Raw genomic sequence first — 54,756 nt, 5'->3', positions numbered from 1 at the left:
CGGCAGCCATCCCGCCTTCCCCTTGCCCTGGCGCGGTGCGGCGTGGCGCACCAGCGCCTGCAGGCGGGCATTGTGCTGGCGGCAATGCAGGCGCCCGAACACTTCGTAGAACGCCGCCTTGGGCTGCCCCAGTTGCCGTTGCGCGGCCTGGTTGGCATAGAGCACCCGGGTGTCGCCGTCGAGCAGCCACAGCGGCGTGGGATGCTGGTCGAGCAGCAGGTCGCGCTTGGCCAGTTCCTGGCGCATGTCGCCGATCCGCTCGAACATCCGTGCGGCGCGGATCAGGTGCTGGCTCAGGCGGTTCAGCAGGGCCTGTTCGTCGGCTGTGGGGTAGCGTGCGCCGACGCTGGTCAGCACCGACAGGTAGATGCCGGCGGTGGCCTGCTCGTTGAGCTTCAGACACGACACGTTGAGCATGTCGTTGGGCAGCTGGAACTCCTGGTAGTAAGGGTCGCGGCGGATTCGCTCCGGGCCGTACTCCATCAGGTCGTGGTACCAGTTGCCCACGGGGCGGTGGAGCATGAAGCCCTTGGACGGATCGATATTGCAGAAATCGCGGTTGTAGAGCTCGATGGCGCCGGGATCGCACAGATTGATCTCGCTGGCCAGGGCACCGTCCTGGGTCTGGTCCCAGAACAGCAGGGCGCCCTGTTGGCGGCCGGTGGCGTCGATCAGTCCCGAGAGCAAGGGCAGCCAGGCGCTCTCGTCCAGCACGCATTCATAGGAAAGCCCCACCAACTGGTCGTACAGCACTTCCATATCCCGACTCTGCATGGGGTTACTCCGGGCTTGCAGATTGCACGATTGGCAGAGGTATGACTCATGGCATTTGTTCGCGCAAGTGCCGGGAAGGTGCATCGTGGCGGGCCGCCGGTCGGACGCAGGGCTACCGACGAATGGCTGTGAGGAGCAAGAAGAGGCATTGGGCCATCAGCGTTTCAGCAGAACAACACGTCGACAGCCGAGCGGGAGCCCTGCAATGCGGTTTGAGGATTTTCCGTGATCGGCTATGAGTAAAGGGTAGTAATAGAGAATTTCCCCTAGGCGGCGCGAGCCTGATCCGCCCGGTGCGGCTTTCCAGGGATAAGAAGAAGGAAGTCTGAGCACGTTATGGATGCCTTGGGGCTTATGCCGACTCGTCGAAGAACCCGGCTGCTGCGGCTGATATGGCCGTTCATGGCAGTGGTACTGCTGCAGGCGCTGATTGCCGCGGGCAGCCTGTACATTCTTTCCGGCGTGCGGGCGTACGTGGGCGGGGAAAGCCTCTGGTCCAAGGGGCAGAAGGATGCCATCCACTACCTGCAACGCTATGGCCAGACCCGCGCCCCGGAAGACTACCGCCGCTACCAGACCGCCATTGCCATCCCGCTGGGCGACCGCACCTTCCGCACGGCCCTCGACCAGGACCCGCCGGACATCGAGCTGGCGCGGCAGGGCGCGCTGGAGGGCGGCAATCATCCGGACGACGTCAACAGCCTGATCTGGCTGTACCGCTATTTCCACGAATACAGCTTCTTCGACGAGGCGGTGAAGCGCTGGATCATCGGCGATACCTACCTCGACCAACTCCTGCAGGTGGCCGACGAGATGCACGGCAGCATCCGCGCCGGCACCGTGAATCCCGGCGACCTGAGCTACTGGAACGACCGCATCCAGGGCATCAACGACGGCGTGACGCCGGCTGCCATGGCCTTCTCCGCGGCCCTGGGCAAGGGCTCGCGGATGTTGATGTGGGTGCTGCTGGTGATCAACTGCCTGGCGGGGCTGGCGCTGATCCTCCTGGCGATCTGGCGCACCCTCAAGCTGGTGCATCAGCAACGGGTCTTCGAAAGTGCCCTGGACACCGAGCGGGAGCGCGCCCAGACCACCCTGGCGGCGATCGGCGACGGCGTGGTGACCCTCGATGCCCAGGAGTGCATCGCCTATTTCAACCCGGCCGCCGAGCGCCTGATCGGCTGGGACAGTGCCATGGCCGTGGGCCTGCCGCTGCGTTCGCTGCTACGGATAATCGACGAGGCCGACCAGGAGGAGGGCCTGCCGCTGGTAGGGCAGATCCTGCGCGGCGAAGTGGACGGCGGCAGCGAGTCGAGCAAGCTGATCCAGCGCCTGGACGGCACCAGCGTGGCGGTGACGCTGGTGGGCACGCCGATCCATGCCGATGGCAAGGTGGTCGGCGTGGTGCTGGTAATGCATGACATGACCCGCGAACGCCAGTACATGGCCAGCCTGTCCTGGCAGGCGACCCACGACGCGCTGACCGGCCTGACCAACCGCCGCGAGTTCGAATTCCGCCTGAAGCAGGCGATGGAGCGCTCGGTGCACATGGACGACCGCCATGCGCTGATGTACCTGGACCTGGACCAGTTCAAGCTGGTCAACGACACCTGCGGCCACGCCGCCGGCGACGAACTGCTGCGCCAGGTGTGCTCGGTGCTGCAGCAGTGCCTGCGCGACGGCGACACCCTGGCGCGGCTGGGTGGCGACGAGTTCGGCATCCTGCTGGAGAACTGCCCGCCGGAAATGGCCGAGCAGATCGGCGAGCGCATCCGCCTGACCGTCCAGGGCCTGCATTTCATCTGGGAGACCCGGCCCTTCAACATCACCGTCAGCATTGGCGTGGTGCATGTGTCGTCGATGCTGGTGTCGGTGGAGGAGGCGCTGCGCTGCGCCGACATGGCCTGCTACATGGCCAAGGAAAAGGGCCGCAACCGCGCACAGGTGTTCCGCCCCGACGATACCGAACTGTCGACCCGCGTCGGCGAGATGGCCTGGGTCCAGCGCATCCGCCTGGCGCTGGACGAGGAGCGTTTCTGCCTGTACGGACAGCCGATCTACCCGGTCGATCCGGACGCGCAGGAGGGCGCCCATGTCGAATTGCTGCTGCGCCTGAACGACGAGAGCGGGCGGCTGGTGGCGCCGATCAATTTCATCCCGGCCGCGGAGCGCTATGGCCTGATGACGGAGATTGACCGCTGGGTGGTCGAAAACGCCTTCAAGATCCTGGCTGCCCGCGCGCTGGAGGGGGACTACGAGCCGATCCATACCTGCGCGATCAACCTGTCCGGAGCGACCATCGGCGACGACACCTTCCTCGATTTCCTCCGCGACCTGCAGCCGCGCTACGGCATCGCCCCGGCGAGCATCTGTTTCGAGGTCACCGAAACCAGCGCGATCGCCAACCTGGTCAACGCGACCCGCTTCATCCAGGAGCTCAAGGCCCTGGGCTACCGCTTCTCCCTCGACGACTTCTGCGCCGGCATGTCCTCCTTCGTCTACCTCAAGCATTTGCCGGTGGATTACCTGAAGATCGACGGCAGTTTCATCAAGGACATGCTCGAAGACCCCATCGACCGGGCCATGGTCCAGGTGATCAACCAGATCGGCCATGTCATGGGCAAGCGCACGGTGGCGGAGTTCGTCGAATCGCAGGAAATCCTCGAAGTTTTGCGGGAGATCGGCGTCGATTATGCTCAGGGCTATGGCCTCGCCCGGCCGCAACCCTTCACTCGCAGCTTCCTGCGTGAGGCGGAAATGGCGACCGCTGGAGCGAACACAACCTCCGGACGGTGACGCCAGCGGCGCGGAGGACTAATCTGAGGCCAGTTTGACCGGTGCTTGCATGGATTGATCGGCAACGGAGCCTTGGATGAACGAGACCTTTGTTCGTAGTGGGCCGCTCAAGGAGCTTTCCAGTTACCCCCTCTGGGCCCAGCACCTGGTGCAGGACTGCGAGAGCAGTCGCCTGGCGGTGGTCGGCCACCCGTTCTACGCGCGCCTGCGCGACGGTCAGCTCAGCCGCCAAGCGCTGCGCGCCTTCCTCATCGGCGGCTGGCCGGTGGTGGAGCAGTTCCCCCTGTACATGTCGCAGAACCTGCTCAAGACCCGCTTCGGCCGCAGCCCTGGCGAAGACATGGCGCGGCGCTGGCTGATGCGCAACATCCGCGTCGAGCTCAACCATGCCGACTACTGGCTGCACTGGGCCGAGAGCTACGGCGTGACCCTGGCCGAACTCAAGGCCCAGCTGGTGCCGGGCGAGCTGCATGCCCTCAGCCACTGGTGCTGGTACACCTGCTCCAGCGATGAGCTGGCGCTGGCCATGGCGGCCACCAACTATGCCATCGAAGGCGTCACCGGCGAGTGGTCGGCGCTGGTCTGTTCCAGCGACGCCTACGAGCGCACCCTGCCGACGGGCTGCCGCAAGAGCGCCATGCGCTGGCTGAAGGTACATGCCCGCTACGACGACGATCACCCGTGGGAGGCGCTGGAGATCATCTGCACCCTCAACGGCCCGCAACTCTCGGTACCGCGCTGCCTGGCCCTGCGCGAGGCGATCTGCAAGAGCTACGGCTACATGCGCATGTTCCTCGATCACTGCATGGTGCTGGAGCAGGCGCACAGCGGCTCGCGGCGGCGGCCGATGCAGGCCGCGGGGTAGATCGCGGGGCAGGTCGGCACGGGCGCATGACCTGCCTCGTGCGGCCAATCAAGGCACCAGAATGATCTTCTCGCTGCTCCCTTCATTGATCTCCCGGTAACGCTGCACACCCTCGCTCAGCGGCACTTCGCGCAGGCCGGAGGGCAGCGGCAGCTTGCCGTCGTCGAACCACTGGCCGAACTCCCGCAGCATGCCGGCGCAGGCCACCGGATCGTAAAGCAGCGAATTGACCCCGACCACCGTGCCGCCACGACGGTACAGCGCCAGGGCCGGCAGGTGCACGTGGCCATCCACCGGCGCTGCGATGATGGCGATGCGACCGAATGTACCCAAGGCGGCAACCGCCGCCGGCAGCCAGAAGCCGGTGGTGTCGAAGATCACCTCGGCACCGCCCGGAAAGTGCTCTTCCACCTGGGCAGGCAGCGCTTCGGCAGAGCCCAGCAGGATGCTCCGGATACCCTGCGCCAGCAGCTCCGCTTGCGAATCGGCGCGGCGCACCGCGCCCAGCACCTCGGCGCCACGGGCCGTGGCCAGGGCGATGGCTGCAGCGCCAACCGCGCCCGAACCTATCACCAGCAGGCGCGTGCCGGCGCGCACCTGGCTGCGCTCCAGGGCGTCCCAGGCGGTGGTGTAGGGCACGCCGCAGCTGGCGGCCTGGGCGAAACTCATGCGCTCGGGCATCAGCGCCACGCCGCCGGCCGGCACACTCATCAGCTGCGCGTGGCTGCCATCGCGGGTGAAGCCCAGGCCCTTGCCGGTGCCCCAGACGGACTTGCCCAGCAACTCGGCCGGGCCTTTCACCACGGTCCCGGCGAAGTCGCGGCCCGGCACGCGCGGGACAGTGGTGTAGGGGAAGCGACCCAATACGTTCTTCACGTCACTGGGGTTGAGGCCGGCGGCGTGGATTTCCACCAGGACCTCGTCGGCGGCGGGCACCGGGTCGGGCAGTTCGGTGAAGCTCAGGGCGGCGAGGTCGCCGGTACGGTCGAATTGCAGGGCTTTCATGGCACGGGTCCGTAATTGTGAGTGGTCAATGCAGCCAGCGACTGAGCAGTGGCATGGCGTTCTCGCCGATCTGCATGCCGAGCAGGCCGATCAGCGCCACCAGCGGCGGCGCCGGCGAGCGGAAATCGAGAAAGTGGTAGGCCAGGCCGACGGCGATGCCGATGGCCAGGGAAATCAGGTAGCTCATGCTGGTCTCCGCGCGGTGCTTGGCGGCTGAAGAGGGATGTATGAAGTCTAGGGCGGGGGACCGGTTGGCGCCGGTCATTGGCTTCGGAATATCGGACAGATGTGGGGCGGGCGGATTGGATCGGTCTGTCGGCTGGCGCTTTCCTAGGAGCGGACTCTGTCCGCGATGCTCTTGCTCTTCGTAGGGCGAATAACGCCTATGGCGTTATCCGCCGTTTTGGCTTTGGGTGTTTCTGCGCCGCTTCGGAGTGTGCTGGGGCTTTTTGTTTCGCCCCCTCGGGCGAGTCACTTTTGGGCCCCAAAAGGAACCAAAAGGGCCCGTCCCGGCATCCGGGTCTTCGCTTCGCTCAGACTTCCCTCCTTCCGGTATCGCTCCGAGGGTCGGCTCGCAAGGGCCATCCATGGCCCTTCAAGCCTCTCGCGGCATCCATGCCGCTCGCCCCTCTGCGCAATACCTCCACTCGGCCTCCTGACGGGACTCTGCGCGCGCCTGGGACTTTGGCTGCTTCATGCTTGCTCTTCGTAGGATGGCGTGGAGCGAAGCGATACCCATCACGGCGGATAACGCTGCGCGTTATTCGCCCTACAAGAGCATCGCGGACGGAGTCCGCTCCTACGTAGGCGCGATGCATTGGCATTCCCCTGTACGAGAGGAGCCATCCGCGATGGATTTCACCGATAAGATCCGCTCCTACGGGAGCGCAGCTCCGCTCTGGCTCACTAAGACTTCCAGAGAAATCTCCGCGCACTCCGGACGCCCCTTCAGGAGGCCGAGTGGAATCGGAGTTTCAGGGGTTGAGCGGCATGGATGCCGCGAGAGCGTCGTTGGGCCAGGGATGGCCCGTCGACGCGTGCCCCTGAAACTTCGATGGAGCGAGGGAATTTTTCGCCTAAGCGAAAAACCGGATGACAGGGGCAAGACCTTTGCCTTCTTTGGGTCGTTTGCCAAAGAAGGTCGCCCGAGGGGGCGAAACAGAAGACATCCGAGCACGCCGAAGCGGCGCAGGAACACCGGGCAAGACGGCGGATAACGCATAGGCAGCAGAAACCTGCTGCGATCCTGTGAGGCGATTACCTCCCGCAATACTCCGAAGGCGACACCCCCAGCTCCCTCCGAAACATCTCGCTGAAACTCCCCGGCTGATACCCCAGGGCATGGGCAATCTGCCCCACCGGCAGCCCCTCGCTCAACTGCGCCACCGCGGTTGCCAGCTGCACCTGCCGGCGCCATTGGGCGAAGCCCATTCCCAGGCTGCGCTGGAACAGGCGGGCGAGGGTGCGCACGCTGGCGCCGGCGTCGGCGGCGTGCTGCTCGAAGGGGATTTCCTGGGACGGCTCGGCCATCACCGCCAGGCAGAGATTCAGCAGGCGGCGGTCGGACTCATCCGGCAGCGGCACGCGTAGCAACAGGCTGCGGGCCCGTTGCAGCTCCAGCACGGCCAGCTGCGACAGCGCCTGGTAATAGTCGGTGTCCGGTTCGCGCTCATGCTCGACCAGGTGCACGATCAGCTCGCGCAGCAGGCCGCCGACCTCGAAGGCCTGCACCTGCTCGCCCAGCGAATCGGCGGTGCCGGGCCGCAGGTAGATATTGCGCATCTGCAACTCGCTCACCACCCGGATGCCATGGGGCACCTGCGGTGGCAGCCAGACGGCGCGGTTGGGCGGCACCAGCATGGCTTCCTGCGGCGTCTCCACCCACATCACCCCGGACATCGCATAGAGCACCTGCCCCCAGTCGTGGGAGTGCGGCTCGATGTGCAGGCCGCGCGGGTAGCTGCGAGCCAGGGCGCGGAGGGACGCGGTGGTGGCGTCGAAATCGGGGGGAGCGGCGCGGGCCATGGCGGGATTCGGCGGTGGAGATGCGCCGCATGGTAGCCGCTGGCCGCGCCCGCTGGCGAGCCGGGTTGCACGCGGTGGCACGCTGGCACACCGCATTGTAACGAATTCTTTACGGTGCGGCGGCGCGCCGCAGGGGGCTTTGCCCGGCGTAAGGTTTTCTTGCCGCGCAGCCAGGGCCGGACGGGGTGGCGCGGCGTGGGGGTGGCTTGTCCGAAGGGGCGCGGACGGTTGAGATGAAGGCATTCCAGACGCCTGGACGGCCCGCGCCGTACCAGCCGATAACGACAATGAGGAGGCCGGATGAACGCCGTGTCCAAGATCGAGCAGCACAACCCCATCGGTACCGACGGCTTCGAGTTCGTCGAATTCACCGCCCCCGACGCCCAGGGCATCGAGCAACTGCGCCAGCTGTTCACCGGCATGGGCTTCACCGAGACCGCCAAGCACCGTTCCAAGGAAGTCTTCCTGTTCCAGCAGAACGACATCAACATCGTGCTCAACGGCAGCCCCACCGGTCACGTCCACGAGTTCGCCAAGAAGCACGGCCCGAGCGCCTGCGCCATGGCCTTCCGGGTGAAGAACGCCGCCCAGGCCGCCGCCTACGTCGAGTCCAAGGGTGCCAAGCTGGTGGGCAGCCACGCCAACTTCGGCGAGTTGAACATCCCCTGCGTCGAAGGCATCGGCGGTTCGCTGCTGTATCTCGTCGACCGTTATGGCGACAAGAGCATCTATGACGTCGATTTCGAGTTCATCGAAGGCCGCAGCGCCAACGACAACGCCGTCGGCCTGCTGTCCATCGACCACCTGACCCACAACGTCAAGCGCGGCCAGATGGATGTCTGGTCCGGCTTCTACGAGCGCATCGCCAACTTCCGCGAAATCCGCTACTTCGACATCGAAGGCAAGCTCACCGGCCTGCTGTCCCGCGCGATGACCGCGCCGTGCGGCAAGATCCGCATCCCGATCAACGAGTCGGCCGACGACAAGTCGCAGATCGAGGAATTCATCCGCGAGTACCACGGCGAAGGCATCCAGCACATCGCCCTGGCCACCGACGACATTTACGCTACCGTGCGCCAGCTGCGAGCCAACGGCGTGGACTTCATGGTCACCCCGGACACCTACTACGCGAAGGTCGACACTCGCGTCCCCGGCCACGGCGAGCCGCTGGACCAGCTGCGCGAACTGAACATCCTGATCGACGGCGCGCCGGGCGACGACGGCATCCTGCTGCAGATCTTCACCAACACGGTGATCGGCCCGATCTTCTTCGAAATCATCCAGCGCAAGGGCAACCAGGGCTTCGGCGAGGGTAACTTCAAGGCCCTGTTCGAATCCATCGAGGAAGACCAGATTCGCCGTGGCGTGATCTCCGAGACCAAGTAACCGTCACTCGCGCCGACCGCTTTTCGCGGTCGGCGCCGGAGAGCCGCCATGCTGACCCTCTATTCCTACTGGCGCTCCAGCGCCGCCTACCGGGTGCGCATCGCGCTCGGCCTCAAGGGCCTGGCCTACCGTCAGGTGCCGGTGCACCTGGTCAAGGACGGCGGCCAGCAGCACGCCGCCGACTACCGGTTGCTCAACCCGCAGGAGCTGGTGCCGCTGCTGGTGGACGGTGAAGCGCGAATTCCCCAGTCCCTGGCCATCCTCGAATACCTTGAAGAAACCCATCCGCAACCGAGCCTGCTGCCGCGCGATGCGCTGCAACGCGCCCAGGTCCGCGCGCTGTCCCTGCACATCGCCTGCGACATCCACCCGCTGAACAACCTGCGCGTGCTGCAGTACCTCAGCGGCCCGCTGGGCGTGGCGGACGAGGCGAAGAACGCCTGGATCCGCCATTGGGTCGAGACTGGCCTGCACGCGGTGGAAAAAGGCGTCTCCGGCTGGACCGGCCCGCTGTCCCTCGGCGAGCGGCCCGGCTACTTCGAAGCCTGCCTGATTCCCCAGCTGTACAACGCCCGCCGCTTCGATTGCGACCTCTCCGGTTGCCCGCGCCTGCTCGCCATTGCCGCGCGCTGCGAGTCCCTCGAAGCCTTCCAGCAGGCCGCCCCGGAGGTGCAGCCGGACGCCCAGTAAGTCCTTCCGTTCCACCGCTCTTTAGCCTTGCCTTGCCCGCACCGCCCAGCCACAAGCCGGGCGGCCGATTCACGTCACAGATAAAAACAACAGGTGACGCATGACGCGTGAAACTCAACACGCAGGCCAGCTCCAGCGCGGCCTGAAGAATCGCCATATCCAGCTGATCGCTCTCGGCGGTGCCATCGGTACCGGGCTGTTCCTCGGCTCGGCCGGGGTGCTCAAGTCCGCCGGGCCCTCGATGATCCTCGGTTACGCCATTGCCGGTTTCATCGCCTTCCTGATCATGCGCCAGCTCGGCGAGATGATCGTCGAGGAGCCCGTCGCCGGCTCCTTCAGCCACTTCGCGCACAAGTACTGGGGCGGCTTCGCCGGCTTCCTCTCGGGCTGGAACTGTTGGGTGCTGTACATCCTGGTGGGCATGTCGGAGCTCACCGCCGTGGGCAAGTACATCCACTACTGGTGGCCGGACGTGCCGACATGGGCCACCGCCGCGCTGTTCTTCGTGGTGGTCAACGCCATCAACCTGTTCAACGTGAAGGCCTTCGGCGAGGCGGAGTTCTGGTTCGCCATCATCAAGGTCGCCGCCATCGTCGGCATGATCGTCCTGGGCTGCTACCTGCTGGCCAGCGGCACCGGCGGCGAGCAGGCGGCGGTGAGCAACCTGTGGAGCCACGGCGGGTTCTTCCCCAATGGCATCAGCGGGCTGGTGATGGCCATGGCGATCATCATGTTCTCCTTCGGTGGCCTGGAGATGCTCGGCTTCACCGCCGCCGAGGCCGACCAGCCGAAGACGGTGATCCCCAAGGCGATCAACCAGGTGATCTACCGCATCCTGATCTTCTACATCGGCGCGCTCGCCGTGCTGCTCTCGCTGACCCCCTGGGACAGCCTGCTGCAGACCCTGAATGCCTCCGGCGACGCCTACAGCGGCAGCCCCTTCGTGCAGATATTCTCGATGATCGGCAGCAGCACCGCCGCCCACGTCCTCAACTTCGTGGTGCTCACCGCCGCGCTGTCGGTCTACAACAGCGGCACCTACTGCAACGGCCGCATGCTGGTCGGCCTGGCGGAGCAGGGCGACGCACCGCGCGGCCTGGCCAAGGTGGACGAGCGTGGCGTGCCGGTGCGCTCGCTGCTGGTGTCGGCGGCGGTGACCTTCCTCGCCGTGCTGGTGAACTACCTGGTGCCGGCCCGTGCCCTGGAGCTGCTGATGTCCCTGGTGGTCGCCGCGCTGGTGATCAACTGGGCGATGATCAGCCTGGCGCACCTGAAGTTCCGTGCACGCATGGATGCCGAGGGCAAGCGCACCGTCTTCCGCGCCGTGGCTTATCCGACGGCCAACTGGCTGTGCCTGGGCTTCGTGGTGTTCATCCTCGGCGTCATGCTGCTCACCCCGGGCATCCAGGTGTCGGTCTACGCCATCCCGGTGTGGCTGCTGGTGATGTACGGCTGCTATCGCCTCAAGCGCCATCCGGCGGCGCGTGGCGAGCGCGGCGCGGTACTGGCCGACTGACAAAGTCGCCTGCTCCTACGAAAGGTCGGGCCCTGTGCGATTGACCGCGCGGACCGACCTTTCCTAGAGTGACCGGGCCATTTTTCGTCAGAGGGAAACCCATGAAAAAAGCACGTTGGCTGCTCGCGGCGGCCGTGCCGGTCCTGCTCGTCGCTTGTGGCGGCGAAGAGAAGAAGGCGCCGCAGGTGGATGCGCTGGTCCTGCCGGGCGACGCCAAGCTGGATTCGCGCAGCGTCTCCTACAAGTGCGAGGACGGCCGCAAGTTCGGCGTCCAGTACCTGAACAAGGGTGACAACAGCTTGGCCGTGGTGCCGGTGACCGATGCCTCGACCCTGGTGTTCGCCAATGTCATCTCCGCCTCCGGCGCCAAGTACGCCGCCGGCCAGTACGTGTGGTGGACCAAGGGCCAGGACGCCACCCTCTACAAGGACTGGAAGGGCGGCGAGCCGGCGGATGGCGTGGCCTGCAAGGAGAACTGACCTCTTTTCCCGCCCATGAAAAAGCCCGGCTCATGCCGGGCTTTTTCATGGGCGTGCCTTCGGTGGGATTGTGCCGGGCGGGTTCGCGAGCAAGCTCGCTCCTACGAAAAGCTTGTCCTGCGCGGGCCGCTCCCTGTAGGAGCGAGCTTGCTCGCGAACCGCCGCCACTCCCGACGCTAGAAGGTGAACTCCAGGTTCACTGTCGGCGTCGAGGTACGGGTACCGCGACCGCCGTCCACGCCGAACTTGTTGTGCCAGTACTCGTAGCCCACGCCGACCCAGAAGTTCGGCTGGCGCTTGGTGCCCGGCAGGGTGGCGAACATCAGCGAGGTGCGGACCAGGGTTTCCGGCGCGGTGTCGTTGTCGTTGTAGTCCTCGCCCTTTTCCCCGGTGTAGTTCATGAAGCCCTGGAACTTCGCCCCGTGGTCGCCCAGCTGGAACGGCCGCAACCAGGTCAGGTTGACCATGTAGGTAGCGTCGAAGGTGTGGTCGGGGTGTTTCACGTTGGGGATGCCCGAGTGGTTCTTCTCGCGGTAGTAGAACAGCGAGAGGTCCAGTACGCCGGGGCTGTTGAACTTGAGGGTCGGGCCGAACACCAGGGCGCGCTTCTTCGCCGAGCCACGGTTGTTGTTGCGGCTGGCATCGAAGCCGAAGGTGAAGGCGTAGTCCTTCACCAGCCCCGTGCCCAGCGGCGTGTCGAGTACCCGTGAGGCGAACAGCTGGCTGCGGAACACCCCGTAGACCTCGCTGCTGCCCTCGTTGGTGCCCTTGCGCGGATCGTTGTTGTCGGATTCCAGCACGTCCAGGTGGAAGAAGTTGCTGCCGTAGCGGTAACCGTCCGCGTGGCTGAAGCTGAAGATGTTCTTGCTGATGTAGTTCGGGTTGTTCGGGTTGGTGAAGTCCTTGCCGTAGCGGTACCCGAGGGTATTGCTGGTCCACTCGAAAATACGACCATCATCGGCCTGCGCCACGCCCCAGGGGGCGACGATCAGCGCGGTGCCGAGGGCGAGCCAGCGACCGTTGCTCAGGCGGCGGCTGGAACGCGGTTGGAGGCGGGCGGCTTCAGTGGCCGCTGGCGCCAACACGGTTGGAAACATGCTGCACCTCAATCTTGTTTTTGTTATGGGGCCCGCGTGCCGCAGTTCGCGCTGCGGCCGGTGACAGGAAAGGGTTCTAATGGCGAATTGACGACATTGCAAGAAAAACTTGTACACAACTTCGTATACAAAAGTTGATCCAAAAGTCAGGAAATGGCTCTGCGCAGCGGCCTAGATAGCTTGGGGACAGATGTGCCCCGGCGCGATATGCTGCAGATATTTCCCAGCAGAACCGCCGCCATGTTGCAGATTTCCAACGCCGTGCAGATCCCCGACGCCGAGATCGAGCTGAACGCCATTCGCGCCCAGGGCGCCGGCGGGCAGAACGTCAACAAGGTGTCCAGCGCCGTGCACCTGCGCTTCGACATCCGTGCGTCGTCGCTGCCGGAGTTCTACAAGGAGCGCCTGCTCGCCCTGAGCGACCAGCGGATCACCGATGAGGGCGTGGTGGTGATCAAGGCGCAGCAGTACCGCACCCAGGAACAGAACCGCGAAGATGCGCTGAACCGTTTGGCGGAGCTGATCTGCAGTGCCGGGAAGGTGGAGAAGAAACGCCGCCCGACCAAGCCGACGCTGGGTTCCAAGACGCGTCGACTGGAGGGCAAGAGCAAGCGCGGGGCGATCAAGGCCGGTAGGGGGAAGGTGGATTACTGAGTGCAGGGCCCTGAGTGCTCGCGTAACCGTGGCAACGGATGTTCAGCATCAGCCATGCAGAAATGGCGGGCCGGAGCCCCCTGTAGGAGCGGGCCATGCCCGCTATCGCGCGCATGGCGCGCTTCTACAGGTACGGTGCTCCCCCCTCGAAGCTGCACCCAACCCGCCCCAGCCCTTCGATCTCCAGCTCGAACACATCCCCCGGCGCGACCTGCGACATCGGCGCCAGCGCCCCGCACAGCAGGACGTCGCCCGCTTTCAGCGGCGCCCCCAGGCGCGCCATGCGCCGGGCCAGCCACAGGGCGATGTCGAGCACCGCCGCGATGCTGGTCTGGGTGGGCGGGAACGCGGGGCCGCCGTTGCGCTGTAACTGCACCGCCAGCGCCTTGCCCTCCAGTTTCTCCAGCGCGACCGGCTGGCTGCCGATGAGATAGAGACCCGCGCAGAGATTGTCGGCAATCGAGTCGAGCAGGCCGATCTGCCAGTTGGCCACGGCGGTGTCGTTGATCTCGATGGCCGGGACGGCGCCGTCGAGGCAGGCGCGCAGGGTGGCTGGATCAGGTTCTTCGGCGGGCAGGTCACGGCCCACCAGCAGGGCAATTTCCGCCTCGATGCGCGGCTGCAGCAGACGCTCGCGGGAGATACGCGCGCCGCTCTGGCAGCGCAGTTCGGCAAGCAGTCGGCCATACACGGGCTCGTCGACCTTCAACGCGGCCTGCATCACCGGCGAGATCAACCCGGCCTTGGCGCCTGCCAGGCGTTGCCCTGCGGCCAGTGCGAGGTCAATGCCCAGTGCCTGTACGTGGTAGGCATCGTCCAGCCCGGCCAGGGCGTAGGTGGCCGCCGGGGCGGCGATGGGCGTTCGACTGGCCCGCGCGTCGGCCAGGGCGCGGGCGGCGGCTTGGTGGTTGTCGGTGCTCATGGCGCGTCTCCTCAGCGGCTGGGGATGTCGCCGACTACGGTGGTGCGGTACATCTCGCGGCGCATGCCGTGGTAGTCCGACACCGGGTAGTGCCAGGTGCTGCGGTTGTCCCAGATTGCCAGGGTACCCTGGGTCCAGCGCATGCGGCAGGTGAAGGCGGGCTGGGTGGCGATGCCGAACAGGTAGTCCAGCAGCGGTTGCGACTCGGCGGGGCGCATGCCCTTGATGCCGCTGGTGTAGGCGGGGTTGATGAAGAGGATCTTCTTGCCGGTTTCCGGATGGCGGGTGACCAGCGGGTGGGAGCGCACTTCGCCGTCGTGGCTGCCGTAGCGCACCGCCATGTTTTCCATCAGGTCGTTGTGCTTGGCCTCGGCGCCGTAGGCGCGCTCCGGGCTGTGGATGGCGTCGAGGGTTTCCAGCTGGGCGCGCAGCTTGGGCGACAGCCATTCGTAGGCCAGCGCCAGGTTGGCGTAGAGCGTGTCACCGCCGAACGGCGGGATGTCATGGCCATAGAGCAGGGTGAAGGCCGGCGGACGCTCCTGGAAGGACCAGTCGGTGTGCCAGGCGCCGCCGAACACCACCGGCGTCTTCTCGTTGGCCTCCTTCACCACTCGCACCACGTGGGGATGGTCGTCCATGCCGACCACATAGGGTTCGCGGCCGAATTCGCCGAAGCGCAGGGTCACGGCTTCGAGGCCTTCCACGTCCAGCGACTGGCCACGGATGAACAGCACCTTGTGCGCCAGCAGGGCCTGGCGCAGTTCGGCGTAACCATCCTCGCCCAGCTGCCGCAGATCGACGCCGGTGACGTCCGCGCCGATGGCGCCGGTGGCGGGGACGATGCCGAAGTGGCTGTACTCGGCCGCTCGGTTCTGGCTCGGCAGGGTGTAGAAGAACTCGAACATGGGGAAGCCTCTTGTGGGTGTTATTGGCCACTCAAGGATGGTCAGCATGCGCGCTTTCTTCCATGATGATCAGCGCCAAAAATTGATTTTCTCCGCCAGCAGGTACCGACAGGGAGGCCGCGATGGATTGGCGTCAGGTTCGTGAGATCACCGGGGTGCGTTACCTGCTCGATACCGCACGTGAAGCAGGGTTGGCGCCGGAGGCCTGTTTGGTGGGCAGCGCCATCACGCTGGCGGACCTGCAGGCGCGTGCGGTACGTATCCAGGCCTGGCAGGAGCTGGCGGTGATCCGCAATGTATTGCAGCACATCGGCCGTCCCGGCCTGGGACTGGACGCTGGCCAGCGCTACCACCTGACTTCCCTCGGCCACCTCGGTTTCACCATGCTCGCCAGCCGAACCTTGCAGGAGGCCTTCGAGACGTTCGGTCGCTTCCAGAGCCTGGCGCTGACCCTCTGCCCGGTCAGCAGCGAGCCCGAGGCGCGCGGCGTCTGGCTGGTCTACGACGACACGGTGCTGCCCGAGGACGCCCGGCCCTTCGTGGTGGAGCGTGGCATCGCCGGGTGCCTGCAACTGTCGCGGGAGCTGCTGCAGCGTCCGCTGCACCCGTTGGCTATCGAGCTGAAGAGTGCCGAGCCGACGGACGTGTCGTTGTTCCATGCGCTGTTCGGATTGGTCCCGCGCTTCGCCGCGCGGCGCAACGCGATGCTGTTCGCCAAGGAGGACCTGCTGGCTCCGCTGCCGCAGGCGCACATCAGCGCTCGCGACAGTGGCGAGCAATTGTGCGAGCAGTTATGCGGCGAGCTGGCTCTGACCCTCGCCGCCACGCCTACTGCGCGCCAGGTGCAGCAATTGTTGTTGCGCGAGTCCGCCAGTCTGCTGGGCGGCGGCCAGGTAGCTGGGCGGCTGGGGGTGTCCGAACGCACTTTGCAGCGTCGCCTGGCGGAGGAAGGGCAGAGCCTGCAGGCGCTCAACGACGGCATCAAGCAGCGGCTCGCCGAGCGCCTGCTGCGGGAGTCGCGCATGGACCTGCAGGAGGTCGCCCAGTGTCTGGGCTATGCCGAGGCGGCCAGTTTTTCCCGTGCATTCCGGCGCTGGACGGGGCAGACGCCGGGGCGCTGGAAGCGTCGGGGGGACGCGCTGGTCCAGCCTTCCTGATACGGGCACAGGCGCAACCTTTCTGGGCGGACCCGTAGGATGGCGTGGAGCGAAGCGATACCCATCACGGCGGACAACGCCGCGCGTTATTCGCTCTACGGGGGAGGGGGCGCGCCGGCTGCATTTCGTAGGTGCTCATCCGGCTGCGTGAGTGCAGTGCTGGGCCTTCGCGGACAAGGTCCGCTCCTACCGTCCCGACGCTTGTATCGAAGCGTTCTGCCGGCAAAAAAAGACCGGCCAATGGGCCGGTCGAGGGGGAAGAAAGCGGCTTCAGCGGCAGACGCTGGCGATGGCCAGCGCCAGGTCGCCCAGGCGTTCGGCATCGAGCCCGGCGACGTTGGCGCGGCCACTGCCGACCATGTACACGCTGTGCTCCTCGCGCAGGCGGCGCACCTGCTCCGGCGTCAGGCCGGTGTAGGAGAACATCCCGCGCTGGATGGCGATGTGGGCGAAGCGCTCGGCCAGGCCGTGCGGGCGCAGCGCTTCCACCAGCCCCAGACGCAGGTCGGCGATGCGCGCGCGCATGCCGTCCAGCTCGTCCAGCCAGAGCCCCTTGAGGTCGCTGTCGCCGAGGATGGTGGCGACCACTTCGGCGCCGTGGGCGGGCGGGGTGGACCAGAGGTTGCGCGCCATCAGCGCCAGTTGGCTGCGTACGTCGGTGAGCTTGGCGGCACTGCCGGCGCAGACGATCAGCGCGCCAGTGCGGTCGCGGTAGAGGCCGAAGTTCTTCGAGCAGGAGCTGGTGATCAGCATCTCCGACAGGTTGTCGGCGAACAGCCGTACGGCGCGGGCGTCCTCTTCCAACCCATCGCCCAGGCCCTGGTAGGCGAAGTCCATCAACGGCAGCAGCTCGCGGCGGCGCACCACGTCCAGCACGCGCTGCCAGTCGTTGTAGGCCAGGTCGAAGCCGGTAGGGTTGTGGCAGCAGGCGTGCAGCAGCACCACGTCGCCATGAGGGACGCGCTCCAGGGCGCTGATCATGGCTTCGACGTCGAGGCGGTTGTCGGCGTCCACATAGGGGTAGTGCGACACACGCACGCCGGCGGCGGCGAACAGGCTTTCGTGGATCGGCCAGGTCGGGTCGCTCAGCCAGATGCTCCTGCCGGGCAGGCAGCGGGCGATGAAGTCTGCCGCCAGGCGCAGGGCGCCAGTGCCGCCCGGAGTCTGGGTGGCGTCGGCGCGCTGGGTGGCCAGCAGGCGCGAGTCGGCGCCCAGCACCAGCTCGCACAGGCGGGCGGCGAACAGCGCGTCACCGTGGCCGCCGACATAGCTCTTGGTGGTCTCGGTTTCCACCAGGCGCTGCTCGGCAAGCTTCACCGCGCGGGGGATCGGCGTCAGGCCCTGGGCGTCCTTGTAGACGCCCACGCCAAGGTCGAGCCGCGCCGGGTTCGGGTCGGCCCGGTAGGCGTCGAGCAGGCCGAGGATCGGGTCGCCCGGCACGCGGGTGACCTTGGCGAAATGACTCATTTGCGTCCCTCTGCCTTCGCCGCCAGTTCGTCGGTGCGCGCGGCCATGATGAAGTCGTTGCGGTGCAGGCCCTTGAGCTCGTGGCTCCACCAGGTGACGGTGACCTTACCCCACTGGGTCAGCAGGTCGGGGTGGTGGCCTTCTTTCTCGGCGATGGCGCCGATGGCGTTGGTGAACGCCAGGGCATGGCGGAAGTTCTTGAACAGGAAGACCCGCTCCAGCTCCATGTGGCCGTCGCGGACTTCGATGTTCCAGTCCGGAATCTGCTTGATCAGTACCGCCAGTTCTTCGTCGGACACCTTCGGGGCGTCGGCACGGCAGGCTTCGCAATGGGCTTGGGTGAGTGCGGTCATGGGATTCTCCTCAATAGGGGCCTTGTGGGAGGCGTAGGAGCGGACTCGCGAATCATCTTACGTTCGCGATCGAGTCCGGTCCTAGGCGCAGATAGGGGGAAATGCAGCGGATCAGGCCGCCTGCTTGGGCGGAAACTTCGGCGCGTGCAGGCCCAGGTGCATGGCTTCGCGCACCAGCGCCATGATGTCCTGGTGAGCCAGTTCGAACAGGCGCTTGAGTTCCGGCAGCACGAAGTACAGCGGCTGCAGGATGTCGATGCGGTACGGCGTGCGCATGCATTCCAGCGGATCGAAGGCCTGATGCTCGGGGACATTGGAGAGACTGTAGACGGTCTCCTTCGGCGAGGAGAGGATGCCGCCGCCGTAGATGCGCGTGCCCTGCGGGGTATCGAGCAGGCCGAATTCGATGGTCATCCAGTACAGGCGGGCGAGGAACACGCGCTCTTCCTTGCTGGCGGCCAGGCCGAGCTTGCCGTAGGTGTGGGTGAACTCGGCGAACCAGGGGTTGGTCAGCAACGGGCAGTGGCCGAAGATCTCGTGGAAGATGTCCGGCTCCTGCAGGTAGTCCAGTTCTTCCGGGGTACGGATGAAGGTGGCCACCGGGAACTGCTGGCTGGCCAGCAGTTCGAAGAAGGTCTGGAAGGGAATCAGCGCCGGCACCCGCGCCACGCGCCAGCCGGTGCTGGCTTGGAGCACCTGGTTGATCTCGCCCAGTTGCGGGATGCGGTCATGGGGCAGGCCGAGTTGTTCGATGCCGTCCAGGTATTCCTGACACGCGCGGCCCTCGATCACTTTCAACTGGCGGGTGATCAGGGTGTTCCAGACCTGGTGTTCGGTTTCCGGGTAATGGATGAAACCGTTCTCGTCAGGTTGGCGGGCCACGTACTGCGTTGTCTTCATGGGTCCTCCGGCGGCGAGGCCTTGTTGTTGTGATGACCCAGAAATAGCGCGAGCGATGCCGGCGCACAGCCCCCGGATAGAGCCTCGGCGGCTCGGATAGTCATCAAATCCGTAAAGAAATACTTACGACTTGGCGTAAAAGCATCGGGCCACGGCTTGAAGGTGCGTCCACGTGTCACATATTCTTGACGGAAATTTCCGGCGGCCTTGCGAATATCCACGCCGGAACGCCCATCAGAACCACAATCACGGGCCCGCCATGCGCATCAAAGTGCACTGCCAGAACCGCGTCGGCATCCTGCGCGACATCCTCAACCTGCTGGTCGACTACGGCATCAACGTCAACCGCGGCGAAGTCGGCGGCGAGCAGGGCAACGCCATCTACCTGCTCTGCCCGAACCTCATCAACCTGCAGTTCCAGTCGCTCAAGCCCAAGCTCGAAGCGGTGCCCGGCGTGTTCGGCGTCAAGCGCGTCGGCCTGATGCCCAGTGAGCGCCGCCACCTGGAGCTGAACGCGCTGCTGGCGGCGCTGGATTTCCCGGTGCTGTCCATCGACATGGCCGGGCAGATCGTCGCTGGCAATCGCGCGGCCGCGCAGCTGCTGGGCGTGCGCGTCGACGAGGTGCCGGGCATCCCGCTGTCGCGCTACGTGGAGGACCTCGACCTGCCCGAGCTGGTGCGGGCCAACAAGGCGCGCATCAATGGCCTGCGGGTCAAGGTGAAGGGCGACGTGTTCCTCGCCGACATCGCGCCGCTGCAATCCGAGCATGATGAGAGCGAGGCGCTGGCCGGTGCCGTGCTGACCCTGCACCGCGCCGACCGCGTCGGCGAGCGTATCTACAACGTGCGGCGCCTGGAGTTGCGCGGCTTCGACAGCATCTTCCAGAGCTCGCGGGTGATGGCCGCTGTGGTGCGTGAGGCACGGCGCATGGCGCCGCTGGACGCACCGCTGTTGATCGAAGGCGAGACCGGCACCGGCAAGGAATTGCTGGCCCGCGCCTGCCACCTGGCCAGCCCGCGCGGGCAGTCGCCGTTCATGGCGCTGAACTGCGCCGGCCTGCCCGAGTCCATGGCCGAGACCGAGCTGTTCGGCTACGGCCCCGGCGCCTTCGAAGGCGCTCGCCCGGAAGGCAAGCTCGGCCTGCTGGAGCTGACCGCTGGCGGCACCCTGTTCCTCGATGGCGTGGGCGAGATGAGCCCGCGTTTGCAGGCCAAGCTGCTGCGCTTCCTGCAGGACGGCTGCTTCCGCCGGGTGGGCAGCGACGAGGAGGTGTACCTCGACGTGCGGGTGATCTGCGCCACCCAGGTCGACCTGTCCGAACTCTGCACCAAGGGCGAGTTCCGCCAGGACCTCTACCACCGTCTCAACGTGCTGTCGCTGCACATTCCGCCGCTGCGCGAATGCCTCGACGGCCTGGAGCCGCTGGTGGAGCATTTCCTCGACCAGGCCAGCCGGCAGATCGGCTGCGGCCTGCCCAAGCTGGCGTCGCAAGCGCTGGACCGCCTCGGCCGCTACCACTGGCCGGGCAACGTGCGGCAACTGGAGAACGTGCTGTTCCAGGCGGTTTCGTTGTGCGAGGGCGGCACCATCAAGCCTGAGCACATCCGCTTGCCGGATTATGGCGCGCCGCATCCGTTGGGGGACTTCTCCCTGGAAGGCGGGCTGGATGTCATCGTCGGGCGTTTCGAGAGGGCGGTGCTGGAGCGGCTTTATCGCGAGCACCCGAGCAGCCGGCAGTTGGGCAAGCGGTTGGGGGTGTCGCATACGACCATTGCCAACAAGTTGCGGCAGCATGGGTTGGGGCAGAGTGACGAGTCGTAGGGCGTATAACGCCTAAGGCGTTATCCGCCGTTTTGTTCGGTGTTCCTGCGCCGCTTCGGAGTGTGCTGGGGCTTTTTGTTTCGCCCCCTCGGGCGAGTTACTTTCTCAAACGACAGAAAGTAACCAAAGGTCTTTGCCCCATCATCCGGGTCCCGCTTCGCGGGACTTCCCTCGCTCCATCGAAGTTTCAGGGGCACGCGTCGACGGGCCATCCCTGGCCCGACGACGCTCTCGCGACATCCATGTCGCTCAACCCCTGAAACTCCGATTCCACTCGGCCTCCTGAAGGGGCGTTCGGAGTGCGCAGATATTTCTCTGGAAGCCGCTTTTCGCAGGAGCGGACCCTGTCCGCGAAATCCATCGCGGCGAAATCCACGCTGACAGGGAAACGCCTGGATATGCCGCCGATCTGTAGGACCGAGGGGGACGCCCAGTCCTTGCTCGCGACCCTTGGCTGATCGCGGACGGAGTCCGCTCCTACGTAGGCGGGATACGTGGGTATTGCCCTGTTGGAACGGATTCATCCGCGATGGATTTCGCGGATGAGATCCGCCTACGAGGGCTGCATGTATCCGTAGGAGCGGACTCCGTCCGCGATGCTTGTGTAGGGCGAATAACGCGCAGCGTTATCCGCCGTGATGGGTATCGCTTCGCTCCACGCCATCCTACGAAGAGCAATCCAGCATGAAGCAGCCAAAGTTGCAGGCGCGCGCAGAGTCCCGTCAGGAGGCCGAGTGGAGGTATTGCGCAGAGGGGCGAGCGGCATGGATGCCGCGAGAGGCGTAAAGGGCCAGGGACGGCCCTTGTACGCCGACCCTCGGAGCGATACCGGAAGCCGGGGCCGGATGTCAGGACGGGCCCTTTTGGTTCCTTTTGGGGCCCAAAAGGGACTCGCCCGAGGGGGCGAAACAAGAAACCCCAGCGCACGCCGAAGCGGCGCAGAAACACCCAAAGCCAAAACGGCGGATAACGCCATAGGCGTTATTCGCCCTACGAAGAGCAAGAGCATCGCGGACGGAGTCCGCTCCTACAGAGCAGGCAGGCGCGACTCACCAGGTCTTCGGCCGATACCCTTTCACGCAGGCGCGCACGTCGTCGTCGATCACATTGCCAGGCTTGATGCACTGGGCCAGTGTGCGCGGGCTGTCGGTGTAGCGCGACGGCGCGGGGGCGGCGGTCTCAGGTGCGCTGGCCAGCCCCAGGCGGCTTTGCAGCAGCACCCAGCGCTCCTGCAGCCAGTGCTGGCTGGCGGGATCGCGCCAGAGCGCCGTGCCGGCGGCGATGAGCAGCAGCGGGATGAGCAGCCAGAGCAGCGGCTTGATCCACAGACGCCAGCTGCGCCGCGATTGCGCCTCCTGCTCGGCCTGCTTCTGGTTCTGTTGCTTGACCTGCTGCCAGTACCAGTCGCGGTCTTTTTCGCTCATGTCGGTGTGTCCGGATGCCGTTCTGCGCAGCGTAGCGGGAAGCGCGACGGCCGGCGAGCCACGATCGGCGGTCCTTGTGACGGGCATCGCGCGCCACCATAGTGAGGCCATGACTTCCACCTCGCTCTCTCCCCGCAACCGGGACGTGCTGGCCGCCTTCCACCCGGCGGTGGCCGCCTGGTTCCGCGCCCACTTTCCCGCGCCGACCCAGGCGCAGGCCCTGGCGTGGCCTGCGATCCAGGCCGGCGAATCGACCCTGGTAGCCGCGCCCACCGGTTCGGGCAAGACGCTCACCGCCTTCCTCGCCGCCATCGACGCGCTGGTGCACGAGGGGCTGGCCAACGGCGGCGAGCTGCCGGACCGCACCACGGTGGTCTACGTCTCGCCGCTCAAGGCACTGTCCAACGATATTCGCATCAACCTGGAAGAGCCGCTGGCCGGCATTCGCGCCGCACTGGGCGAGCAGGGCCTGCCGGAGGTGGACATCCGTACCGCCGTGCGTACCGGCGACACTACCTCCAGCGAACGCGAGGCGATGCGCCGACAGGTGCCGCACATCCTGGTGACCACCCCGGAATCCCTCTACGTGCTGCTCGGCTCCGACTCCGGCCGCGCCATGCTTGCCGGGGCGCGCAGCGTGATCGTCGACGAAATCCACGCCCTGGCGGCGAGCAAGCGCGGCAGTCACCTGGCGCTGTCGCTGGAGCGCCTGCAGGCGCTGTGCGAAGCGCCGCTGGTGCGCATCGGCCTGTCTGCCACGCAGAAGCCCATCAAGGCGGTGGCGGCGTTCCTGGTCGGCCGCCATCAGGCCTGCCGCATCATCGACATCGGCTACAGCCGCCAGCGCGACCTGAACCTGGAAGTACCGCCGGCGCCGCTGGAAGCAGTGATGTCCCACGACGTCTGGGACAAGGTCTACGACCGCCTCGCCGAACTGGCCGAGGAGCACCGTACCACCCTGGTTTTCGTCAATACGCGACGGCAGGCCGAGCGGGTCACCCGGCACCTGGGCGAGCGCATCGGTGCCGGCTGGGTGGCGGCGCACCACGGCAGCCTGTCCAAGGAATTGCGCCTGGGCGCCGAACGGCGGCTTAAGGCAGGACAACTGAAGGTGCTGGTGGCCACTGCGTCGCTGGAGCTGGGCATCGATATCGGTGACGTGGAGCTTGTCTGCCAGCTCGGCTCGCCGCGTTCCATCGCCGCCTTCCTGCAACGCGTCGGACGCTCCGGGCACAGTGTCGGCGGGACGCCCAAGGGGCGGCTGTTCCCGGCCTCGCGGGACGATCTGATCGAATGCGTGGCACTGCTCGACAGCGTGCGCCGCGACGAGCTGGACGCCCTGACGATTCCGCGCGCGCCGCTGGATGTGCTCGCCCAGCAGATCGTCGCCGAAGTGGCCTGCCGGGAGTGGGACGAGGACGCACTGTTCGAGCTGTTCACCGCTGCCCAGCCCTACGCGGAACTGACCCGCGAACACTTCGACGCCGTGCTGCGCACCCTGACCGAGGGCTACACCAGCCGTATCGGTCAGCGCGGCGCCTACCTGCACCGCGACGTTGTGCACCAGCGCCTGCGTGGGCGGCGCGGAGCCAAGCTGACGGCGGTGACCTCCGGCGGCACCATTCCCGATACCGGCGACTACGCCGTTCTGCTGGAACCTCAGGGCCTGACCGTGGGCACGGTGAACGAGGATTTCGCCGTGGAAAGCCTGGCCGGCGACGTGTTCCAGCTGGGCAATATTTCCTACCGCATCCTGCGTATCGAGCCGGGGCGGGTACGGGTCGAGGATGCCCAGGGCCAGCCGCCGAACATTCCCTTCTGGCTCGGCGAAGCGCCGGGGCGCAGCGATGAGCTGTCATTCAGCGTTGCGCGCCTGCGTGCCCGGCTGGATGAGTTGCTGGCCCAGGGCGAGGGCGATGCCGAACCTCTTGCGCGGGCCATTGGCTGGTTGCAGGACGAACTGAAGCTGGGCGAGGGCGCGGCGCGCCAACTGGTGGAATACCTGGCCCGCGCCCGTCATGCGCTGGGTGCGTTGCCGACGCAGAAGACGCTGATCCTCGAACGCTTCTTCGACGAATCCGGCGGCATGCAACTGGTCATCCATTCGCCCTACGGCAGCCGTCTCAATCGCGCCTGGGGCCTGGCGCTGCGCAAGCGCTTCTGCCGCACCTTCAACTTCGAGCTGCAGGCCGCCGCCACCGAAAACGCCATCATCCTCTCGCTGTCCACCAGCCACAGCTTCCCGCTGGAGGAGGTGTGGCGCTACTTGCATGCCAACAGCGCCGAACAGGTGCTGATCCAGGCGCTGCTCGATGCGCCGCTGTTCGGCGTGCGCTGGCGCTGGAACGCCACCACCGCGCTGGCGCTGCCGCGCTACGCCGGTGGACGCAAGGTTGCTCCGCAATTGCAGCGCATGCGCAGCGAAGACCTGTTGGCCTCGGTGTTCCCCGACCAGGTGGCGTGCCTGGAGAACATCGTCGGCGAGCGCGAGATTCCCGATCACCCGCTGGTTGCGCAGACCCTCGACGACTGCCTGCACGAGGCCATGGACAGCGAAGGCTGGCTGGCGCTGCTGCGGCGCATGGAGCGCGGCGAGGTGACCTTGCTGGCGCGCGACCTGCCGGCCCCTTCACCGCTGGCGGCGGAAGTGCTGACGGCCAGCCCCTACGCCTTCCTTGATGACGCACCGCTGGAAGAGCGCCGCACCCAGGCCGTGCAGAGTCGGCGCTGGACTGACCCGGAAAGCGCCGACGACCTGGGCGCGCTGGACGCCGAGGCCATTGCCGCAGTGCGCGACGAAGCCTGGCCGGAGGCGCGCGATGCCGACGAGATGCACGAGGCCCTGACCGGCTTGGGCGGTATCCGCGACAGCGAGGCGCAGGCCAACGACGGCTGGCCCTTCCTGCTCAAGTCACTGGCCAAGGCGGGCAGGGCGACACGTCTGTCATTGCCGGTTGGTGAAGTTTGGGTGGCGGCGGAACGACTCAGCCAGTGGCAGGCGTTGCACCCGCAGGTGGCGATGACGCCGGTTCTTGAACTGCCGCCCGCGTTGCGCGAAGTCTGTGCGGCGAATGAGGCGCAAGTCGAACTGGTCCGTGCACGGCTCACCGGCTTCGGCCCTCGTCTGCAACGCGAGCTGGCCGAGGACCTGGGCATCTCCGCCGGCGATACCGGCTTCGCCCTGGCCAGCCTGGAGCGCGAGGGCTATGTGCTGCGCGGCCGCTTCACGCCGGGCGCGAGCGAGGAGGAGTGGTGCGAACGCCATCTGCTGGCGCGCATCCATCGTTATACGGTCAAGCGCCTGCGCCGGGAGATCGAGCCGGTGCAGCGCGCCGATTTCATGCGTTTCCTGTTCGACTGGCAGCGCGTGTCCAGCGGCTCGCGGGTGCGTGGCGCGGAATCCCTGGCCGGCGTGCTCAGCCAGCTGGAAGGTTTCCAGGCCGCCGCCGGCGCCTGGGAGAGCGACATTCTGCCGGCGCGGGTGGCCGACTACGGGATCAACTGGCTGGACGACCTGTGCCGCGCCGGCCGGCTGGTCTGGGCGCGGTTGCCCAGCCGCAATTCTGCGCGCGGACGGGGCGGACCGTTGAAGAGCACGCCGATCGTCCTGCTGCCGCGCGCGCAGATGGCGCTGTGGAGCTCGCTCAGCGTGGCGCAGCCGGAGGCCGAACTGTCCGCCAAGGCCAGCAAGGTGCTGGAAGTGCTCAAGGAACACGGCGCGTCCTTCTTCGACGAACTGGCCAGCGACAGCCACCTGCTGCGTACCGAGCTGGAAACGGTGCTGGGCGAACTGGTGGCCGCGGGACGGGTGAATGCCGACAGCTTCGCCGGCCTGCGCGCACTGCTGATGCCGGCGGCGCGACGTCATCCGCAACGGCGCTCGCGCACACCGCTGTTCGGCATGGTCGATGCCGGGCGTTGGGCGCTGTTGCGCCGCTCCAGGCTGGAGCCGGGCACACGACTACCGGCGGAAACCCTGGAACACGTCGCCATGACCCTGCTGCGCCGCTACGGCGTGGTCTGCTGGCGGCTGCTCGACCGCGAGGCCGACTGGCTGCCGCCCTGGCGCGACCTGCTGCGGGTCTATCACCGCCTGGAAGCGCGCGGGGAAATCCGTGGCGGGCGCTTCGTCGCCGGGCTCACCGGCGAGCAGTTCGCCCTGCCCGAGGCGGTCGGACTGCTGCGCGAGGTGCGTCGCCGCGAGTCGGGCGGGGAGTGGGTGGTGGTCTCGGCGGTCGACCCGCTGAACCTGTCCGGCACCCTGCTGCCGGGGCGCAAGGTGCCGGCGCTGGCGGGCAACCGGGTGCTCTACCGCGAGGGTGTGCCGGTGGGCGCGCTGATTTCCGGCGATGTGGAGTGGCTGGCGGAACTGGCGCCGGAGGACCAGGCACGGGCGCGGGAGTTGCTGATCCGTCGGTAACCGGGCCTCGGCTGGCTTACACTCAGCGACACGAACCTCTTCTGCATGAGACTGCGATGTCGTCCCGCGAGCCGCCGAATCTGTCCGCCTTGCTGCGCCAATGGTGGTTTCTGCCACTGGTGCTGCTCGCCACTGTCCTGCGTCTGCACGAACTGACCGAATCGGCGATCTGGGGCGATGAAAGCTCCAGCCTGCTCCTGGCCCTCTATTCGCCGCTGGAGCTCCTGCGTCATGCCGCCCATGACGTGCACCCGCCGCTGTATTTCTTCCTCCTGCACCTGTGGGTACAGGTGCTGGGCGAAGGCGTGCTGGCGTTGCGCCTGTTCAGTGCGCTGTTCGGCTCGCTGGCGGTGTTCCTCGGCGGCTGGCTGGCCTGGCGGCTTGCCAGTCAGCGCGTGGCCTTCCTCGCCACCTTGCTGCTGGCGCTGCTGCCCACGGCGGTGCGCTACAGCCAGGAAGTGCGCATGTATTCGCTGCTGGGCTGCTGGTTGCTGGCGGCGACGCTGGCGCTGCTCTACTGGCTGGACACGGGGCGGCGACGCCATCTGGTGGCCTATGCGCTGCTGATGACGGCGGCGTTCTATACCCATTACTTCAGCGTGTTCGGCCTGCTGGTGCACTGGCTCTGGCTGGCGTCGCTGCCCGACAGCCCGTTGCGGCGGCGCGACTGGTGGCTGGCCAACCTGGCCGTGGCCGTGCTGTTCCTGCCCTGGCTGCCGGGGATGCTCGACCTGGCGCGGCACATGGCCGACCTGGTGGCGGGCGGCGATGTGGGCTGGGAGCCGCCCGTGGATGCCCTGTCGGTGCCCTCGATGCTCTGGCAGTGGCTGGCGCAGTCGGACGGCAACGAACTGCCCTGGCCCTTGCTGCTGGGCGTGCCGGTGCTGCTGGTGGCGGTGATGCTGCTGGTGCTGCGCCGGGACCGCAGCCGCCTGCGCGTCGGGGTGCTGGCGGCGCTCTATTGCGGCGTGCCGCTGCTGATGTTGTATGGCGTGTCGTTCGTCTCGTCGGTGTTCGTCGAGCGCTACCTGACCGCCTTTGCCCTCGGCCTGCCGTTGCTCCTGGCGTTGGGGCTGGACCGCCTGCTGGCATCGCGCCGGGCAATGGGCGTCGCACTCCTGGTGACCCTGGTGGGCCTCGAGTGCTCGGGACTCGGGCGCCTCTACGAGGCCGATCCGGACGAGCAGTTCGACGGCATGGCCGCCTACGTCAACCAGCACTATCGCGCCGGCGACCGCATCGTGGTGGACGACATCCTCTGGTACCTGGCCTTCCGTTACTACAACCACACCGGCAGCGCGCCGCTGCTGTACACCGCGCCGGCGGAGGATGGCTCTTCCGGGCGGCCGACGCTCTATGGCTTCGGCTCGCTGATCGATGACCGGCGGCATTCCTTCGTCGACCGCCTGGCCGACCTGCCGCAGGACGAGGGACGGGTCTGGCTGGTGATGAGCCGTTACAACGACAACGAGATTCCCGACGTGCCGCCCCACTGGCGGCGGGTGGCGCAGCATGCCGGGGGGGAAGTGCAGGCGATGCTGTTCGAGCGCGCGGGGCAGCGCAACGCCGCGCGCTGAGGGCTTTTTTCAAGCGCAGCGCTGAGGGCTCGGTTCAAAAGCGGATGCGCCCGGTGAAGGCGTCCTTGAGCATCACCCAGTCGCCCATGAAGGACCACAGCGGGTACTTGAAGGTGGCCGGGCGGTTCTTCTCGAACACGAAATGCCCGACCCAGGCGAAGCCGTAACCGGCCAGCGGCAAGGCCAGCAGCCACAACCATTGCCCGCTGACGATGGCGTAGCCGAGCAGGGACAGCACCAGCAGGCTGCCCACGTAGTGCAGGCGGCGGCAGGTCGGGTTGCTGTGCTCCTGCAGGTAGTAGGGATAGAACTCGGCGAAGCTCTGGAATCGATCGGCGGTCCGGGTGCTCATGGCGCACCTCCTGTTGTCGTGGTGGCCCAGTGTAGGCGCGGGCCCGTGGACTTGCGGATGACATGGGGGGCCAGTTTAGTATCCCGCTACGCCGCGCCGCTGGCGCGAGTCATTCGCATAACTAGAAGAATCGAGCATGCCTGAGCGTACAACCCTGTCGAGCTGGGTGCGGGGGATCGTCCGGTCGTTGGAACTGGAAGGTCTGGACAGCAGGGCGTTGTTCGCCGAACTGGGGCTGGACTACACCGCTCTCGACGACCCCGACGCGCGCTTTCCGCAGGACGCCATGAGCCGCCTGTGGAACCGCGCGGTGGAGCTGTCCGGCAACCCGGCCATCGGCCTGAACATCGCCCGCGTGCACACCCCGGCGTTCCCGGTGGTGGGCTATGCGCTGATGTCCAGCCGCAACCTCGGCGAGGGTTTCGAGCGCCTGGAGCGCTACCAGCGGATCATCGCCGAGGGCGCCGACCTGACCTTCCGCCGCCTGCCCGAAGGCTGCCTGTACCGCATCGTGGTGCACGGCGACCGCCTGCCGGTGCCCCGCCAGAGCGCCGAGTGCTCGCTGGCCAGCCTGATCAGCATGTTGCGCTGGATCACCGGGCGGCCGATCAAACCCCTGGAAGTCCACCTGGCCGGCGAGCCGCCGCAGGATGCCGCGCCTTATCGCGAGCTGTTCCAGGCGCCGCTGATGTTCGGCCATACGCACTGCGCCATGCTGTTCTCCCACGAAGACATGGCTGCGCCGTTGCCGACCGCGAACGAGGAATTGGCGCGCCTGCATGACCGCTTTGCCGGGGAATACCTGGCGCGCTTCGTCAGCAGCCGATTCAGCCACCAGACCCGCCAGGTGCTGTGCCGCCTGCTGCCCCAGGGCGAGCCCCGGCGCGAGAGCGTGGCGCAGGCGCTGCACCTGTCCGAGCGCACCTTGCAGCGGCGTCTGCAGGAGGAGGGCACCAGCTACCAGCAACTGCTCGACGACACCCGCCGCGAGCTGGCCCAGCAGTATCTGGCGACGCCGCGCATGACGCTGCTGGAGATCGCCTATCTGCTGGGGTTCTCCGAGCCGAGCAACTTCTTCCGGGCATTCCGCCGCTGGTTCGGGATGACGCCGGGGGAGTATCGGGAAGGGTTGTGATTAACGCAGCGCCTGTCGGCGCTGATCGCGGGCATGGCCCGCTCCTACAGGTTTCAGCGAGCGTCACGCAGCTCTTGTAGGAGCGGGCCATGCCCGCGATGGATTCCCGCCGGACTCAGTGCCGCCAGAACGCCGGGGTGAACAGCACCAGCACGGTGATGATTTCCAGCCGGCCGAACAGCATCCCGGCGCTGAGCAGCCATTTGGCGGCGTCCGGCAGCGGTGCGAAGTTGCCCGACGGTCCGATGATCGGCCCCATTCCCGGCCCCACGCCAGCGACGGTGCTGGCCGCGCCGGTCAGGGCGGTCATCCAGTCCAGGCCGAGGAACGACAGGCCCAGCGCCAGTACCCCGACGGTGCCGCCGAAGAAGAACGAGAAGGTCAGGATCGAGCGGACGATTTCCTCGTCCAGGCGGTGGCCGTTGTAGCTCTGCTTGATCACCGCGCGCGGGTGGATCAGCTGGTAGAGGCTGGCACGCAGCAGGGTGAAGGCGACCTGGAAGCGGAAGATCTTGATGCCGCCGGCGGTGGAGCCGGAGCAGCCGCCGATGAAGCCCAGGTAGAAGAACAGCATGATCGAGAAGTGCCCCCACAGGCTGTAGTCGCCCAGGGCGAAGCCGGTGGTGGTGACCACCGAGGTAACGTTCACCGCGACGATGCGGAAGGCGTCGAACCAGGCGAGGTCGGAGTTCACCGAGTACCAGGTGCCCATCACCACCCAGGTGAACAGCAGCAGGCCGAGGAAGCCGTGCACCTGGTGGTCCTTGAGCAACGCCTTGCGGTGGCCGCGCAGGGTGGCGACGTAGAGCGCGAAGGGAATGCTGCCCAGGATCATGATCACCACCGCCACCCAGTGCACCGCCGGCTGGTGCCACTTGGCCAGCGACTGGTCGGAGGTGGAGAAACCGCCGGTGGAAATCGCCGACATGGCGTGGTTCACCGCGTCGAACAGGCCCATGCCGGCCCACCACAGGGCCAGCGCGCCAAGGATGGTGATACCCACGTACACCCCGACGATGTACTTGGCCACCATGTGCGAGCGCGGCATGACCTTGTCGGAGCGGTCCGAGGATTCGGTCTGGAACAGGCGCATGCCGCCGATGCGCAGCATCGGCAGGATCGCCACCGCCATGCCGATGAAGCCGATGCCGCCCAGCCAGTGCAGCAGCGAGCGCCAGATCAGCAGGCCCGGCGACATCCTGTCCAGCCCACTGAGCACGGTGGAGCCGGTGGCGGTGATGCCGGACATGCTCTCGAAGATCGCGTCGGTGAAGCTGATGTGCCGGGCGAACATGAAGGGCAGGGCGGAGAAGAAGCAGACGATCACCCAGCTCGATACGGTGAGCATGTACATGTCCCGCGGGCGCAGGTGCACCTGCTCCGGACGGCCGGGGATGACCATGCCCAGCCCGCAGGTGAAGGTGATGATCGCCGACCAGATGTAGGGATGCAGCTCGCTGCCGCGACCGTAGTAGAGCAGGGTGGCCATCGGCACCAGCATGGCGACCGCCAGGGTGATCACGAAGATGCCGATGATGAATCCAAGGGTGCGTAGTGTCGGCAGGGCCATGCAGCGGAGCTCGGGTGTCGGTGAACCGGCCATTCTACCTGCCGTCGGGCAAGTGTAAACCGAGTGAATCCGCCCTCTTCACAAGTCCGGCGGGATGGATAGAATCTTGCGCTGCCCGCCGGCGCTCGCCGGTTTCTCTGGTGCATTCGCATCCATGTCCAATAACAATCCGTGTCTGAATTGCGGTGCCTGCTGCGCGCATTTCCGTGTGTCCTTCTATTTCGGCGAGTGCCAATCCGCCGGTGGCGTCGTCCCGGATGATCAGGTCGTCCAGGTCAGCCCGTATAGGGTTGCCATGCGCGGCACCGAGGTGCGCCCGGTGCGCTGTGTCGGCCTGCTTGGCGACGTCGGTTGCGGCGTGCGCTGCACGATGTACGAGCAGCGCTCCTCGACCTGCCGGGAATTCGAAGCCTCCTGGACCGATGGCGTCCACAACCCCAACTGCGACGCCGCCCGCGCCGCCTATGGCCTGCCACCGCTGACGCCACCGGTGATGCCGACGCTTTCGCCGGACCGGGTAGCCTGAGAGCCTATTCAATGTCTGTCTGCGCTTACTCATGCTGCGTTAAAAGCAGACTCAAAATGCTCATTTACAACTTGTAAACTGCGCTTTTTCGCCTGCTTTTGCCTTGCCTGAGTTGCGCTCGACGAGACCTTGAACAGGCTCTGACGGCGCAGCGAGCGCTGGGCAGATGCGAACCCTTTGCGTCTACAATGGCGCCTTTCGAGTTTGTCTGGAGGTGGCCCATGGAGGCTCTCGTCGCGTTGCACAATCGTGTATCCCACGCTCGCCTGGGTGAGCCGGCGCCGTCCGCCGAACAGCTGGACGGCCTGTTCCGCGCCGCCCTGCGCGCGCCGGATCACGGCCAGCTGCGCCCCTGGCGCTTCCTGACCGTGGAAGGGGATGCGCGCTTACGCCTGGGCGAATTGTTCGCCCGTGCCTTGCAGGCCGGGCAACCCGACGCGGCGCCCGAGGCGCTGGACAAGGCCCGCGCCATGCCGATGCGTGCACCGACCCTGGTGGTCGCCGTAGCGCGCCTGCAGGAGCACCCCAAGGTGCCGGAAATCGAGCAGTGGCTGGCCGCTGGCTGTGCGGCTTACGGCATCATCGAGGCTGCCTATGCACAGGGGCTGGGCGCGATGTGGCGCACCGGCGCCATGGCCTTCGATCCGTTCGTGCGTGAAGGATTGGGGCTGGCGGCCAACGAGCGCATCGTCGGCTTCATCTACCTGGGGACGCCGATCGGCGAGCTGCGCCGCCCGACGCCGCTCGATCCGGCCGCCTTCGTTACTGCCTGGCAGGGCTGAGCGGCAGCCCCAGGCGAATCTTCCAGCCCTTTCCGTGGGCGCGCCAGAGCAGGCGTCCGCCCTGCCACGCGGCAAGGCGCTGAGCCGGGCGCAGGGCGTCCGGCAGCCAGGCCCGCGCCTGCGGGTCGTGGCCCTGCAGATCCACTCTCACGAGTCCCCGCGTTGAGCTGAGCGTCAGCTCCAGCGCGGCGTTCGGCCGTCGTTGCAGCGCGGCCTGCAACAGCGCATCCAATGCTCCGCGCAGGGCTTCGGGCCAGCTTTCCAGTGGCCAGGTGCCCGATTGCGGCAGGTTCAGGCGCAGGCCGGGCCAGCGCTCGCGCCACTGCGTGGCCAGGCGCGCCAGTTCCACCGCCAGTACCAGGCTCTGCGGGTCGTCCGGCGGCGTGCCGAATGGCCGCGCGACGGGCGGCACGGGGGCTTGCGGGAACGGGGTGGCCAGGGCGGGAAGGCTCATGCGGGTTCTCCGGAAAAGGGGGCGTCGCTCAGGCGGCCGGCCGGTGCAACGGCAGGTCGATGCTGGCCTGGAAGCCGCCGTCGGGATGGTTGCCCAGGCGCAGCCGGCCGCCGTGGCGCTCGATGGCGCGGCGGGCGATGGCCAGGCCCAGGCCATGACCGGGGCTGCTCTGGTTGGGCGCACGGAAGAAGGGTTCGCCCAGCTGCGCCAGATGCTCCGCGTCGGCGCCGGGGCCGTGGTCGCGCACGTGGATGTGCAGGCGTTCGCCCTCGGCCTGGGCGTGCACTTCCAGTGGTCGCCCGGCGGGATTGAAGCGCAGGGCGTTGCGCAGCAGGTTGTCGAGGGCGCGTTCGAGCATGTCTGGCCAGCCGTCGAGCGCGAGCTCCGGTGCGATGTCCAGTTGGATCTGCTGGTCCGGGTAGAGCAGCTGGGCGTCGTCGCGCAGGCGTTCGAGCAGCGGCAGCAGGGCGATCCGGCTGGCCGGGCCGGGTTCCGCGTCGAGTCGGGCGAGGGCGAGGATTTCGCCGATCAGGGCTTCCAGGCGATCGCACTCCTGCTCCAGGCGCGGCCACATGGCGGCGCGCTGCTCCGGGTCGGCGCGCTCGGCCAGGGCCAGCGCGATGCGCAGACGTGCCAGCGGCGAGCGCAACTCGTGGGAGACATCGCGCAGCAACTGGCGCTGGCTGCTGATCAGGCGTTGCAGGCGGGCGCCCATGCGGTTGAAGTCGCGCGCCAGTACGCCCAGTTCGTCGCCACGGCGCGACAGGCGGGCGAGGCTGTCCTGTTGGTAGGTGGTCTGGCCGAGGTCATGCACGGCGCGGCGCAGGCGGTTCAGCGGGCGGGTGATGGAGAGCGTCAGCAGCAGGCTGAACACGGTCAGCACCACCAGGGCGATGCCCAGCGCACTGAGGGGCCACAGGAGGCTGCCACGGTGCCAGGCCTGCAGCGCCGGGTGTGGGATTCGGTAGATGAACAGGTAGGTCTGTTCGGTACGCGGGCTGACGTATTCCTGGCTCAGTTGGCGCCAGGGGAAGCGCGGCAGGCTTTCCCGGTCGAAGGCGCCGCCGGGCCGGGGCGGACGCGGCAGGTAGGTGCCGTTGACCAGGCGCTGGCCGCTCTCGTCGAGGACCTGCACCGAGAGTTCGTACTGCTTGCGACGCGCGTCCAGCATTCCCTGTGCGGCTTCCGGCCCCTGGGTTTCGTAGAGCAGGGTCCATTGTTTGGCGAGGTCATGCAGTCCGGGATAGCGGGCGATGACCCTGGTGTCCTGGTTGAGGGCGCGGCCCAGCAGGATCGACAGTCCGGCCACCAGCAGCAGGGCGAGCCAGAAGGCGGCGAGGATCCGCCAGAAGAGTGAGCGCATGGTTTTCCTGTTCAGCCGCATGGTTTGTCCGTATTGGCGCGCCACTGACGGCAGGACGCCGGGATGATCCCGGCGCCTGTGCTTTTACTGGGCGATCAGTTGGTCGTGGTGGCTTTCTGGGACTTGGCCCATTCGGCGTGGCGCTGTTCGCGCTGCTGTTTCAGTTCGTCGAACTTCTTCTGCTGGTCGGGCGTCAGCAGGCCGCGGATGCTGGCTTCGGACTTCTCGCGGTTGGCCTTGAGCTCTTCCTGCATGGCCTTGCGGTCGGCCTCGGGCAGCTTGTTCCAGTACTTCTCGGTGATCTCGTGGCGATTCTTCATCGAGTCGCCCATCAGCTTGCCGATCTGCTGGCGCTGGTCCGGGGTCAGGTTCAGTTCGCGGAGCATGCCGCCGCGTTCGCCGCGCATCATGCCGTGGCCATGGTCTTTCATGTACGGGGCCGGCGGCGGTGCGTCGGTCGGCGCGGGAGTGGCCGCCAGTGCGACAGTCGGCAGTGCGGCGGCGATCAGCAGGGCGGTCAGGGTCTTGCGCATGGTGTTTCTCCTTTCAGGGACCGGTCGTTACCGGATGGGCCCAGTCTAGGGTCGGCAAGGTCAAGGGCAGTCAGCCACAGGTAAAGCTTCGGTAAAGATTACGTGAAGCATCGCTACGAACTTTACGAAAGCCCGCGCCGGGGCGGCTCGGGGCGTCTGGCCCGGGCGTTTCAGGGCGCGTAGAAATACCCGCGGCCGCGCAGGGCGAGGATGCGCGGGCGGCCGTCGGGATGGCCGCCGAGCTTCTTGCGCAGGTTGCTGACGTGCATGTCGAGGCTGCGGTCGTACAGGGTCAGCTTGCGGCCCAGGGCGAGCTGGGCCAGGGCCTGCTTGTCCAGCGGTTCGCCCGGCTGGCGCAGCAGGGCTTCGAGGATGCGGCTCTCGGAGAGGGTGAGGCTGATTTCCTGTTCGCCGATGCTCGCCACGCCGCGCGTGAGGTTCAGCGCGAGGTCGCCCAGCTCCAGCTGCGCGCTGGGTTGCGCCGGGTGGCTGCGGCGCAGCACGGCGCGCAGGCGGGCGGTGAGTTCGCGCGGGTCGCAGGGCTTGGCCAGGTAGTCGTCGGCGCCCAGCTCCAGGCCGAGGATGCGGTCCAGCGGTTCGCCACGGGCGGAGAGCATCAGCACCGGCAGGTCCGGGTGTTCGCCGCGCAATTGCTTGAGCAGTTCCAGCCCACTGCCGTCGGGCAGCATCACGTCGAGCACGACTGCATCCGGGGCGCGGCTGGCCAGCGCGGCGCGGGCCTGCGCACCGTCGTGGGCGGCGCGGATGCTGAAGCCTTCCTGGACCAGCCAGGTGGCGAGCAGCTCGCAGAGCTCGCGGTCGTCGTCGATCAGCAGCAGTTCACTCATGAAATCGGTTCTTTCAGTTGATCCATTCGCGGCGTTGCCGGCGGCGGCTGCCACGGCTCAGCGCGCCGAGGAGGAAGGCCAGCACGGCGGTGGCGCCACCGACGGCGTACCAGGTCTGCTGCTCGTTCAGCAGGCGCGGCGGCTGTTGCGACTGGGCTTCGCGCAGTTGCAGCTTCAGGCGCTGGTTTTCCTGGCGCAGGCGACCGATGACGGCATCGTCCTGGCTGTTGTCCTGGTCGGTGGATTGCGTGGCCAGTTGGGCGGCCAGCGCCTGGCGTTGCTGTTCGCTCTCGGCCAGTCGGCGTTCGAGGTCGCTGTGGGCGCTGGTGCTGGCGGCGTCGATGACTTCGACAGCGGCGGGCGGAGGCTGTTCCGGAGCGGAATCTTCGGCCTGGACGGCCAGGGGCAGGGCGAGACAGGCGAGCAGGGGCAGGCGGCGCATCGGGACTCCTTGTTCGATGATGGTCCGCCGTTCACGGCCATCCCGGCGGTGTCCGGCTGCTGTTCCCCGCGAACGTCCGTGCCGCGGGGCTGCTACAGGCGCGCGGTTACGGCAGGACTTTCTTGAACGGCTTGACCACGACTTCGGCATAGACGCCGGCGGCGCGGTAGGGGTCGGCATCGGCCCAGGCCTGCGCGGCGGCCAGGGACTCGAACTCGGCGACGATCAGGCTGCCGGTGAAGCCGGCGGCGCCCGGGTCGTTGCTGTCGATGGCCGGGTGCGGGCCGGCCAGTACCAGGCGGCCTTCTTCCTTCAGTTGCTCCAGGCGGGCGATGTGCGCGGGGCGAGTGGCCAGGCGGCGTTCTTGGGAAGCGGTGATGTCACGGGCAATGATCGCGTAGAGCATGTCAGTCCTTGGGTTTTTCGCCGGTAGGTTCATCGTGCATGTGGCGGGCCAGGAACACGCCCTGGCCGATCAGGAACAGCAGGGTCATGCCCAGGCTGCCGAACACCTTGAAGTCCACCCAGATGCTCTGGAAGGTGAAGGCGACGAACAGCTGGACACAGCCGCAGATCAGGAAGAACAGCACCCAGGCGATGTTCAGCTTCGCCCAGAGGGAATCGGTGAGGTGCACCGCGTGGCCCATGATCCGCTGGATCAGTGGCTGGCCGCCGATGAAGTGGCTGCCGGCGAAGGCCAGGGCGAACAGCCAGTTCACCACCGGCGCCTTCCATTTGAGGAAGGTTTCGCTGTGGAAGGCCAGGGTCATGCCGCCGAACAGCAGGCAGGCGGCGAGGGTGACCCACTGGCCCTTGTCGAGCTTGCGCTGCTTGATCAGCAGGGCGCCGTAGACCACCACGGAGGCCGCGATGAGCATGGCGGTGGCGCTGTAGATGCCGCCGACCGAGAAGCTCTGGCCGGCGAATTCGACGTTGCGCGGGTCGAGCTTGTAGACGAGGAAGAACAGAATGAGGGGGATGAAATCGATGAATTGCTTCATTACGTCAGCCAGAGACTGGTAGAGCCGGCATAATACCAACCTGCCGGTGAACTGAAAGCCTCATCCGCCCAACGCCGCACCCGCGCATGGTTTCAATCGATTACCGGCAGAGCGGGCGCGCATAAGCGTCTATACAGAAATAAACCGTCCCCAGCCTACGGAAGCCCTGCATGCGAGTTGACCTGCACTGCCACAGCACCGCGTCCGACGGACTGCTCAGCCCGACGGCCCTGGTCGAGCGCGCCCATGGGCGCGGCGTGCACGTGCTGGCGCTGACCGACCACGACACCCTCGACGGCCTCCCCGAGGCCCGCGAAGCCGCACGTCAGTTGGGCATGGAGCTGGTCGATGGAGTGGAACTGTCGTGCACCTGGGGCGGGGCGACCATCCATGTGCTGGGCTATGGCTTCGATCCGCTCGCCGAGTCGCTGGTCAAGGCACTGGACGACCTGCACCGCGCCCGCTGGACCCGCGCCGAAGAAATCGGCCGGCGCCTGGACGCCAAGGGCATGCCCGGTGCCTTCGACGGCGCGCGGGCGGTGCAGGGCGAGCTGGGCGACAGCGAGAACGCCCCGGCGCGCCCGCACTTCGCCGAATTCCTGCTGCGCCAGGGCTACGTCAAGGACCGCGCCGAAGCCTTCCGCAAGTGGCTGGGCGCCGGCAAGCTGGGCGACGTCAAGCAGCACTGGCCGGCCCTCGCCGATGCGGTCGGCACCCTGCGTGACGCCGGCGCCTGGATCAGCCTGGCGCACCCCTACCAATACGATTTCACCCGGACCAAGCGCCGCAAGCTGGTGGCCGACTTCATCGCCGCCGGTGGCCACGCCATCGAGGTGGTCAACGGCCCGCAGCCGGCGGAGCAGGTCGGCGTGCTCAGCATCCTCGCCCGCGAGTTCGGCCTGATGGTCACCGCCGGCAGCGATTTCCACGGCCCCAGCGACTGGTCCGAACTGGGCCTGTACCGCGCGGTGCCGGACGATCTGCCACCGCTCTGGCCGCGTTTCGCCAGTGCGGACAACGCCCTAGGGAACAAGGAGACTCAATGAGCCAGTTCTTTCAGGTCCACCCGGAGAACCCCCAGTCGCGCCTGATCAAGCAGGCGGTGGAGATCGTCCGCCAGGGCGGCGTGATCGTCTATCCCACCGACTCCTCCTATGCGCTGGGCTGCCGGATCGGCGAAAAGTCGGCGGTGGAGCGCATCCGCCACATCCGCCGGCTGGACGACAAGCACAACTTCACCCTGGTCTGCCGCGACCTGTCCGAGCTGGGGCTCTACGCCAAGGTCGACACCGGCCTGTTCCGCCTGCTCAAGGCGCACACCCCCGGCCCCTACACCTTCATCCTCAACGCCACCCGCGAAGTGCCGCGCATGCTGCTGCACCCCAAGCGCCGCACCATCGGTCTGCGCGTGCCGGCCTGCCCCATTGCCCTGGCGCTGCTGGAGGAACTGGGTGAGCCGCTGATGAGCGTCAGCCTGATCCTGCCGGGGCAGACCGAGCCGCTGAACGACCCGTACGAGATGCGCGACCTGCTGCAGCATCAGGTGGACCTGATCATCGATGGCGGTTACGGCGGCGGTGAGGCCTCCACGGTGATTGCCCTGACCGACGAGGACCCGGTGGTGGTGCGCGTCGGCTGCGGCGATCCGGAACCCTTCATGGTCAATGCCTGAGGGCCGCTTCACGAGCTTGCGGGCCCGCTCAACGCATCGGGCCCGACGCGCAGCAGTTTCTGAACGGACCCTGCGCCTATACTGCGCACTTCGTCCGATGACTCCGCGAGGTTGATCCTTGGCCAGCGTCGATTCCCAACGCCGCGTGCTGTCCGGCATGCGCCCCACCGGGCGCCTGCACCTGGGGCATTACCACGGCGTGCTGCAGAACTGGGTGAAGCTGCAGCACGAATACGAGTGTTTCTTCTCCATCGTCGACTGGCATGCCCTGACCACCGAGTACGACGAGACCGAAAGCATCCGACAGCACGTGCGCGACATGGCCATCGACTGGCTGGCCGTGGGCGTCAGCCCCAGCGCGGCGACGATGTTCATCCAGTCCCAGGTGCCCGAGCACGCCGAACTGCACCTGCTGCTGTCGATGATCTGTCCGCTGTCCTGGCTGGAGCGGGTGCCGACCTACAAGGAACTGCAGGAAAAGCTCAGCCACAAGGACCTCTCCACCTACGGCTTCCTCGGCTATCCGCTGCTACAGGCGGCGGACATCCTGATCTACCGCGCCGGCTGGGTGCCGGTGGGCTCCGATCAGTTCGCCCACGTCGAGTTCAGCCGCGAGATCGCCCGCCGCTTCAACCACCTGTACGGCGGCGAGGACGACTTCGAGGAGCGGGTGCAGACCGCCATCGGCCGCCTGGGCAAGAAGACCGGCAAGCTCTACTCCAGCCTGCGCCGCACCTGGCAGGAGCAGGGGGATAGCGAAGCGCTGGAAACCGCGCGGGCGCTGCTCAAGGAGCAGCAGAGCCTGACCCTGGGCGACCGCGAGCGACTGTTCGGCTACCTGGAAGGCAGCAGCCGGTTGCTGTTGCCCGAACCCCAGACCCTGGTCAGTCACGAACCGAAGATGCCGGGGCTGGATGGCCACAAGATGTCCAAGTCCCACGGCAACACCATCGCCCTGCGCGACAGCCCGGCGGAGGTGGAGGAAAAGATCGCGCGGATGCCCACCGACCCCGCGCGGGTGCACCGCAACGATCCCGGTAATCCGGATCTTTGCCCGGTGTGGCAGTGGCATCTGATCTATTCCGACTCCGGTTGCCAGCAGTGGGTGCAGGAAGGCTGCCGCAGTGCCGGCATTGGCTGCCTGGACTGCAAGCGGCCGCTGATCGAGGCGATCCAGCAGGAACTGGCGCCGATCCAGGAGCGCGCTCTGGACTACGAGGACAACCCCGAGCTGGTGCGCAGCATCCTCGCCGAGGGCGCCGAGCACGCCCGTGAAACCGCTCGCGAGACGCTGGTGGAGGTGCGGCATGCCATGGGGTTGTCTTACCGCTAGGCGCGGCTCTTGCCTTTTGTAGGAGCGAGCTTGCTCGCGAACCAAACCCCGCTGCGATGTTGGGTTCGCGAGCAAGCTCGCTCCTACGAAGAGCACTCGTACCGTGCGATGTGACACCGCCCATCCCTTCCGCCATTTCCCCCACCCACGGCCGGCAAAAGCAGGGATAATGCCGCCCATATCTCCCCCAAGAGCCTGACGAGTGGCCGATGAGTGACCTGACCGAGCCGGACGATCCTTCCAGCGCCAGCGAATACCGCGCACCGGTACAGCTGGCGCTGGTCTACGGCGAGGCCCTGACCGAGCTGCCGCAGGACCTGTACATCCCGCCGGACGCCCTGGAAGTCTTCCTCGAAGCCTTCGAAGGCCCGCTCGACCTGCTGCTCTACCTGATCCGCAAGCAGAACATCAACATCCTCGACATCCCGGTGGCGGAAATCACCCGCCAGTACATGGGCTACGTCGAGCTGATGAAGTCGGTGCGCCTGGAACTGGCCGCCGAGTACCTGGTGATGGCCGCCATGCTCGCCGAGATCAAGTCGCGCATGCTGCTGCCGCGCTCGGCCGAGGCCGAGGAAGAAGAGGAAGACCCGCGCGCCGAGCTGATCCGCCGCCTGCAGGAGTACGAGCGCTTCAAGAAGGCCGCCGAGGACCTCGACACCCTGCCGCGCCTGGGGCGCGACATCATCCTGCCCAGCGTCGCCGCGCCGGATGCGCGGGCGCGCAAGCTGCTGCCCGATGTCGACATGCAGGAGCTGATGCTGTGCATGGCCGAGGTGCTGCGCCGCGCCGACCTGTTCGAGAGCCACCAGGTCACCCGCGAGATGCTCTCCACCCGCGAGCGCATGAGCGAAATCCTCGAACGCCTGAAGGGCGAGGGTTTCGTGCCCTTCATCAGTCTGTTCCGGGTCGAGGAGGGCAAGCTCGGCGTGGTGGTCACCTTCATGGCGGTGCTCGAACTGGTGAAGGAACAACTGGTGGAACTGGTGCAGAACGCCGCCTTCGCGCCGATCCACGTGCGCGCCCGCACCGAGAGCACGGAAGGCGCGCCTGCCGCCGAAGCCACGCAGGACGAGGGCGAGGGCGCCTTCGAACCCGAGGAGGCGGAGCCTCCGGAGCCTACACTCGATGACCTTGAAGATTCGCTCTGAGCAACCCGGCGATCACGCCGCCATCGACGCGCTGCTGCGCGCGGCCTTCGCCGACCATCCGCACAGCCGGCAGACCGAGCACCTGTTGGTCCGGGCCCTGCGCGAGGAAGGCGCACTCAGCCTGGCGCTGGTGGCCGAAGACGCCGGCGAAGTGGTCGGTTACCTGGCCGCCTCGGCGGTGACCATCGACGGTCAATCCATCGGCTGGCTGGGCCTGGGGCCGCTGGCGGTGCTGCCGGCGCGGCAGAAGGCCGGCATCGGCGCCGCCTTGGCACAGGCCTGCCTGGAACAGTTGCGAGCCGATGGCGTGGCTGGCTGTGTACTGGTGGGCGATCCGGCTTACTATGCGCGCTTTGGCTTCGTTGCCGACGACACCCTGGTATTCCCCGGCATTCCCGCCCCGTATTGCCAATGCCTGCGCCTGACCCCGCAGGCCCGGATGGCGCGCGGCGAAGTGGCCTACCACCCGGCCTTCACCCGTTTCGGCTGACCCACTGAGCGACTCGATGAACCTGTCCGACCCCAAAGAACTGGCGACCCTGCTCGAAGGCATCCTCCTGGCGGCCGGCAAGCCGCTGTCGCTGGAGCGCCTCGGCGAGCTGTTCGAGGAGGCCGAACGGCCGGAGCCGCAGCAGTTCCGCGATGCGCTGGCGGTGCTGTCGCTGTCCTGCGCCGGTCGGGCCTTCGAGCTGAAGGAGGTAGCCACCGGCTACCGCCTGCAGGTGCGCGAGAAGCTCGCCCCCTGGGTCGGCCGCCTCTGGGAAGAGCGCCCGCAGCGCTATTCCCGTGCGCTGCTGGAGACCCTGGCGCTGATCGCCTACCGCCAGCCCATCACCCGGGGCGAGATCGAGGAAATCCGTGGCGTCGCGGTGAACACCCAGATCGTCAAGACGCTGATGGAGCGCGAGTGGATCCGCATCGTCGGCTACCGCGAAGTCCCCGGTCGCCCGGCCATGCTCGCCACCACCCGCACCTTCCTCGACTACTTCAACCTCAAAAGCCTGGAAGAACTGCCGCCGCTGGCCGAGCTGAAGCTGATGGAGCCCGAGCCGCAGCCGATCCTCGAAGACATGGCGCCAACGGTCAGCCTGCCGGGTCCCGAGGAGTACGACGAGGACTACATTCCGCCGTCGCTGCAGGCGCTGGCCGACCAGGCGCTGCGCGATGCCGGCGAGGAGCCGGAACCCGCGCTGCCGGAGGAAAAACCGGAAGAAACCAGCTTCCGCAGCCTGCTCGCCGAGCTGGACGAGATGGAGCAGGGCCTGAAGACCGACTTCGACGACCTCATCGACCTGCCGCCAGCGGACGCCGAGGACAATGGCGTGGATGCCGATTTCAGCGGCGTCTTCGGCTTGCCTGAGGTCCAGCCGCAGGACCCGGCGCCGGAAGACACCGAGGAGCCTGCCGCCCCTGAACCCGCGCCGGCCGCCACGCCCCCGGCCGCCGAGGCCGAAGAGGAGTGGGACGAGGAGCGCGCCCTGCGCGAGGCGATGCTCGAGGAAATGGAGTTCAACGCGCGCAATCGCGACCATTGAGGCCGCTCTTCCCAGCAGATCAGCGGCGCTTTCCAGCCGTTCGGTGATTGACTTCCGCCTTCGGCGCGACGACCTTATGTGCCGCGTTCGAAAGGCGCTGGCGGCAACACCCGGGGGAGCCGCCGGAATCCCCGTCCCTTCGACGACCCTCGATAACAATCCACAGTGGCCCGGCGCTTCGCGCAGGCTGCTGAGTACCCATATGAAAACAACTCCAATCAGCCGTATCTGCTGGCTCGGCCTCCTGCTGGGCCTCAATAGCGCTTCGCTTTCCGCCGCCCAGGCGCCCGCCGCCGCACCCGCCGTGCCGCTGCCTGGCCAGTCGAAGGATGCCTTCATCGACAGCCTGATGCAGCGCATGACGCAGGAAGAGAAGATCGGCCAGCTGCGCCTGGTCAGCGTCGGTCCCGACCATCCCAAACCGGTGCTGCTGGAGGAGATCGCCTCCGGTACCACCGGCGCGGTGTTCAACACCGTGGTGCGTCCGGGCATTCGCGACCTGCAGGATGCGGCGATGAAGAGCCGCCTGAAGATCCCGCTGTTCTTCGCCTATGACGTGGTCCACGGCCATCGCACCGTGTTCCCCATCGGTCTGGGCCTGGCGGCGAGTTGGGACCTGGCGTCGATCGAGCGCAGCGCCCGCGTTTCGGCCATCGAGGCCAGCGCCGACGGCCTCAACCTGACCTATTCGCCCACCGTCGACATCGCCCGCGACCCGCGCTGGGGCCGTGTCTCCGAAGGCTTCGGCGAAGACGCCTGGCTGACCAGCAAGGTCACCGCCGCCGTGGTCAAGGGCTACCAGGGCAAGGGCCTGGACCAGCCGGAAACCATCATGGCCGGGGTCAAGCACTTCGCCCTGTACGGTGCCGGTGAAGGCGGCCGCGACTACAACACCGTGGACATGAGCCCGCAGCGCATGTTCCAGGACTACCTGCCGCCGTACCGTGCGGCCATCGATGCCGGCGCCGGTGCGGTGATGGTCTCGCTGAACAGCATCAACGGCGTGCCCGCCACCGCCAACAAGTGGCTGCTGCAGGACCTGCTGCGCGGCCAGTGGGGCTACAAGGGCCTGACCCTGAGCGACCACGGCGCGGTGGGCGAGCTGATCAAGCACGGTGTAGCCGCCAACGAGCGCGACGCCACCCGCCTGGCGATCAACGCCGGCGTCGAAATGAACATGAACGACGACCTCTACGGCAAGCACATGCCCGAGCTGCTCAAGGCCGGGCTGATCAGCCAGGCAGAGATCGACCGCGCCTGCCGCGACGTGCTCGCCGCCAAGTGGGACATGGGCCTGTTCAAGGACCCTTACCGCTACCTGCAGGGCAAGGACCCGGTGGATACCGACGCCGAGGAGCGCCTGCACCGCGCCGACGCCCGCGAGATCGCGCGCAAGGGCATGGTCCTGCTGAAGAACCAGAACGGCGTGCTGCCGCTCAAGCGTGACGGCGTGATCGCCCTGGTCGGCCCGCTGGCCGACAGCAAGCGCGACGTGATGGGCAGCTGGTCCGCCGCCGGCAAGGCCTTCCAGGCGGTGACCGTACTCCAGGGCATGGGCACCGCGACCCGTGGCAAGGCCGCATTGCTCTATGCCAAGGGCGCCAACGTCACCGATGACCAGGAGATCATCAAGTACCTCAACGAGTACAACGAGGACGTCAGCGTCGACTCCCGCAGCCCGAAAGAGATGATCGACGAGGCCGTGGCCAAGGCGAAGCAGGCCGACGTGGTGGTGGCCGTGGTCGGCGAGGCCCAGGGCATGGCCCACGAGGCGTCGAGCAAGACCAACCTGCACATCGCGCAGAGCCAGGTCGAGCTGCTCAAGGCCCTCAAGGCCACCGGCAAGCCGCTGGTACTGGTGCTGATGAATGGCCGCCCGCTGGACCTGCGCTGGGAGAGCGCCAACGCCGACGCCATCCTGGAAACCTGGTTCAGCGGCACCGAGGGCGGCAACGCCATCGCCGACGTGCTGTTCGGCGACTACAACCCGGCCGGTAAGCTGAGCATGACCTTCCCGCGTTCTGTGGGCCAGGTGCCGATCTACTACAACCACCTGAACACCGGCCGCCCGTTCGACCATGAGCACCCGAACAAGTACACCTCGCGCTACTTCGACTCGCAGAACGGCCCGCTGTACCCCTTCGGCTACGGCCTGAGCTACACCGATTTCAGCGTCTCGGACGTGAAAATGTCGGGCAGCAAGCTGAAGAAGGGCGACCAGCTCACCGCCAGCGTGACCGTGAAGAACACCGGCAAGCTCGCCGGCGAGACCGTGGTGCAGCTCTACCTGCGCGACGTCGCCGCCTCCATCAGCCGTCCGGTGAAGGAGCTCAAGGGCTTCAGCAAGATCATGCTGCAGCCGGGCGAGTCGAAGGTGGTGCAGTTCCCGATCCGCGAGGAAGACCTGCGCTTCTACGACAGCCAGCTGCGCTATGCCTCGGAGCCGGGCGAGTTCAAGGTCTACGTCGGCCTGGACTCGGACAACGTGAAGGAGCAGAGCTTCACGCTGCTCTGAACGTCACTCGCTGCCGCAAACGAAAACGCCACGGCTCATCGAGCCGTGGCGTTTTTCTTTATTCAGGCCGCCGTGTTCGCCAGCTTTCTGGCCCGGCGCCCGTTCATCCAGCGCAACGCACCCTGCACCAGCACCGACAGCAATGCCGCTTCGGCGAAGCTCTGCAGGGTGTCGACCTGCGGCAGCCGCAAGGCCAGCCACAGGCAGAAGGCGCCGAAGGCCGGGCGTCCAGTGACCATGCCGCGCAGCAGGACGATGACGAAGCCCGCGCCATTGAGCCGTTGCGACGATACGCAGAGCACGATGGAAAGCAGCGGGAACACTGCCAGCAGGCCGCTCCAGCTCGGCCCGGCCCAGCCGGCGAGGGCGGTGACGGAGAGCGTCAGCACGGCACCGGCGAACATGCGCAGGCCCAGCTCGAAGCGGCCGATGGGCGAGATGACGGCCGGCAGTTCCGCGCGCGGCATGAACCATTGGCTGGTCAGCGTGCCCAACGCCGCAGCGCCCAGTGCCCAGGCGGGCAGGACCGGCAGTTGCGTCAGCCCCCAGGCGGCGACCAGCCAGGCGAGCATCGCGCCGCCCAGCGCCAGCGGCCACGCGTGGCGTCGGCAGATCCAGGCATAAGTGAAGTTGAACGCTTCCGAAGCGAAGATCGCCGCCAGCGCGAGCAACGCGGCCTGGGCGCCGAAGTCGCGGCCGTGCTCGATTGTGATCAGGTAGAGGATCGGCCCGGTGATCGCGGGCAGGGTGGCGAGGCAGCCGGCGACGGCAGGCCCCCACCAGCGGCCGGAGAGCGAGATCAGCAGCAGGAACAGCGGAACCAGGGTGAGCTTGAGGGCGAGCATGGGGGCGGCGGATGCAGGTGGACGGCGGATTCTAGTGTGTGGGGCGCATAACGCGAAGCGTTATGTGCCGTTGCTATTGTGCTCTGGCTGTTCGCGAGCAAGCTCGCTCCTACGAAGAGCGTACGCTCCGCCCTTGTAGGAGCGAGCTTGCTCGCGAACCCCGGCGGCCGAAGAGCCTCAGCCCCGATACGGCCCCGAGTAGAGTGCGCGGAGGACGTTCCGACCAATGCGGCCGAATCCACTGATCGCCAGGCGTATAGTCATGGAGGTCGTCTCTTTTCTTTTGTTGTGGTAAAAAACATTAAATTTCCGCTTCGAAGAAAAGTAATCGCGCTTTATTCGAAGATTATGTTGTAAAAACAACAACTGATAGTCTGTAGGAGAATGCTGCCATGCACCCCCGTGTGCTCGAAGTCACCCAGCGCATCCAGGCTCGTAGCGCCGCCACGCGACAGCGCTACCTTGATCTGGTCAAGGCAGCCGCCACCAAGGGCCCGCACCGCGGCACGCTGCCCTGCGGCAACCTCGCCCACGGCGTCGCGGCCTGCGGTGAGTCGGACAAACAGGCGCTGCGGCTGATGAACCAGGCCAACGTCGCCATCGTCTCCGCCTACAACGACATGCTCTCCGCGCACCAGCCGCTGGAGCGCTTCCCGGAGCTGATCAAGGACGCCCTGCGGCAGATCGGCTCGGTCGGCCAGTTCGCCGGCGGCGTGCCGGCCATGTGCGACGGCGTGACCCAGGGCGAGCCGGGGATGGAACTGTCCCTGGCCAGCCGCGACGTGATCGCCATGGGCACCGCCATTGCGCTGTCCCACAACATGTTCGACGCGGCGCTGTGCCTGGGCGTGTGCGACAAGATCGTCCCCGGTCTGCTGATCGGCTCGCTACGCTTCGGCCACCTGCCGGTGGTGTTCGTGCCCGCCGGCCCCATGCCCACCGGTATCTCCAACAAGGAGAAGGCCGCGGTGCGCCAGCTGTTCGCCGAAGGCAAGGCCACCCGTGAGGAGCTGCTGGCCTCGGAAATGGCCTCCTATCATGCGCCGGGCACCTGCACCTTCTACGGCACCGCCAACACCAACCAGCTGCTGGTGGAAGTGATGGGCCTGCACCTGCCGGGCGCCTCCTTCGTCAACCCGAACACCCCGCTGCGCGACGAGCTGACCCGCGAAGCCGCCCGCCAGGCCGCGCGCCTGACGCCGGAAAACGGCCAGTTCGTGCCCATGGCCGAAATCGTCGACGAGAAGGCCATGGTCAACTCCGTGGTGGCGCTGCTGGCCACCGGCGGCTCGACCAACCACACCCTGCACCTGTTGGCCATCGCCCAGGCCGCTGGCATCCAGCTGACCTGGCAGGACATGGCCGACCTCTCCGAAGTGGTGCCGACCCTGGCGCGCATCTATCCCAACGGCCAGGCCGACATCAACCACTTCCAGGCGGCGGGCGGCATGTCCTTCCTGATCCGCCAGCTGCTCGATGGCGGCCTGCTGCATGAAGACGTGCAGACCGTGGTCGGCAAGGGCCTGCGCCGTTACGTGCAGGAGCCTTTCCTCGAAGACGGCAAGCTGGTCTGGCGCGAAGGTCCGGCGGCGAGCCTGGACGAGAACATCCTGCGCCCCATCGACAAGCCGTTCTCCCCCGAAGGCGGCCTGCGCCTGATGGAAGGCAACCTCGGCCGTGGCGTGATGAAGGTGTCCGCCGTGGCGCCGGAGCACCAGATCGTCGAGGCGCCGGTGCGCATTTTCCACGACCAGGCCAGCCTGGCCGCCGCCTTCAAGGCCGGCGAGCTGGAGCGCGACCTGGTGGCCGTGGTGCGCTTCCAGGGGCCGCGCGCCAACGGCATGCCGGAGCTGCACAAGCTCACGCCCTTCCTCGGCGTGCTGCAGGACCGTGGCTTCAAGGTAGCGCTGGTGACCGACGGGCGCATGTCGGGCGCGTCCGGCAAGGTGCCGGCGGCGATCCACGTGTCCCCGGAAGCGCTCAACGGCGGCCCGCTGGCCAAGCTGCGCGACGGCGACGTGGTGCGTGTCGACGGCACCACCGGCGAGCTGCGCGTGCTGGTGGATGCGGCGGAATGGGAAGCCCGTCCGCTGGTGGAAACTCCGGTCATCGATAACCTTGGCATGGGCCGGGAACTCTTCGCCTTCATGCGCCAGGCCTTCAGCCCGGCGGAGCAGGGGGCCTGCAGCTTCACCGCCGAACTCAACGGCTCGATCTGAGACGCGCGCCCGCGCGCGCGATGGAGTGACCGTCGCGCGGGTGGGCCCGGGTCGATGTCCTATGCTGGCATGAGCCCTTTCCCACAACTTCCAGGCCGAGCTCGCCATGAATTCCAGCAACGCCCAGAACGCTTTCGCCCTGGTCGGCGACATTGGTGGCACCAACGCCCGCTTCGCCCTGTGGCGCGGTGAGGTACTCGAATCCATCCAGGTCCTGGCCTGCGCCGACTATCAGCGTCCGGAAGATGCCGTGCGCGACTACCTGCAGCGCATCGGCCAGCCACTCTCCGCCATCCACATCGTCTGCCTGGCCTGCGCCGGGCCGGTGGGCGCCGGCGACTTCCGCTTCACCAACAATCACTGGGTGATCAAGCGCGACGCCTTTCGCGCCGCACTGGGCCTTAGGCATCTGCTGCTGGTCAATGACTTCAGCACCATGGCCTGGGCGGCCTCGCGGCTCTCGGAAGAGCACCTGGTGCAGGTGCGTCCCGGCAACGCGTTGGAGGGCCGGGCGAAACTGATCATCGGCCCCGGCACCGGCCTGGGGGTCGCCAGCCTGATGCCGCTGCCGGCCGGCGGTTGGGAGGTGTTGCCCTGCGAGGGCGGGCACGTCGACCTGCCGGTGACCTCCGAGCGGGATTTCGCCCTTTGGCAATTGCTGCGCGAGAAGTACGGGCATGTTTCGGCCGAGCGCGTGCTATCCGGCAGCGGCCTGGAAAACCTCTACCGCATGAGTTGCCAGATCGATGGCGTCGAGCCGCAATGCGCCACTGCGGCGCAGATCGGTGAACGCGCCATGAGCGGCGATGCCTATGCCGACGCGGTGCTCGAACATTTCTTCCTGTGGCTGGCGCGGGTCGCCGGCAACGCGGCGCTGACGGTGGGCGCGCTGGGTGGTGTGTACATCACTGGCGGTATCGTTCCGCGCTTCCTCGAACGCTTCCAGCGCAGCGGTTTCGCCGCAGCCTTCGCGGCACGCGGCAAGACCAGCGGGCCATACCTGGAGCAGGTGCCGGTGTGGGTGATGATGGCGGAGTATCCCGGTCTGTTCGGTGCTGGTGTTGCCTTGGAACAGGCCCTGCGGGCCAAATCCTGAGCCGGGCGGGCGGTGCGGGGCGCTTTTCGTTGGCGTGGACGCTGCGCGTGACTAGGCTTTGCGGGTAGAATCGCCGCCTTTCATCGAATGTAGTGAAACTACAGCCTCTTTACGCCCCGGAGTGTCCGGGCAGGGATTGGATCAGGACATCCGGATAATGCTCGAGCATCCGCTGCAGCGCTTTTTTCATTCCATGCGGGCCAAGCGCCCCTTCGACTGGGTGCGCTTCCAGCGTCGCGACCTGCTGCTGATCGACCATCCGCAGTGCCAGGCGGTATTCAGCCGCCAGGGCGCGCAATTGCTGCACTTCCAGCCGCGCGGCGCGCGCCCACTGCTGTGGTGTTCCAGCCAGTGGCCGAGCCTGAGCACGGCGCCCATCCGTGGCGGCATCCCGGTGTGCTGGCCCTGGTTCGGCAGCCATCCGGTCGAGCCCGACTGGCCCCAGCACGGCTGGGCGCGCCAGCGCGAATGGCGGATGCTCGACGCCTGGGCTGACGACAGCAAGGTGGTGGTCAGCTGGCAACTGGACGTCGAGGACTGGCATGTGCGCCTGGAGGCGCGCCTGGGCCAGGACCTGGATATCGAACTCTCCAGCTATCACGAAGATGACAGCGACTGCCTGTTCAGCTTTGCCCTGCAGCCTTACTGGCGCGTGGGCTCGCTGCGCCGCTCCGTGGTCCACGGGATGGAGCTGGACGGCAAGGCCAGCGGCCTGCCCAATACCTGGGCCCCTCGGGGGGCAGTCAAGCAGGTGCTCTACAACACGGGCGCCCTGGTGCTGGAAGATGCCGGCTGGCAGCGTCGCTTGCGCATCGACAAGAATGTCGGCGCCGGCAGCGTCATCTGGCACCCCGGTAGCCGCGTGGTGGAGCAGGTGGCGGCGGCCGAGGCGGATCGCTTCCTGTGCATCGGCGCTGCCGGCTATCGCGCGGGTGGGCTGATCCTGGCGCAGGGCGAGCGGATGCTGCTGAACCTGCGGGCCGGGTTGGTCTGACTGATCATGCGTAGGGCGTACAACCGTTCGCGGTTGTACGCCGATTCAGACCGATATCGTGGTCAAGCGGCGTATAACGCGGAGCGTTATACGCCCTACGTCTGGGCGTAATGCTTTGCGTAGGAGCGGACTCTGTCCGCGATAGGCTCGGTGCCGCTGAGGGTCATCCGGCGTCGCTGCAGGCCCATCAATCTTCCTCATCGAGCTGGTAGCGCGTCGGCACCAGGCTCTCCTTGATCCTGCGCAGGTGCGGCTGGAAATCCACACCGCGGCGCAGGGTCACGCCGGTGGCGAGCACGTCGAGCACGGTGAGCTGAATGATCCGCGAGGTCATCGGCATGTAGATGTCGGTGTCTTCCGGCAGCGGGATGTCCAGACTCAGGGTGCTGGCGCGGGCCAGGGGCGAATCGGCGGCGGTCAGGCCGAGCACCGAGGCGCCGTTCTGCCGCGCCAGGTGCGCCACTTCCACCAGCTCGCGGGTACGCCCTGTGTAGGAAATCACTACGAACAGGTCGCCGGTGTGCGCCACCGAGGCGATCATCCGCTGCATCAGCACGTCGCTGTGGGCCGACACCGCCAGGTTGAAACGGAAGAATTTGTGCTGCGCGTCCAGCGCCACCGAGCTTGACGCGCCGAGCCCGAAGAAATGGATCTGCCGGGCCTGGATCAGCAGGTCCACGGCGCGGTCGATCACCTTCGGGTCGAGCAGTTTGTAGGCGCTGTCCAGCGAGGCGATGGTGCTGCTGAAGATCTTCCGCGTGTAGGCCTCGGGCCCGTCGTTCTCGGCCACTGCCTGGGCGACGAAGGCCGCGCCGCTGGCCAGGCTCTGGGCCAGCTGGATCTTCAGTTCCGGATAGCCGCTCATGCCGAAGGAGCGGCAGAAGCGGTTCACCGTCGGCTCGCTGACGCTGGATGCCTGGGCCAGCGCGGCAATGCTGAAGCGCGTGGCCTGCTGCGGGTCGCGCAGTATCACTTCGGCGACCTTGCGCTCGGCCTTGTTCAGCTGTTCCAGACGGCTCTGGATCTGCTCCAGCAGGTTTTTCATCCGTGCTCCTTGGGCAATCGACGGTTGGCCGGGTAGGGGCGGCCAGCGGCGCTATCCTAACGTCAGGCCGGCAGGCGACCAACAACGGCGCGAAACGGCAAAAATATGTTGTTTAATTACTACATATTTGTCTTAATGCCGGCGTGGAAGGCTAACTATCGTTCAAAATTTGGTTGGTAACAACAAATGCCTGATGTCCGCGTTCTGCCCTGCACCCTGGCGCTGTTCGGCGCACTGGGTGATCTCGCCCTGCGCAAGCTGCTCCCCGCGCTGTACCAGCTCGATCGCGAGAGCCTGCTGCACGGCGATACCCGTATTCTCACCCTGGCCCGTGATGAGGGAGCAGGCGAAGCCCCGCTGGCCATCGTCGAACAACGCCTGCGCCTGGCGGTGCCGGCGAAGGAGTGGGATGAATCGGTGTGGACGCGCTTTCGCGCACGCCTGACTCACCTGAACATGGATTTCCTCGATGCCGGTTCCTATGCGGCGCTGGCCGAACAGGTCGGTGAGGAACGAACCCTGGTGGCCTACTTCGCCACCGCCGCTTCGGTGTTCGGCGGTATCTGCGAGAACCTCGCTGCCGTCGGCCTCGCCGAGCGCACCCGGGTGGTGCTGGAGAAGCCCATCGGCCACGACCTGGAGTCGTCCCGCGCGGTGAACGACGCGGTAGCGCGCTTCTTCCCGGAAAACCGCATCTACCGGATCGACCACTACCTGGGCAAGGAGACGGTGCAGAACCTCATTGCACTGCGTTTCGCCAACAGCCTGTTCGAGACCCAGTGGAACCAGAACAACATTTCCCACGTGGAAATCACCGTGGCCGAGAAGGTCGGGATCGAAGGCCGCTGGGGCTACTTCGACAAGGCCGGCCAACTGCGCGACATGGTGCAGAACCATTTGCTGCAGCTGCTCTGCCTGATCGCCATGGACCCGCCGGCTGACCTGACCGCCGACAGCATCCGCGACGAGAAGGTGAAGGTGCTGCGCGCGCTGGAGCCCATTGCGCCGGAGCAACTGGCCACCCGCGTGGTACGCGGGCAGTACACCGCCGGTTTCATCGACGGCAAGGCGGTGCCCGGCTACCTCGCCGAGGAAAATGCCAACCCCAACAGTGATGCCGAGACCTTTGTTGCGCTGCGCGTGGACATCCGCAACTGGCGCTGGTCCGGCGTGCCGTTCTATCTGCGTACCGGCAAGCGCATGCCGCAGAAGCTGTCGCAGATCGTCATCCACTTCAAGGAGCCGCCGCACTACATCTTTGCTCCGGAGCAGCGTTCGCTGATCAGCAACCGCCTGATCATCCGCCTGCAGCCGGACGAGGGCATTTCCCTGCAGGTGATGACCAAGGACCAGGGCCTGGGCAAGGGCATGCAACTGCGCACCGGCCCGCTGCAACTGAATTTCTCCGAGACCTTCCACACAGCCCGTACGCCGGATGCCTACGAGCGACTGCTGCTGGAAGTCATGCAAGGCAATCAGTACCTGTTCGTACGCAAGGACGAGGTGGAGTTCGCCTGGAAATGGTGTGACCACCTGATCGCCGGCTGGGGACGTCTGGGCGAACAGCCCAAGCCGTACCCGGCGGGCAGTTGGGGACCGCAGGCGGCTGTTGCCCTGATCGCGCGCGACGGGAGGGACTGGTATGGCGATCACTGAACCGAAACTGGCTGAAGGCATGGCCTGGACGACCTGGAACAACGCCGCGGAGCAGGCTCTCGGCCTGGCCGAAGCGGTAGCCGATGCCCTGCGCGAGGCGTTGAACGCGCGTGGTCACGCGCTGTTGGTGGTATCCGGCGGGCGCAGCCCGGTGGCCTTCCTCGAAGCGTTGAGCGGCGCCGAGCTGGACTGGTCGAAGGTGTCCGTCAGCCTGGCCGACGAGCGCTGGGTGCCCGAATCGCACCCGGACAGCAATGCCGGCCTGCTGCGCCGCCACCTGCTCAAGGGCATGGCGGCCAGGGCGCACTTTATCGGTCTTTATCAGCCGGCGGCCTCGCTGGACGAGGCGGCGGACAAGGCCGACCGATTCCTGCATGAACTGAGCCTGCCCATCGATGTGCTGGTGCTCGGCATGGGCGACGATGGCCACACGGCGTCGTTGTTCCCCGGCAGCGCCGGCCTGGCTGAAGCGCTCGACCCCGTGAGCACGCGCCGCTGCCTGCCGATGTGGGCACCGAGCGTGCCCCGTCAGCGCCTGACCCTGACCCGCGCCGTGCTGCAGGGCGCGCGGGTGCAGATCCTGGCGATCCAGGGCGAGGCCAAGCTGGCCACCCTGAGCCAGGCGCTCAGTGACAACGACGACCTGCGCATGCCGGTGAACGCGTTCCTGCGCGCGCCTCTTTCGATCCACTGGTGCCCCTGAGGCACGGAGTTACCGCAATGTCTGAACAACACATCCAGCAGATCGATGCCCTGGCGCAGCGTGCACGCATCCTGCCGGTGATCACCATCGACCGCGAGGCGGACATCCTGCCCATGGCGGATGCCCTTGCCGCTGGCGGGATCACCGTCCTGGAAGTCACGTTGCGGACGTCGCTGGGGCTCACCGCGATCCGCCAGTTGAGCGAACAACGCCCTGAGCTGCTGGTCGGCGCCGGCACCGTGCTCGATCCGCAGACCTTCCGCCAGGCGGAAGAGGCGGGGGCGAAGTTCATCGTCACGCCGGGTTGCACCGATGAGTTGCTGCAATACGCCATTGGCCGCCCTGTGCCGCTGCTGCCGGGCGTGGCCACTGCGTCGGAAATCATGACGGCTTACCGCTACGGGCTGCGCCGCTTCAAGCTGTTCCCGGCGAAGGTCTGCGGTGGCGTGGAAGCGCTCAAGGCCTTTGGCGGGCCGTTCCCGGAGGTGCGTTTCTGCCCCACCGGCGGCGTCGGCCCGGACAACCTGAATGACTACTACCGGCTGGCCAACGTGATGTGCGTGGGCGGCAGCTGGATGCTGCCCAAGGCCGCCATCGACAGCGGCGACTGGGCCACGGTCGAACGCCTGAGCCGCGAGGCGCTGGCGCTACTGGACACACACTGAGCTGTCCTGATCTGGACGTGCTCGGCCTTGCGCCGGGCTTTTTTATGGGGATGGCTTTTCGTAGGAGCGGTCTCCGTCCGCGATTCG

The 54,756-nt window shown here is 66.8% G+C and carries 50 protein-coding genes and 1 pseudogene (1 of these 51 only partly in view); 27 read left to right on the top strand and 24 right to left on the bottom strand.

The window, feature by feature from the left end; all coding sequences use genetic code 11:
* Nucleotides 1-774: the 5' portion of a helix-turn-helix transcriptional regulator gene (locus ACQ5BL_RS08900; RefSeq protein WP_243434620.1), read on the bottom strand. It extends 330 nt beyond the left edge of the window; only the first 774 of its 1,104 coding nucleotides appear in the window; the start codon lies at nt 772-774; the stop codon falls past the left edge of the window.
* 402 nt (nt 775-1,176) lie between these two features.
* On the opposite strand from ACQ5BL_RS08900, the gene ACQ5BL_RS08895 reads away from it, so the two are divergent.
* Nucleotides 1,177-3,570 (top strand): EAL domain-containing protein, encoded by a 2,394-nt coding sequence (locus ACQ5BL_RS08895; RefSeq protein WP_243808978.1) that lies wholly within the window; start codon nt 1,177-1,179, stop codon nt 3,568-3,570.
* A gap of 76 nt (nt 3,571-3,646) precedes the next feature.
* Nucleotides 3,647-4,435: a TenA family transcriptional regulator gene (locus ACQ5BL_RS08890; RefSeq protein WP_243808979.1), complete on the top strand. Its 789-nt coding sequence runs from the start codon at nt 3,647-3,649 to the stop codon at nt 4,433-4,435.
* A gap of 48 nt (nt 4,436-4,483) precedes the next feature.
* Here ACQ5BL_RS08890 and ACQ5BL_RS08885 read toward each other — a convergent pair whose 3' ends face one another.
* The 3 genes from ACQ5BL_RS08885 to ACQ5BL_RS08875 all read right to left on the bottom strand — a co-directional run bounded on the left by ACQ5BL_RS08885 (nt 4,484) and on the right by ACQ5BL_RS08875 (nt 7,465).
* On the bottom strand, nt 4,484-5,440 hold the full coding sequence (locus ACQ5BL_RS08885) for a quinone oxidoreductase family protein (RefSeq protein WP_243808980.1): 957 nt from the start codon (nt 5,438-5,440) through the stop codon (nt 4,484-4,486).
* A 25-nt stretch (nt 5,441-5,465) separates the two neighbouring features.
* A complete protein-coding gene (locus ACQ5BL_RS08880; protein WP_207885300.1) occupies nt 5,466-5,627 on the bottom strand; it encodes a DUF1427 family protein in 162 nt (53 codons plus the stop codon).
* Nucleotides 5,628-6,697: 1,070 nt separating this feature from the next.
* Nucleotides 6,698-7,465 carry an AraC family transcriptional regulator gene (locus ACQ5BL_RS08875; RefSeq protein WP_243809183.1) on the bottom strand — a complete coding sequence of 256 codons (768 nt, stop codon included), beginning with the start codon at nt 7,463-7,465 and terminating at the stop codon, nt 6,698-6,700.
* 300 nt (nt 7,466-7,765) lie between these two features.
* On the opposite strand from ACQ5BL_RS08875, the gene hppD reads away from it, so the two are divergent.
* The 4 genes from hppD (at nt 7,766) to ACQ5BL_RS08855 (ending at nt 11,536) form a co-directional block, all read left to right on the top strand.
* Complete coding sequence (hppD, locus tag ACQ5BL_RS08870; RefSeq protein ID WP_243809182.1) at nt 7,766-8,851, top strand: 4-hydroxyphenylpyruvate dioxygenase; 1,086 nt, start codon at nt 7,766-7,768, stop codon at nt 8,849-8,851.
* Between the two features lie 48 nt (nt 8,852-8,899).
* A complete protein-coding gene (gene maiA, locus ACQ5BL_RS08865) occupies nt 8,900-9,541 on the top strand; it encodes a maleylacetoacetate isomerase (protein ID WP_243809181.1) in 642 nt (213 codons plus the stop codon).
* 100 nt (nt 9,542-9,641) lie between these two features.
* The gene (locus ACQ5BL_RS08860; protein ID WP_243809180.1) at nt 9,642-11,057 is read left to right on the top strand and encodes an amino acid permease; all 1,416 of its coding nucleotides are present in this window, start codon (nt 9,642-9,644) and stop codon (nt 11,055-11,057) included.
* 101 nt (nt 11,058-11,158) lie between these two features.
* Nucleotides 11,159-11,536 carry an MliC family protein gene (locus tag ACQ5BL_RS08855; protein ID WP_430293098.1) on the top strand — a complete coding sequence of 126 codons (378 nt, stop codon included), beginning with the start codon at nt 11,159-11,161 and terminating at the stop codon, nt 11,534-11,536.
* Between the two features lie 176 nt (nt 11,537-11,712).
* On the opposite strand, the gene ACQ5BL_RS08850 is transcribed toward ACQ5BL_RS08855, so the two are convergent.
* Complete coding sequence (locus ACQ5BL_RS08850) at nt 11,713-12,633, bottom strand: nucleoside-binding protein (RefSeq protein ID WP_207885294.1); 921 nt, start codon at nt 12,631-12,633, stop codon at nt 11,713-11,715.
* Nucleotides 12,634-12,873: 240 nt separating this feature from the next.
* Here ACQ5BL_RS08850 and arfB point away from each other — a divergent pair, with 240 nt between their 5' ends.
* Nucleotides 12,874-13,287: an alternative ribosome rescue aminoacyl-tRNA hydrolase ArfB gene (gene arfB / locus ACQ5BL_RS08845; protein ID WP_430293097.1), complete on the top strand. Its 414-nt coding sequence runs from the start codon at nt 12,874-12,876 to the stop codon at nt 13,285-13,287.
* 124 nt (nt 13,288-13,411) lie between these two features.
* On the opposite strand, the gene ACQ5BL_RS08840 is transcribed toward arfB, so the two are convergent.
* The gene (locus ACQ5BL_RS08840; protein WP_243809178.1) at nt 13,412-14,209 is read right to left on the bottom strand and encodes a 2-keto-4-pentenoate hydratase; all 798 of its coding nucleotides are present in this window, start codon (nt 14,207-14,209) and stop codon (nt 13,412-13,414) included.
* A gap of 11 nt (nt 14,210-14,220) precedes the next feature.
* Entirely contained in the window at nt 14,221-15,114 is an 894-nt protein-coding gene (locus tag ACQ5BL_RS08835) for a TauD/TfdA dioxygenase family protein (RefSeq protein WP_243809177.1), read from the bottom strand.
* A gap of 122 nt (nt 15,115-15,236) precedes the next feature.
* Between ACQ5BL_RS08835 and ACQ5BL_RS08830 the strand changes: the two genes are divergently transcribed.
* Nucleotides 15,237-16,271, top strand: coding sequence for an AraC family transcriptional regulator (locus ACQ5BL_RS08830; protein WP_243809176.1), 1,035 nt, complete (start codon nt 15,237-15,239; stop codon nt 16,269-16,271).
* Nucleotides 16,272-16,541: 270 nt separating this feature from the next.
* On the opposite strand, the gene ACQ5BL_RS08825 is transcribed toward ACQ5BL_RS08830, so the two are convergent.
* The 4 genes from ACQ5BL_RS08825 to ACQ5BL_RS08810 form a co-directional block, all read right to left on the bottom strand.
* Nucleotides 16,542-17,738 carry an amino acid aminotransferase gene (locus tag ACQ5BL_RS08825; RefSeq protein WP_430293096.1) on the bottom strand — a complete coding sequence of 399 codons (1,197 nt, stop codon included), beginning with the start codon at nt 17,736-17,738 and terminating at the stop codon, nt 16,542-16,544.
* Nucleotides 17,735-18,091: a 4a-hydroxytetrahydrobiopterin dehydratase gene (locus ACQ5BL_RS08820; RefSeq protein WP_243809174.1), complete on the bottom strand. Its 357-nt coding sequence runs from the start codon at nt 18,089-18,091 to the stop codon at nt 17,735-17,737. Before ACQ5BL_RS08820 ends, ACQ5BL_RS08825 begins: the two co-directional genes overlap by 4 nt.
* Nucleotides 18,092-18,202: 111 nt before the next feature.
* The gene (gene phhA, locus ACQ5BL_RS08815) at nt 18,203-18,991 is read right to left on the bottom strand and encodes a phenylalanine 4-monooxygenase (RefSeq protein ID WP_243809173.1); all 789 of its coding nucleotides are present in this window, start codon (nt 18,989-18,991) and stop codon (nt 18,203-18,205) included.
* On the bottom strand, nt 18,988-19,212 hold the full coding sequence (locus tag ACQ5BL_RS08810; protein ID WP_430293095.1) for a hypothetical protein: 225 nt from the start codon (nt 19,210-19,212) through the stop codon (nt 18,988-18,990). Before ACQ5BL_RS08810 ends, phhA begins: the two co-directional genes overlap by 4 nt.
* Nucleotides 19,213-19,250: 38 nt before the next feature.
* Here ACQ5BL_RS08810 and ACQ5BL_RS08805 point away from each other — a divergent pair, with 38 nt between their 5' ends.
* Nucleotides 19,251-20,813: a sigma-54-dependent transcriptional regulator gene (locus ACQ5BL_RS08805; protein ID WP_243809172.1), complete on the top strand. Its 1,563-nt coding sequence runs from the start codon at nt 19,251-19,253 to the stop codon at nt 20,811-20,813.
* A 1,049-nt stretch (nt 20,814-21,862) separates the two neighbouring features.
* Here ACQ5BL_RS08805 and ACQ5BL_RS08800 read toward each other — a convergent pair.
* Nucleotides 21,863-22,237: a hypothetical protein gene (locus ACQ5BL_RS08800; RefSeq protein ID WP_243808852.1), complete on the bottom strand. Its 375-nt coding sequence runs from the start codon at nt 22,235-22,237 to the stop codon at nt 21,863-21,865.
* Between the two features lie 109 nt (nt 22,238-22,346).
* Between ACQ5BL_RS08800 and ACQ5BL_RS08795 the strand changes: the two genes are divergently transcribed.
* Together ACQ5BL_RS08795 and ACQ5BL_RS08790 are read left to right on the top strand one after the other, a co-directional pair.
* Complete coding sequence (locus tag ACQ5BL_RS08795) at nt 22,347-26,657, top strand: DEAD/DEAH box helicase (protein ID WP_243808851.1); 4,311 nt, start codon at nt 22,347-22,349, stop codon at nt 26,655-26,657.
* A 56-nt stretch (nt 26,658-26,713) separates the two neighbouring features.
* Entirely contained in the window at nt 26,714-28,234 is a 1,521-nt protein-coding gene (locus ACQ5BL_RS08790) for a glycosyltransferase family 39 protein (RefSeq protein WP_243808850.1), read from the top strand.
* Between the two features lie 34 nt (nt 28,235-28,268).
* On the opposite strand, the gene ACQ5BL_RS08785 is transcribed toward ACQ5BL_RS08790, so the two are convergent.
* Nucleotides 28,269-28,586: an Mpo1-like protein gene (locus tag ACQ5BL_RS08785; RefSeq protein ID WP_207884184.1), complete on the bottom strand. Its 318-nt coding sequence runs from the start codon at nt 28,584-28,586 to the stop codon at nt 28,269-28,271.
* Between the two features lie 136 nt (nt 28,587-28,722).
* Here ACQ5BL_RS08785 and ACQ5BL_RS08780 point away from each other — a divergent pair, with 136 nt between their 5' ends.
* On the top strand, nt 28,723-29,721 hold the full coding sequence (locus ACQ5BL_RS08780) for an AraC family transcriptional regulator (RefSeq protein ID WP_243808849.1): 999 nt from the start codon (nt 28,723-28,725) through the stop codon (nt 29,719-29,721).
* Nucleotides 29,722-29,836: 115 nt separating this feature from the next.
* Here the strand turns inward: ACQ5BL_RS08780 and ACQ5BL_RS08775 are convergent, their stop codons facing one another.
* Complete coding sequence (locus ACQ5BL_RS08775; protein WP_243808848.1) at nt 29,837-31,291, bottom strand: TrkH family potassium uptake protein; 1,455 nt, start codon at nt 31,289-31,291, stop codon at nt 29,837-29,839.
* A gap of 154 nt (nt 31,292-31,445) precedes the next feature.
* Between ACQ5BL_RS08775 and ACQ5BL_RS08770 the strand changes: the two genes are divergently transcribed.
* Nucleotides 31,446-31,817, top strand: a complete 372-nt coding sequence (locus ACQ5BL_RS08770; protein WP_207884190.1) for a YkgJ family cysteine cluster protein — start codon at nt 31,446-31,448, stop codon at nt 31,815-31,817.
* A gap of 221 nt (nt 31,818-32,038) precedes the next feature.
* The gene (locus ACQ5BL_RS08765) at nt 32,039-32,599 is read left to right on the top strand and encodes a nitroreductase family protein (RefSeq protein WP_243808847.1); all 561 of its coding nucleotides are present in this window, start codon (nt 32,039-32,041) and stop codon (nt 32,597-32,599) included.
* On the opposite strand, the gene ACQ5BL_RS08760 is transcribed toward ACQ5BL_RS08765, so the two are convergent.
* From ACQ5BL_RS08760 to ACQ5BL_RS08730, 7 genes are all read right to left on the bottom strand, one after another.
* Nucleotides 32,580-33,053, bottom strand: a complete 474-nt coding sequence (locus ACQ5BL_RS08760; protein WP_243808846.1) for a hypothetical protein — start codon at nt 33,051-33,053, stop codon at nt 32,580-32,582. The genes ACQ5BL_RS08765 and ACQ5BL_RS08760 overlap by 20 nt on opposite strands.
* A 28-nt stretch (nt 33,054-33,081) precedes the next feature.
* Entirely contained in the window at nt 33,082-34,416 is a 1,335-nt protein-coding gene (locus ACQ5BL_RS08755; RefSeq protein WP_430293094.1) for a sensor histidine kinase, read from the bottom strand.
* Between the two features lie 95 nt (nt 34,417-34,511).
* Nucleotides 34,512-34,949 carry a Spy/CpxP family protein refolding chaperone gene (locus tag ACQ5BL_RS08750; protein WP_243808844.1) on the bottom strand — a complete coding sequence of 146 codons (438 nt, stop codon included), beginning with the start codon at nt 34,947-34,949 and terminating at the stop codon, nt 34,512-34,514.
* A 170-nt stretch (nt 34,950-35,119) separates the two neighbouring features.
* Nucleotides 35,120-35,797, bottom strand: a complete 678-nt coding sequence (locus ACQ5BL_RS08745; RefSeq protein WP_243808843.1) for a response regulator transcription factor — start codon at nt 35,795-35,797, stop codon at nt 35,120-35,122.
* 13 nt (nt 35,798-35,810) lie between these two features.
* Nucleotides 35,811-36,239 (bottom strand): translation initiation factor 2 (IF-2, GTPase), encoded by a 429-nt coding sequence (locus tag ACQ5BL_RS08740; RefSeq protein ID WP_243808842.1) that lies wholly within the window; start codon nt 36,237-36,239, stop codon nt 35,811-35,813.
* Nucleotides 36,240-36,345: 106 nt separating this feature from the next.
* Nucleotides 36,346-36,645, bottom strand: coding sequence for a YciI family protein (locus tag ACQ5BL_RS08735; RefSeq protein WP_015478115.1), 300 nt, complete (start codon nt 36,643-36,645; stop codon nt 36,346-36,348).
* Between the two features lies 1 nt (nt 36,646).
* Entirely contained in the window at nt 36,647-37,240 is a 594-nt protein-coding gene (locus tag ACQ5BL_RS08730) for a septation protein A (RefSeq protein WP_207884211.1), read from the bottom strand.
* A 170-nt stretch (nt 37,241-37,410) separates the two neighbouring features.
* Between ACQ5BL_RS08730 and ACQ5BL_RS08725 the strand changes: the two genes are divergently transcribed.
* The 7 genes from ACQ5BL_RS08725 (at nt 37,411) to bglX (ending at nt 45,446) form a co-directional block, all read left to right on the top strand.
* Nucleotides 37,411-38,286: a PHP domain-containing protein gene (locus ACQ5BL_RS08725; RefSeq protein ID WP_243808841.1), complete on the top strand. Its 876-nt coding sequence runs from the start codon at nt 37,411-37,413 to the stop codon at nt 38,284-38,286.
* Nucleotides 38,283-38,912, top strand: a complete 630-nt coding sequence (locus ACQ5BL_RS08720; protein WP_207884222.1) for an L-threonylcarbamoyladenylate synthase — start codon at nt 38,283-38,285, stop codon at nt 38,910-38,912. Before ACQ5BL_RS08725 ends, ACQ5BL_RS08720 begins: the two co-directional genes overlap by 4 nt.
* Before the next feature lie 118 nt (nt 38,913-39,030).
* The gene (locus ACQ5BL_RS08715; RefSeq protein ID WP_207884224.1) at nt 39,031-40,245 is read left to right on the top strand and encodes a tryptophan--tRNA ligase; all 1,215 of its coding nucleotides are present in this window, start codon (nt 39,031-39,033) and stop codon (nt 40,243-40,245) included.
* Between the two features lie 338 nt (nt 40,246-40,583).
* Nucleotides 40,584-41,396 (top strand): segregation and condensation protein A, encoded by an 813-nt coding sequence (locus ACQ5BL_RS08710; RefSeq protein WP_243808855.1) that lies wholly within the window; start codon nt 40,584-40,586, stop codon nt 41,394-41,396.
* Nucleotides 41,374-41,886 (top strand): GNAT family N-acetyltransferase, encoded by a 513-nt coding sequence (locus ACQ5BL_RS08705; protein ID WP_243808840.1) that lies wholly within the window; start codon nt 41,374-41,376, stop codon nt 41,884-41,886. The genes ACQ5BL_RS08710 and ACQ5BL_RS08705 overlap by 23 nt, the downstream gene beginning before the upstream one ends.
* Before the next feature lie 16 nt (nt 41,887-41,902).
* Entirely contained in the window at nt 41,903-42,931 is a 1,029-nt protein-coding gene (gene scpB / locus ACQ5BL_RS08700; protein ID WP_243808839.1) for an SMC-Scp complex subunit ScpB, read from the top strand.
* Between the two features lie 217 nt (nt 42,932-43,148).
* Nucleotides 43,149-45,446 (top strand): beta-glucosidase BglX, encoded by a 2,298-nt coding sequence (gene bglX / locus ACQ5BL_RS08695; RefSeq protein WP_243808854.1) that lies wholly within the window; start codon nt 43,149-43,151, stop codon nt 45,444-45,446.
* A 62-nt stretch (nt 45,447-45,508) separates the two neighbouring features.
* Here the strand turns inward: bglX and ACQ5BL_RS08690 are convergent, their stop codons facing one another.
* Both ACQ5BL_RS08690 and ACQ5BL_RS08685 read right to left on the bottom strand, forming a co-directional pair.
* Entirely contained in the window at nt 45,509-46,291 is a 783-nt protein-coding gene (locus ACQ5BL_RS08690) for a hypothetical protein (protein WP_243808838.1), read from the bottom strand.
* Between the two features lie 183 nt (nt 46,292-46,474).
* A pseudogene (locus ACQ5BL_RS08685) lies at nt 46,475-46,555 on the bottom strand (hypothetical protein); the annotation flags it as partial.
* Nucleotides 46,556-46,683: 128 nt separating this feature from the next.
* On the opposite strand from ACQ5BL_RS08685, the gene edd reads away from it, so the two are divergent.
* The 3 genes from edd to ACQ5BL_RS08670 all read left to right on the top strand — a co-directional run bounded on the left by edd (nt 46,684) and on the right by ACQ5BL_RS08670 (nt 50,600).
* Nucleotides 46,684-48,510: a phosphogluconate dehydratase gene (edd, locus tag ACQ5BL_RS08680; RefSeq protein WP_243808837.1), complete on the top strand. Its 1,827-nt coding sequence runs from the start codon at nt 46,684-46,686 to the stop codon at nt 48,508-48,510.
* Nucleotides 48,511-48,616: 106 nt separating this feature from the next.
* A complete protein-coding gene (locus ACQ5BL_RS08675; RefSeq protein ID WP_243808836.1) occupies nt 48,617-49,606 on the top strand; it encodes a glucokinase in 990 nt (329 codons plus the stop codon).
* A gap of 157 nt (nt 49,607-49,763) precedes the next feature.
* Nucleotides 49,764-50,600: a D-hexose-6-phosphate mutarotase gene (locus tag ACQ5BL_RS08670; RefSeq protein ID WP_243808835.1), complete on the top strand. Its 837-nt coding sequence runs from the start codon at nt 49,764-49,766 to the stop codon at nt 50,598-50,600.
* A 187-nt stretch (nt 50,601-50,787) separates the two neighbouring features.
* Here the strand turns inward: ACQ5BL_RS08670 and ACQ5BL_RS08665 are convergent, their stop codons facing one another.
* Nucleotides 50,788-51,645, bottom strand: a complete 858-nt coding sequence (locus ACQ5BL_RS08665) for a MurR/RpiR family transcriptional regulator (RefSeq protein ID WP_207884242.1) — start codon at nt 51,643-51,645, stop codon at nt 50,788-50,790.
* 186 nt (nt 51,646-51,831) lie between these two features.
* Between ACQ5BL_RS08665 and zwf the strand changes: the two genes are divergently transcribed.
* From zwf to ACQ5BL_RS08650, 3 genes are read left to right on the top strand one after another with little or no spacing between them, the layout of a single operon-like run.
* Nucleotides 51,832-53,301, top strand: a complete 1,470-nt coding sequence (gene zwf, locus ACQ5BL_RS08660) for a glucose-6-phosphate dehydrogenase (RefSeq protein ID WP_207884244.1) — start codon at nt 51,832-51,834, stop codon at nt 53,299-53,301.
* Entirely contained in the window at nt 53,288-54,004 is a 717-nt protein-coding gene (gene pgl / locus ACQ5BL_RS08655; RefSeq protein ID WP_243808834.1) for a 6-phosphogluconolactonase, read from the top strand. Before zwf ends, pgl begins: the two co-directional genes overlap by 14 nt.
* Before the next feature lie 17 nt (nt 54,005-54,021).
* A complete protein-coding gene (locus ACQ5BL_RS08650; protein ID WP_243808833.1) occupies nt 54,022-54,669 on the top strand; it encodes a bifunctional 4-hydroxy-2-oxoglutarate aldolase/2-dehydro-3-deoxy-phosphogluconate aldolase in 648 nt (215 codons plus the stop codon).
* Nucleotides 54,670-54,756 lie beyond the last annotated feature (87 nt).

The sequence above is a fragment of the Pseudomonas sp. B1-22 genome, from assembly GCF_050474425.1.
In the GTDB taxonomy this organism is placed as follows: Bacteria; Pseudomonadota; Gammaproteobacteria; order Pseudomonadales; family Pseudomonadaceae; genus Pseudomonas.
This window is presented reverse-complemented; position numbering and strand designations above follow the sequence as displayed.

What these genes read in the sequence shown, in the direction of transcription:
- ACQ5BL_RS08790 (WP_243808850.1), top strand. Translation starts at nt 26,714, where the DNA reads ATGTCGTCCCGCGAGCCGCCGAATCTGTCCGCCTTGCTGCGCCAATGG.
- phhA (WP_243809173.1), bottom strand. Translation starts at nt 18,991, where the DNA reads ATGAAGACAACGCAGTACGTGGCCCGCCAACCTGACGAGAACGGTTTC.
- ACQ5BL_RS08730 (WP_207884211.1), bottom strand. Translation starts at nt 37,240, where the DNA reads ATGAAGCAATTCATCGATTTCATCCCCCTCATTCTGTTCTTCCTCGTC.
- ACQ5BL_RS08855 (WP_430293098.1), top strand. Translation starts at nt 11,159, where the DNA reads ATGAAAAAAGCACGTTGGCTGCTCGCGGCGGCCGTGCCGGTCCTGCTC.
- ACQ5BL_RS08755 (WP_430293094.1), bottom strand. Translation starts at nt 34,416, where the DNA reads ATGCGCTCACTCTTCTGGCGGATCCTCGCCGCCTTCTGGCTCGCCCTG.
- ACQ5BL_RS08800 (WP_243808852.1), bottom strand. Translation starts at nt 22,237, where the DNA reads ATGAGCGAAAAAGACCGCGACTGGTACTGGCAGCAGGTCAAGCAACAG.
- ACQ5BL_RS08665 (WP_207884242.1), bottom strand. Translation starts at nt 51,645, where the DNA reads ATGAAAAACCTGCTGGAGCAGATCCAGAGCCGTCTGGAACAGCTGAAC.
- ACQ5BL_RS08850 (WP_207885294.1), bottom strand. Translation starts at nt 12,633, where the DNA reads ATGTTTCCAACCGTGTTGGCGCCAGCGGCCACTGAAGCCGCCCGCCTC.
- ACQ5BL_RS08820 (WP_243809174.1), bottom strand. Translation starts at nt 18,091, where the DNA reads ATGACCGCACTCACCCAAGCCCATTGCGAAGCCTGCCGTGCCGACGCC.
- ACQ5BL_RS08750 (WP_243808844.1), bottom strand. Translation starts at nt 34,949, where the DNA reads ATGCGCAAGACCCTGACCGCCCTGCTGATCGCCGCCGCACTGCCGACT.
- ACQ5BL_RS08880 (WP_207885300.1), bottom strand. Translation starts at nt 5,627, where the DNA reads ATGAGCTACCTGATTTCCCTGGCCATCGGCATCGCCGTCGGCCTGGCC.
- ACQ5BL_RS08840 (WP_243809178.1), bottom strand. Translation starts at nt 14,209, where the DNA reads ATGAGCACCGACAACCACCAAGCCGCCGCCCGCGCCCTGGCCGACGCG.
- ACQ5BL_RS08835 (WP_243809177.1), bottom strand. Translation starts at nt 15,114, where the DNA reads ATGTTCGAGTTCTTCTACACCCTGCCGAGCCAGAACCGAGCGGCCGAG.
- ACQ5BL_RS08765 (WP_243808847.1), top strand. Translation starts at nt 32,039, where the DNA reads ATGGAGGCTCTCGTCGCGTTGCACAATCGTGTATCCCACGCTCGCCTG.
- ACQ5BL_RS08875 (WP_243809183.1), bottom strand. Translation starts at nt 7,465, where the DNA reads ATGGCCCGCGCCGCTCCCCCCGATTTCGACGCCACCACCGCGTCCCTC.
- ACQ5BL_RS08775 (WP_243808848.1), bottom strand. Translation starts at nt 31,291, where the DNA reads ATGGCCCTGCCGACACTACGCACCCTTGGATTCATCATCGGCATCTTC.
- ACQ5BL_RS08690 (WP_243808838.1), bottom strand. Translation starts at nt 46,291, where the DNA reads ATGCTCGCCCTCAAGCTCACCCTGGTTCCGCTGTTCCTGCTGCTGATC.
- ACQ5BL_RS08895 (WP_243808978.1), top strand. Translation starts at nt 1,177, where the DNA reads ATGGCAGTGGTACTGCTGCAGGCGCTGATTGCCGCGGGCAGCCTGTAC.
- ACQ5BL_RS08760 (WP_243808846.1), bottom strand. Translation starts at nt 33,053, where the DNA reads ATGAGCCTTCCCGCCCTGGCCACCCCGTTCCCGCAAGCCCCCGTGCCG.
- ACQ5BL_RS08890 (WP_243808979.1), top strand. Translation starts at nt 3,647, where the DNA reads ATGAACGAGACCTTTGTTCGTAGTGGGCCGCTCAAGGAGCTTTCCAGT.
- zwf (WP_207884244.1), top strand. Translation starts at nt 51,832, where the DNA reads ATGCCTGATGTCCGCGTTCTGCCCTGCACCCTGGCGCTGTTCGGCGCA.
- ACQ5BL_RS08860 (WP_243809180.1), top strand. Translation starts at nt 9,642, where the DNA reads ATGACGCGTGAAACTCAACACGCAGGCCAGCTCCAGCGCGGCCTGAAG.
- ACQ5BL_RS08885 (WP_243808980.1), bottom strand. Translation starts at nt 5,440, where the DNA reads ATGAAAGCCCTGCAATTCGACCGTACCGGCGACCTCGCCGCCCTGAGC.
- edd (WP_243808837.1), top strand. Translation starts at nt 46,684, where the DNA reads ATGCACCCCCGTGTGCTCGAAGTCACCCAGCGCATCCAGGCTCGTAGC.
- ACQ5BL_RS08670 (WP_243808835.1), top strand. Translation starts at nt 49,764, where the DNA reads ATGCTCGAGCATCCGCTGCAGCGCTTTTTTCATTCCATGCGGGCCAAG.
- ACQ5BL_RS08785 (WP_207884184.1), bottom strand. Translation starts at nt 28,586, where the DNA reads ATGAGCACCCGGACCGCCGATCGATTCCAGAGCTTCGCCGAGTTCTAT.
- ACQ5BL_RS08675 (WP_243808836.1), top strand. Translation starts at nt 48,617, where the DNA reads ATGAATTCCAGCAACGCCCAGAACGCTTTCGCCCTGGTCGGCGACATT.
- ACQ5BL_RS08705 (WP_243808840.1), top strand. Translation starts at nt 41,374, where the DNA reads ATGACCTTGAAGATTCGCTCTGAGCAACCCGGCGATCACGCCGCCATC.
- ACQ5BL_RS08735 (WP_015478115.1), bottom strand. Translation starts at nt 36,645, where the DNA reads ATGCTCTACGCGATCATTGCCCGTGACATCACCGCTTCCCAAGAACGC.
- ACQ5BL_RS08720 (WP_207884222.1), top strand. Translation starts at nt 38,283, where the DNA reads ATGAGCCAGTTCTTTCAGGTCCACCCGGAGAACCCCCAGTCGCGCCTG.
- scpB (WP_243808839.1), top strand. Translation starts at nt 41,903, where the DNA reads ATGAACCTGTCCGACCCCAAAGAACTGGCGACCCTGCTCGAAGGCATC.
- ACQ5BL_RS08830 (WP_243809176.1), top strand. Translation starts at nt 15,237, where the DNA reads ATGGATTGGCGTCAGGTTCGTGAGATCACCGGGGTGCGTTACCTGCTC.
- pgl (WP_243808834.1), top strand. Translation starts at nt 53,288, where the DNA reads ATGGCGATCACTGAACCGAAACTGGCTGAAGGCATGGCCTGGACGACC.
- arfB (WP_430293097.1), top strand. Translation starts at nt 12,874, where the DNA reads ATGTTGCAGATTTCCAACGCCGTGCAGATCCCCGACGCCGAGATCGAG.
- hppD (WP_243809182.1), top strand. Translation starts at nt 7,766, where the DNA reads ATGAACGCCGTGTCCAAGATCGAGCAGCACAACCCCATCGGTACCGAC.
- ACQ5BL_RS08650 (WP_243808833.1), top strand. Translation starts at nt 54,022, where the DNA reads ATGTCTGAACAACACATCCAGCAGATCGATGCCCTGGCGCAGCGTGCA.
- ACQ5BL_RS08770 (WP_207884190.1), top strand. Translation starts at nt 31,446, where the DNA reads ATGTCCAATAACAATCCGTGTCTGAATTGCGGTGCCTGCTGCGCGCAT.
- ACQ5BL_RS08780 (WP_243808849.1), top strand. Translation starts at nt 28,723, where the DNA reads ATGCCTGAGCGTACAACCCTGTCGAGCTGGGTGCGGGGGATCGTCCGG.
- ACQ5BL_RS08740 (WP_243808842.1), bottom strand. Translation starts at nt 36,239, where the DNA reads ATGCGCCGCCTGCCCCTGCTCGCCTGTCTCGCCCTGCCCCTGGCCGTC.
- ACQ5BL_RS08745 (WP_243808843.1), bottom strand. Translation starts at nt 35,797, where the DNA reads ATGAGTGAACTGCTGCTGATCGACGACGACCGCGAGCTCTGCGAGCTG.
- ACQ5BL_RS08725 (WP_243808841.1), top strand. Translation starts at nt 37,411, where the DNA reads ATGCGAGTTGACCTGCACTGCCACAGCACCGCGTCCGACGGACTGCTC.
- maiA (WP_243809181.1), top strand. Translation starts at nt 8,900, where the DNA reads ATGCTGACCCTCTATTCCTACTGGCGCTCCAGCGCCGCCTACCGGGTG.
- ACQ5BL_RS08825 (WP_430293096.1), bottom strand. Translation starts at nt 17,738, where the DNA reads ATGAGTCATTTCGCCAAGGTCACCCGCGTGCCGGGCGACCCGATCCTC.
- ACQ5BL_RS08795 (WP_243808851.1), top strand. Translation starts at nt 22,347, where the DNA reads ATGACTTCCACCTCGCTCTCTCCCCGCAACCGGGACGTGCTGGCCGCC.
- ACQ5BL_RS08805 (WP_243809172.1), top strand. Translation starts at nt 19,251, where the DNA reads ATGCGCATCAAAGTGCACTGCCAGAACCGCGTCGGCATCCTGCGCGAC.